Source organism: Pseudoxanthomonas sp. GW835-FHT14C01 (assembly GCF_058793715.1).
On the sequence record NZ_JBXAGB010000003.1, the window covers coordinates 302,599 to 360,269 of the forward strand.

Here is a 57,671-nt window from a genome sequence, read left to right on the forward strand (position 1 = left end):
GTGGCATGTGGTTCCAGGGCGACGGCACGCGGCCCTGGATCGATGTGGCGGCGGATCTGGCGGATGCGCCGGTGCCCGTGGCGAAAGGATTCTGGATCCATCACAAGATGCCGAAGGCGGCGGTCGACTGGCTCAATGCGGCACTGGTCGGCGGCACCGTGCGCAACGGACGCGCGATCGTCAGCGGCGACCTCGACGATTGGCCGTTCACCGATCACAACGGCCGCTTCGAGGCCGTGGCGCACATCGAGCGTGGCCAGTTCAAGTTCCAGCCGGCGTGGCCGCAGCTGGAGCAGGTGGACGCCGACATCGCCTTCATCGGCAACGGTTTCGAGCTGAAGGGGCGTGGTGCGCTCGCCGAGGTGGCGATTCCCGCGTTCCAGGCCGGCATCGCCGACTTCGGCGACGGCGACCTGATGATCGCTGCGCGTACCGATACCGATGCCGGACGGCTGCTCGCGCTGCTGCGGCAAAGCCCGCTGCACCACACCTATGGCGACACGCTGGACCACCTGCAGGCCAAGGGCCCAGTCGCGGCGACTTTCGATCTGCTGCAGCCGCTGCATGCCGACGAGCAGGCGCGCAAGAAGCTGGCCGGCACGGTGGACCTGAAAGGGGCGCAGTTGTCCGAGACCCGCTGGGACCTGGTGTTCGACAACGTACGCGGCAAGGCGAAGTACGACGATGGCGGTTTCGCATCCGGTCCATTGCAGGTGGTGCACGACGGCTTGCCGGGCGTGCTGGGCCTGCGCGCGGGCAGTGGCACGCGCGATCGCAGCCAGGCATTCGAGGCCGATCTGGCCGCGGTCATGGACGCGGATCGCCTGCTCGATCGCGCGCCCGAGATGGCGTGGTTGAAGCCCTACATGGAGGGTCGTTCGTCGTGGACCGTCGGCGTGACGATTCCGCACACGCCGGCCGGCGCGGTGTCCCCGCCCACGCGGCTCAGCCTGACGTCCGATCTGGTCGGCACCGCCATGAGCCTGCCGGCGCCGATGCGCAAGACCGCCGCGGCACCGCTGGCCACCACGGTGCGCGCGCCGCTGCCGATCGGCAGCGGCGAGATCGACGTGGCCTTCGGCGACCTGCTGGCGTTGCGCGCGCGCAACACCAACGGCCAGACCGGCGTGCGCGTCGTCCTGGGCAGCGACCAGGTGAAGGATGCGCCGCCGCCGTCGGGTCTGGTGGCCACCGGCCGTACCGGTGCGCTGGACGCGATGGAGTGGATCGCCGTCGCACGCGGCGGTGGCGGCGAGGGCGATGGCCTACCGTTGCGCCATATCGACGTCACCGCCGGGCGACTGCTGATGATCGGCTCGGTGTTTCCCGATACGCGCCTGCAGCTCGCGCCGGCGCAGCAGGCGCTGGCGGTGTCGCTGGATGGCGACGCGTTGTCGGGCGCGTTGCTGGTGCCCGATGCGAAGGGCGCACCGGTCACGGGCAAGCTGGCGCGCGTGCACTGGCGCAAGGCGCCGGTGGAAGGCGCATCGATGACGGGATCTGCCGCGGGTAGCGCCACGGATGACATCGATCCTGCCGCTGTGCCGCCGCTGTCGCTGGATGTCGAGGACCTGCGCTTCGGCGACGCACGACTGGGTACCGCCAAGCTGCGCACCCGTCAGCAGGCCGACGGCCTGTACGTGGACCAGTTGCAGTTGCGTTCGCCTGGCCAGCAGATCGATGTGCGCGGCCAATGGACAGGCACCGGCCCGGCGGCGCGCACCCGTTTCTCGGCCGAGGTGAAGAGCGAGAACTTCGGCGGGCTGTTCGATGATCTGGGCCTGGGCGACCGCGTCGGCGGCGGCCATGGGCAGGTCACGGCGGATGCCGGATGGCCCGGCAGTCCGGCCGCGTTCCGGCTGGCGGCGCTGGAAGGCAACGTCAGGCTCGCGGTGCGCGATGGCCACCTGCTCGAAGTCGAGCCGGGCGCCGGCCGCGTGCTCGGCCTGCTGAGCGTGGCCGAGGTGCGGCGCCGGCTGATGCTCGATTTCAGCGACTTCTTCTCCAAGGGTTTCGCGTTCAACCGCATCGACGGCGACATCCGCGTCGGCAACGGGCTGGCGCGCAGCGACAACCTGCTGATCGATGGTCCCGCGGCCGAGATCGCGATCCGCGGCGACACCGACCTGCGCAGCGAGCAATTCGACCAGACCGTCGACGTGAAGCCCAAGTCGGCCAACGTGCTGACGGCGGTCGGCGCGGTCGCGGGCGGCCCGATCGGCGCGGCGGTCGGCGCGGTGGCCAATGCCGTGCTGAAGAAGCCGCTGGCGGAAATGGGTGCGAAGACTTACCGCGTCACCGGCCCCTGGAAGTCGCCCAAGGTCGAAGTGGTCGGGCGCGAACAGTCGCGTGTCCGCGACGACGAACGCACCGATCGCACCGGCGCTCCCTGACGCCCCGCAGGCCGACCGCCGTGCTTGCCGCGGCCGCCTTCCGCCCCCATGGTAATGACATGACCCAGCCCATCCCGTTCGCCGAAACCCGTCTCCTCCTGCCCGCCGGCCTGGACCCGTCCGGCCTCGACCGCGCGTTCGGCACGCTGCTGGGTCCCGGCATCGATTTCGGCGACCTGTATTTCCAGCACGCGCGCCGCGAGAGCTGGACCGTCGAGGACGGCATCGTCAAGGACGGGGCGCACTCCATCGAGCAGGGCGTCGGCGTGCGCGCGATCTCCGGCGAGAAGACCGGTTTCGCGTATTCCGACGACATCAACGCGCAGGCGCTGCTCGGTGCGGCGAAATCCGCGCGCGCCATCGCCCGCGACGGCGCCGCGCATGCGCCGCGCGCGCTGGTGCGCAGCGGCGGTCGCGCCCTGTACGCCGGCGACGATCCCATCGATGCGATGGGCAACGACGCCAAGGTCGATGCGCTGCGTGCGGTCGACCGCTTCCTGCGCGCCGCCGATCCGCGCGTGCAGCAGGTGACCGTCAGCCTGTCCGGCGGCATAGACACCGTGCTGGTGGCGCGCAGCGATGGCGTGCTGGCGTCCGACGTGCGCCCGCTGGTGCGCCTGAACGTGCAGGTGATCGTCGAACAGAACGGCCGTCGCGAATCCGGCTACGCCGGCATGGGCGGGCGCTATGGCTACGCCGAACTGTTCGCCGACGGCAAGCCGGAAGACCTCGCGCGCGAGGCGCTGCGCCAGGCGCTGGTGAACCTGGATGCCATCGATGCGCCGGCGGGCGTGTTGCCGGTGGTGCTGGGCAGCGGCTGGCCGGGCGTGCTGCTGCACGAGGCCGTCGGGCACGGCCTGGAAGGCGACTTCAACCGCAAGGGCACCAGCGTGTACGCCGGCCGCATCGGCCAGCAGGTCGCGTCGAAGGGCGTCACCATCGTCGACGACGGCACACTGCCGGGTCGCCGCGGCTCGCTCAACATCGACGACGAGGGCACGCCGACGAACTGCACCCCGCTGATCGAGGACGGCGTGCTGGTCGGCTACATGCAGGACACGCACAACGCGCGCCTGATGGGTGTGGCGCCCACCGGCAATGGCCGTCGCGAATCGTTCGCGCACCTGCCTATGCCGCGCATGACCAACACCTACATGCTCGCCGGCCAGCACGACCCGGAAGACATGATCCGTTCGGTGAAGAAGGGCCTGTACGCAGTCAATTTCGGCGGTGGCCAGGTCGACATCACCAGCGGCAAGTACGTGTTCTCCGCCACCGAGGCCTACCTGATCGAAGATGGCCGCATCACCGCCCCGGTGAAGGGCGCCACGCTGATCGGCAACGGCCCGGAGACGATGCAGAAGGTGAAGATGGTCGGCCACGACCTGGCGTTGGACCAGGGCGTCGGCGTCTGCGGCAAGGATGGACAGAGCGTGCCGGTCGGCGTCGGCCAGCCGTCGTTGCTGATCGAAGGCCTGACAGTGGGTGGGACGAAGGCGTGATGCCCGCGTGCCTGTCCCTTCTCCCGACCGGAGAAGGTGCCGCGGTAGAGGCGGATGAGGGTAGCGCGGAGTCCGCGACGCCTGCATCGCATGGACTTCGCCGTACCCTCACCTCAACCCCTCTCCCGAGGGGAGAGGGGCTACTCCGTTTCGTCGCCGTCGGAGGCCTGCGCGTCGTGCGACGACAGCACCTCGCGCACCTCGCGGAACAGGTCGCGGAAGGCGCGCGGCGGCTTGTTCTTCGCCTTCTCGTCGAGTGCGTTGCGCACGAGCTGGCGCAGCTTCTGACGGTCGGCGGTCGGAAACGCATCCAGCAGGTCCGCCAGCGCCTGGTCGCCGCCGGCCAACAGGCGGTCGCGCCACTGTTCGGCCTGGTGGAGCAGGGCGGTTTCGCGCCGCGCCGCTTCGCCGCCTTCGTCCATCGCGTCGCGGATGGCTTCCAGCACCTCGTCCTCTTCGCGCCGCATCTGCTTGGCGAGGAACTGCAGCTGGCGCTTGTGCGCGATGTGCGAAGTGATGCGCTGCGTTTCCACGATGTGCGGCATCAGGTCCTCGGGAATCGGCAGTCGCGCCAGTTGCGCGGCCGGCAACGCCACCAGCTTCTCGGCAAGGCTGCGGATCTCCAGCGCCTCGCCCCGCTGCTGGGTACGGCTGGGACTGAAGAATTCGCCGGTTTCGGGGTCGCGTCCGCGCATGGTGAAGCCTCTCTTTCGCTGCCGCAGCCAAGTGCGGCAGCCTGAATCGAATACGGATCCGGCGCTTGGGCGCGGATCACAGGACACAAGGATAAAGCATTGAACGCCACCGCCCTGACTTCCCCCGACGACAGCCTCGCCCGGCTCGAACGCCTGGAGGCGCTGTCCCGGCGCCTGCTGGAGCGTGCGCGGGCGCATGGCGCCACCCAGGCCGAGGTGAGCTGCAGCGAGGAGACCGGGCTCAACGTCAACGTGCGCCTGGGTGACGTGGAGACCGTGGAGTCCACCCGCGACCGCGGCATCGGCGTGACCGTGTACTTCGGCCAGCGCAAGGGCAGCGCCAGCACCGCCGACCTGCGCGAGGAGAGCCTGGAGGCCACGGTGGCGCAGGCCTGCGCCATCGCGCGCTACACCGAGGACGACGACGCGTCCGGCCTCGCCGATGCCGCACTGATGGCGCGCGCGTTTCCCGATCTGGATGTCTGGCATCCGTGGGCGCTCGAAATGGACCGCGCGGTCGACCTCGCACTCGCCTGCGAAGCGGCGGGACGCGACGCCGACGCGCGCATCGCGAATTCCGATGGCGCGTCCGTCGGCAGCGGCGAAAGCCTGTCGGTGTACGCCAATTCGCATGGCTTCATCGGCCGCGAGCGCGACACCCAGCACACGATCGGCTGCGCACTGATCGCGGGGCAGGGCGACGGCATGCAGCGCGATGGCTGGTACAGCACGGCGCTGTCGCACCTCGAACTGGAGGATCCTGCGGCGGTCGGCCGCAAGGCCGCGGAGCGCACCGTATCGCGCCTGCAGCCGCAGTCGCTGGCGACCGGCGAATACCCGGTGATGTTCTCGGCGGACGTCGCACGTTCGCTGATCGGCCACTTGCTGGGCGCGGTCTCGGGCGGCGCGCTGTACCGCAAGGCCAGCTTCCTGCTCGATCACGTCGGCCGGCGCATCTTCCCGGACTGGTTCGCCATCGAGGAGCTGCCGCTGCTGCCCCACGGCCTGCGTTCGTCGGCGTTCGATGCCGAAGGCGTGGCGACGAGGCGCTCCCATCTCATCCGCGACGGTGTACTGGAGCGCTACGTGCTCGGCAGCTATTCGGCGCGCAAGCTCGGCCTGCAGACCACCGGCAATGCCGGCGGCGTCCACAACCTGCAGGTGAAGGCCAACGCCGGTGGCTTCGACGAACTGCTGGCGGGCATGCGCAACGGCCTGCTGGTCACCGAACTGATGGGGCAGGGCGTGAACGGCGTGACCGGCGACTACTCGCGCGGTGCGGCCGGCTTCTGGGTCGAGGACGGGGTACTGGCTTATCCGGTGGACGGCGTCACCGTCGCCGGCAATCTGAAGTCCATCTTCGCCGGCATCGAGGCGGTGGGCAGCGACGTGGACCGCCGTTCGCATGTCGGCGTCGGGTCCATCCTCGTGGGGCGGATGACGGTCGCGGGCGAATGACGGTGGGCCCCTGCGGCGAGGCGTGACCGACGCTGTCGCCGTTTGACGTTATGCTTGCTGCGGGGAGGTATGGGGGCTGAGGCTTCCCGTACCGACCACCACCATCCATCTTCGGGGAATTGCATGAGCGAGTTCGACAACGTCACAGCACCGCCGCCGCCGCCCTCGGGCAGCGCGCCTCAGGAAGAGCGCACCCTGGCCCTGGTTGCCCATCTGTTGGGCATCCTGACCTGCTTCATCGGTCCGCTCATCATCTGGCTGATCAACAAGGACCATCCCGAGAAGTCCTTCGCGATCGACCAGTCCAAGGAAGCGCTCAATTTCCAGATCACCTTGGCCATCGTCTACGTGATCGGCATGATCCTGTCGGTGATCATCATCGGCATTTTCATCAACCTGATCGCCAGCCTCGTGGGCCTGATCTTCGCGATCATCGCCGCGATCAAGGCGAACGGCGGCGAAGCCTACCGTTATCCGTTCGCGCTGCGCCTGATCAAGTAAGCGATCATCGCGTGGAAGGAAAAAGCCCGGCATCGCCGGGCTTTTTCGTGCGCTCAGTGCGAGCGGCGGATGGCCAGGTCGCCGAGCGCGCGCAGCGCATCCGCACGCGGGTCGTAGGGCGCCAGCGCATCACGCATCGTGTCGGCCAGTTCCGCGAGTTTCGCCTTGGCGCCGTCCATGCCGAGCAGCGCCGGGTAGGTCGACTTGGCCTGCGCGACGTCCTTGCCGGCGGTCTTGCCCAACTGGACGGAACTGCCCTCGATGTCGAGGATGTCGTCGCGCACCTGGAAGGCCAGGCCCAGCGCGGTGGCGAAATCGTCCAGCCGTGCCAGCGTGGCGGCGTCGGCACCGCCGGCAAGCGCTCCCATCCGCACGGCGGCGCGGATCAGCGCGCCGGTCTTGAGTGCGTGCATCCGTTGCAGGTCGTCCAGCGATTGCTGCGTGCCGGTGGCGTCGATGTCGAGCGCCTGGCCGCCGCACATGCCGGCCGCGCCGGACGCCCGGGCCAGCGCCGCCAGCCAGTCCACGCGCAACGTGGCGGCGGCATCGGCCGCGGCCAGGTGTTCGAAGGCACGCGTCTGCAGCGCGTCGCCAGCGAGGATGGCGGTGGCTTCGTCGAAGGCGATGTGCACGGTGGGCTTGCCGCGGCGCAGGTCGTCGTCGTCCATCGCCGGCAGATCGTCGTGCACCAGCGAATACGCGTGGATCAGTTCGACCGCGACGGCGGGCGCATGCAGGACACTTTCGTCTGCCTGAAGCAAGGTGCCGCCGGCGTACACGAGCAGGGCGCGCATGCGCTTGCCGCCGCCGAGCACGGCGTGGCGCATGGCGGCATGCAGGCGTTGCGGGGCGGTATCGGCCGGGGGCAATGCTGCATCCAGGCGGCCTTCCAGCGCCGCTGCCCAGGCGGCGAAACGCGGATCAGCGGCCATCAGGCGCGGGCGCGAAGGCTTCGCCGTTCTCCGGCTGTTCCGGATCGCTGAGCAGGCGGACGCGCAATTCGGCCTGTTCGAGTGCCGCCTGGCATTGCCGGTACAGGCCCACGCCGCGTTCGTAGGCCGCGAGCGAGGCTTCCAGGCTCAGGTCGCCGTGTTCCATCTTCTCGACCAGTTGCTCCAGCTCGTCCAGCGACTGTTCGAAATGGGCGACGGGCGATGCGTCTGCAGGGGTCTTCTTTGCCATGCGGCAAGTGTGGGGATCGCCTGCGGCCAGGTCAAACGCCGTCTCAGCCGCGCCGCCATACCAGGCGACGGTCGTGGGTACGCAGCCACGCGTCGCAATCGGCCGAGAGCACGAGGTCGCCGGCGGCCCACAGTGCATCGCCCTGCCACAGCAGCGGCAGCTGGCGCCGCTCCCACGGCGGGATGCCCAGCGACTGCAGCACATCCTTCAGCGCATGCCGGTGCGGCCGGCCGGGCAGGGCGATGCGTTCGCCGCCGCGACGGGCCGTCAGGCGCAGGGGCGCGGCCAGCGGACCGCGGCCACCTTCAAGCCACACGAGGCCGCCATCCGGTAGCGGGAGCGGCGTGACGCCATCCCAGTCGGCCTGCCAATCCTGCGGCAGGGCAGGGCGCAGGTGCTCGGCGTGCAACAGGCCGCGCCAGCGCCGCACGATCGCGCCGTGCCAGGCGAACTCGGCCTGCGCATCCGCGCGCGTGTCGAGCAGGTGCGCGTCTATCCGGGCGACGCCCCCCGCAGGCAGCGGCGGCAATGACAGCCCGTCGATCCAGCGCCGCAGTGCACGCGCTCGCGACGCCGCACAGGCATCGCGCAAGGGCGCGACCCGGAGAGCGGCCGGATCCGCAGTGGCGGCCCTCGCAAGCACGTCGCGGTCCTGGCGCGCCAGCAGATCGGCGGCTTCCGCGGAGAGCGCGGCGCTGCGCGCGAAGGCGAGGTCCACGTGCGGCCAGCGCTGCCGCAACAGGGGCAGCACCTCGTGCCGCAGGAAATTGCGGTCAAGTGCGATGCTCCGGTTGGTCGGATCCTCGATCCAGCGCAGGGCGTTCGCGTCGGCGTAGGCCTGCAGCGCTTCGCGTGGCGACGCCAGCAGGGGGCGCCACAGCCATCCGGCGCCAAATGCCCGCCATGGCCGCATCGCCGCCAAGCCGTCCGGTCCCGATGCACGCAACGCCCGCAGCAGGAAGGTTTCGGCCTGGTCGTCGCGATGGTGGGCGAGGGCGATGATGTCGCCCGCCTGCATGGCATCGGCGAACACGGCGTGGCGCGCGCGTCGCGCGGCGGCCTCGATGCCTTCGCCGCGCGCGGTATCCACCTGTACGCGATATACCCGCACAGGCACGCCGAGTGTCGCGCCGAGCGCTTCGCAATGCGCGGCCCAGGCATCGGCGTCCGGCTGAAGCCCATGATGCACGTGGATCGCCCCGAGGCCATGCACACGCAGGGCGGAGTCCTGCGCGAGCCGGTGCAGCAGCACCGTCGAATCCATCCCGCCGCTGAAGGCGACCCATACGCGCCCCGCCACTGGTGGCGGCGACAGGAGGAGTACCGGCGAAGCGGAAGACGACATGCGCCCATGCTAGCGACGATGCATGCGAAGTGCAGCCGCCATGGCGTGCGCGCAACGGCGCGTTGACGGCGCGTGAACCGTGCCGTGGTGACCATACCGGCGCCATGGACACGAAGGAGAACGCATGACGGCTTCGTCCGCCTCCCCCGATGCGCCGGAAACCCGGCGCCAACATGTGCTCGACCGGTATCACGTGGTCGACAGTCTGCCGAACACGGTCTACGACGATCTGGTGAACATCGCCGCGGCATTGTGTGGCACGCCGATCGCGGTGGTTTCGCTGATCGACCGGGACCGCCAGTGGTTCAAGGCACGCGTCGGCCTGGACGGGCACGAGACCACCCGCGACACCGCCGTCTGCGACCACGCGATCCGCCGGCCGGACGAACTGCTGGAAATCCAGGACCTCAGCGAGGACGCCCGCTTCACCGATTTCCCGATCGTGACCGGCGACGTCAAGGCGCGTTTCTACGCCGGCATGCCGCTGGTCACCTACAATGGCGAAGCGCTCGGCACGGTCTGCGTGGTCGACACCCAGCCGCGTCGCCTGAGCCATCAGCAGAAAGCGTCGCTGCGTGCGCTGGCGCGCGTGACGATGGCATTGCTGGACGCGCACCGCGCGCAGCACGAAGCGGACGTACGGGTGGCGCTGCAGCCGGACCTGTCCTCCGCGACCGTCGCCGAGACCGCACGGGCCGCATCGGCCGCTGGTCCGGCCTATGCGGTGGCGATCGTCGAGCTGCAGGGGATGGCCGACGCGGCGCGCCGGATGGGGGATCGCACACTGAAGCGACGCTTGCAGGGACTGGCGCCGGATTTCGACGCCTGCGTGGCGCCAGAGCTCGGCGACCATGTCAGCCGCGTCACCGGCAGTGCCGAGTACGTCGCAATGCTGCATGGCGAAGATCTGGAGATGCGCGTGCAGGCGCTGCGCGAGGTTGCGCATCGGGCCGGCCAGCGCGAAGGATTGTCCTTGCAGGTGGGTGCCGCGACCGCCGCGCCGGGCGAGGCCATGCATCGGGTCTACCTGCGCGCGGAAGAGTGCCTCAGCCTGCAGAAGGACGCGGTGGCGAGCGGACGCGCTGCGGCCTGACGCGTTTCGCCTCGCGGTGCACGATGGAGGTGCCGGCGGATCGCAATGACGCCTGCCGAGCGCGGCGATCTGCGGCAGACTGGTCGTCGGCTCCGTTCCGCCATGGAGAAAGCATGTCGCCCCTGCGTCGATCCATCGTCCGCCTGCTCATCGCATCGGCTGTCCTCGTTCCCGTGGTCTTGGTGACGATGTATGCGGTCAATCCATTCGGTGTCCGCTCGATGGACCCGCGCCAACGCATCCTGGCGCACGGCCTGTATCGGGTGCCCTCCTCCAGCATGTTGCAGGGCATTGCGCCAGGCCAGGTGCTCGTGACGCGCGCCGGCCATTACACCCGGCATGCGCCGCAGCGCGGCGACGTGGTCACGCTGTTCGTACCCGGACACGAAGGGCAGGTGTGGTTGCAGCGCATTGTCGCGCTGCCGGGCGAAACGGTGGACATCGTCGATGGCAGGGTGCGCATCGACGGTGCGGTGCTGGAAGAACCGTACGTCGCCGCAAGCAACGTGCGCACGGACTATTCGCTGACGTTCGCGCCCGTCCGCGTGCCGGAGGGGCATTACTTCATGATGGGCGACAACCGCGACAACAGTATGGATAGCCGGCTTCAGCCGATGACACGGCGGGACGACATCACCGGCAGGGTCGTCGGTCCGCTGTTCTGACGCCCTGCGCTTTCGCCAGTCGGCGCATCAGGTCGGGATCGCGGGCGCACGGGTCCTTGAGCGCCGGTTCTTTCAGCGCCCAGGCCCGCCCGTAGCAGGCATGGGCTCATGCGGATGGGGCGTGCCGGCGAAGCGCCCGGCATCGTCGGTCCGCATGGCCGGCGCCAGCGGCAGCGCACGTCGCGTCGCCGGCAGGCGCGTGCGCAGCGGCAAGTTGTGCGGTGCCGGTCACAGCGGCAAGGGTAGACGCTCTGCGACGATGCCGCGTCCCGCCATCGGATGGTGCGCCTTCGCTTCGGGGAATGAAGCGGAGTGCCGCTGGCGTTCCCCACACGTCCCCACGGAGTCGGTACCCGATGTATTCCCCTGCCCATGACCGGTGCCGTCGCGCACCGGCGATGCTCTCCCTGCTGGCCGCGATGTCGCTGGCCGCCTGTTCCGCGCCGTCGGACGATGCGCGCGATGCCCCGTTCTGGAGCAGCGCCCGACCGGCGTCCGCCTCCGCCGCGCTGCCCGGCCAGGCCACGGGCAGCCACGTCACGGCCGCCGCCGAAGCCCAGGCCGCACCGCCGCAGAACATCAACGTCGATCCCGTGCCCGCGGGCCGTTACCGCATCGCCAGTGTGCTGAGCGGGTTGTGCATCGAGATCCGCGATGGCAGCACCGCCAACGGCACCCCGCTGGTGCAATCGGCCTGCGATGCCACGCTGCACCGGCAGTTCTTCGATATCGCGGAAACGACGACGGGGCAGTATCGCCTGCGCAACCTCCACACGCAGAAGTCGGCCGACATTCCCGCTGGCTCCGCCGCCGACCACGTCATCGTGCAGCAGTGGGACGACAATGGCAGCGGTGCGCAGCGCTTCCGCCTGCAGCGCATCGATGCCAGCGACCGTTACCGTATCGTCAACGTCAACAGCGGCAAGTGCCTGGGCATCGTCGCGGCAGCGACCGTGGCGGGCGCCTCGGTCGAGCAGCTCACCTGCGCGGCCGTGCCCGCCCAGCAGTTCCAGCTCGGTGCGGGCGAGCCGCAGCCGATCCGACAGAACGGCTCGCAGCCGCTGCTGCCGCCTCCGCGGCCGGTGCCGCCATCGGCGGTCTACCAGCCGCTGTTGTGGCCGGACGACGCCGCGCCGATCCATTCCACCCAGGACGACGGCACGCTGGTGACGCACGTCGGCGGCCGCGTGCGCGATCGCCATGCGCGCGAGCCCATCGTCGACGACAGCTACCAGGTGTTCCCGCCGCATTACTTCGAACGGCGCACGCACGAGATCCTGATCTACGACGACGCCGTGCCCGGCACCTCGGGCGAGCAGCGCATCCTCACCGTGGTGGTGAAGCCGCAGCATTACTGGTACGGCACCAACTTCCGCCATGGCTACATCGGCCGGCGCGGCGAGGATCCGCTGGAGCCGACGTCGGTCGCGCTTTACGCCGACAACGGCGGCATGAAGCTGCTGCCCGGCGGCGTGGCCACGCAGACGCCGATCGCCAACTACGCGCAACTCGGGCAGGACCCCAACGGCAACTACACGCCACCGGCCGGCGCGCCCGGCAACGCTTTCGTGCTGGTCAAGGAGATCCGCACCGCCGCCAACCAGGGACACCGTCCGCTGCGCAAGGGCGACCTGGTGGAGTTCGAGCTGGGCATCTTCCTGGCAGGCAACCCCGATGTCATCGGTCGCTTCAACTACTACGCCGAAGCGCTGGTCTACCGTGCGGGATCGCACGGCATCGTCTCCTGGTTCCGCGGACCCGGCTACGGCGTGCAGCGCCCGCTGGACTCGCTGGCGATGCCGGCCGAGGCGCTGTCCGCCGGACCATGGATGACGTTGCATGAAGACACCTCCAGCGAACCGTTCCGCATGCTGCAGCAGGCCTCGCACAACATCGCCGGCTACAACATGCAGCCGTGGGCGGAAGGGCGCCGGCTGATCCACACCTCGTTCGCCAGCGGCCGCCACTCCGAAGAGAGCAACACGGTCTTCACCGCGCACGCGGGCAAGACCGCGCCGCGCTTCTCACAGACCCGTTGCGTGGATTGCCATACCGGCAACGGCCGCAGTTCGCCCGTGGTCGGCGCACCGCTGAACCGGCTGGGCGTGTTCGTCGGCGTAGCGGGTGCCGGCACGCAGGCGCCGGATGCGCGCTTCGGGCTGCGCCTGCAGCAGGGCACGTATCGCGAAGCCGGCGCGAACATCGATGGGCGTGAAGCCGAGCTCGTGCTCGCCGGCTACACCGAACTGCCGGGCCGCTATGCCGACGGCACCGGCTACGTGCTCCGCCGGCCGAACTATGCGCTGCGCGATCGCGCCGGCCAGCCGCTGGCGCTGCCGACGGCGCTGTCGGTGCGCATTGCCCCCTCGCTGATCGGCCTGGGCTTGCTGGAAGCGGTGCCCGAACAGCAACTGGAGCGCCTCGCGCTGGCGCAGCAGGGCGATCCCGATGGCGTGGCCGGGCGGTTGCAGATCGTCGCCGATCCGCGCGATGCGAACCTCAGCCGGGTGGGCCGCTTCGGCTGGAAGGCGGCGGCCGCGACACTCGAACAGCAGGCTTCGCTGGCGTTCAACACCGACATGGGCGTCAGCTCGCCGCTGATGCCGTCGCTGGAATGCGCACGCGGCAGCCAGGGCACGGCGTGCGCGCAGGTCGACACCGGCAGCGCCAAGCTGACCGCCGCCGACATCCACCAGACCACGCTCTACCTGAGCCTGCTGGGCGTGCCGCCGCGCCGCGACTTCGACAATCCGCTGGAACAGGACACCCAGGCACGCGCACGCCAGGTGCGCGTCAAGCGCGGCGCACAACTGTTCGAGGCCGCACGCTGCAGCACCTGCCACACGCCGGAACTGCGGACCGGGCACCACCGTTTCGCCGAGCTGCGCTACCAGGCTATTCGTCCGTACTCCGACCTGCTGCTGCACGATATGGGACCGGAGCTGGCCGACACCTACGTCGAAGGCCGTGCGACCGCGCGCGAATGGCGCACGCCACCGTTGTGGGGCCTGGGCCTGGCGGCGTCGATCGATCCGAACGTGCGCTACCTGCACGACGGTCGCGCGGCCACGCTGGAAGAAGCCGTGCTGTGGCACGGCGGGCAGGGCACGGCGGCGAAGCAACGGTTCGAGGCGATGAACGCCGAGGACCGGCGCGCGCTGGTCGATTTCCTCAAGTCGCTCTGAGCGGATGCATGGGCCTGCCGGCGCGTCAGCGCGCGACGGGACAGGTCTGCGGCGACAGGCGTACCAGCGCGGTGAAGGGCGGCGTCGGGCTCGAATCCGTCCGCCTGCGCCGCAGCCCAGCGATAGCGCTTGGCGAACCGTTCCGGGTGGCAGGCAGGGTCGTAGTACGAAGGGCTTCTCACCAGTGCGATCAGCAGCAGGCGCTCTTCGGGCGCCAGATCGGCCAACGGGCGGCCGTACCAGACGTTCGCCGCCTGTTCGATGCCCCTGGCGTTGCGGCCGAACCACCCTTCCGCCAGCAGGGTATCGACCATCCGGTCCATCTCCCAATGACGGCTGACGTGGACGGTGGCCGCGAGGTTGGCGAGATGCCGGCGCATGGGACCTGCGGGCGATGATTGCCGGATCACCAGCGATCGCCCGGCGTGGCCGAGCAGCCTCAGTTGCGCGCCCAGCGGTTCGCGCTGCGTGTCCGAGAGATGCCGGAGCCCATAGCCCCAGATGCTGACGGGATCGAGGTGCGGCACGTCATCGATATCGCCGACCTCGACGTCGAGGTACAGCGCGCGCACGCCGGGCGGGGCGCGATAGCCATTCGGTTCGAGATCATCCGGAAACCGGGACGCGCCGATCGCGTACAGGCCGAAGCACAGCCCGATGACCAGCGCGGCGATGAGCAGCAGGGCAGCGAGGAGGGCTTTGATCCAGCCCATCCCCGGCGTCGACTCAGGCGGCTTCGTAAGCGCCGTAGCCGCGCAGCCGCTCATAGCGCTTCTGCAGCAACTGGTCGACGGGCAACGCGTCCAGTGCGTCCAGTTCGTTGAGCAGCACGGCCTTCAGGCGCACGGCCATCTGGCGTGGATTGCGGTGCGCGCCGCCGATGGGCTCGCGCACCACCTTGTCGACCAGGCCGAGGCCGTGCAGGCGCTTGGCGGTCAGGCCGAGCTGCTCGGCGGCGTCCTTGGCCTTGGCGGCATCCTTCCACAGGATCGACGCGCAGCCTTCCGGCGAGATCACCGAATACGTGCCGTACTCGAGCATCAGCGTGCGGTCGCCGACGCCGATCGCCAGCGCGCCGCCACTGCCGCCTTCGCCGATCACCGTGCAGATGATCGGGATCTTCAGTTCGGCCATTTCCATCAGGTTGCGTGCGATGGCTTCGGACTGCCCGCGCTCTTCCGCGCCCACGCCCGGATATGCACCCGGCGTGTCGATGAAGGTCAGCAGCGGCAGCTTGAAGCGTTCGGCCATCTTCATCAGGCGCAGCGCCTTGCGGTAGCCCTCGGGGCGCGGCATGCCGAAGTTGCGCGCGATCTTGCTCTTGGTGTCGCGGCCCTTCTGGTGGCCGATGATCATCACGCTGCGGCCGTCGATGCGGCCCAGGCCGCCGACGATGGCGGCGTCGTCGGCGAATGCGCGGTCGCCCGCCAGTTCCTGGAACTCGTCGCAGAACACCTTGATGTAGTCCAGCGTGTATGGCCGCGCCGGATGCCGCGCAAGCTGCGAAACCTGCCACGGCGACAGGTCGCGGAAGATCTGCGCCGTGCGCACGCGCAGCTTGTCCTGCAGGGCATGCACCTCGGCATCGACATTCACCGCCGGGCCGGTGCTGGCGGCGCGCAGATCCTGGATCTTGGCTTCCAGATCGGCGATGGGCTGTTCGAAATCGAGGTAGTTCGGATTCATCTGCGGGCCATGGGCCGGAAAGGGGGAAAGTGTAGCCGAAGCCGTCCGGCGGTCACGTACGGGGGGGTAGGGCCGTGATGCCGCGCACGGGGCGCGTCAGTTCGCCCAGGGACGATGGAAGGCAGGCTTGGCCGCGCGCACGCCGGGCATGGCACGCAGGGCGTCGAGCAGCTCCGCGTCCACGCGCACCGCCTTCTGGCCGTTGAGGTCCAGCATGCCGGCGATGGCCGAGCCGTCGGCGGCCATCAGCAGGTCCAGGCGCAACGGCGTGCCACCGGGGCGATGGCGCGAGAGCAGGGCATCGACCCGTTCCCACAGGCCCGGTACGCGCAGGTCGAGCCGGAGCTGCAGGCGATGCGCATGCTGCTGGCAGAGCTGGGCGTAGTCCCACACCTGGCGGATGCGCAGGCTGTAGCCGCCGCTGAACTCGTCCTCGCGCAGGCCACCCTTGACGACCAGCACGCGGTCACGGGTCATCAGTGCCCCGAACTCCGCCAGCGCATCGGAGAATGCGCTGCATTCGATGCGGCCACGGCCGTCTTCCAGTTGCACGAACACCTGGCTGTCGCCCTTGCGGCGGATGCCGACGATCTGGCCGGCGACGATCGCATTGACCTCCGGTCGCCAGCCCTTCTTGTCGCCGCCGGACGAACTGGACCAGAGGCGGTCCAGCTCGCTGAGATCGCTGCCGACCAGCGAGCGTAGGTCGTCGCGGTACGGGTCCATCGGATGGCCGCTGAGATAGTGCCCCAGCGTCTCGCGCTCGCCGTGCAGCACCTGCATCAGCGGCCACTCGTCGGTGACCGGCAGTTCGACGTGGATGTCGTCGCCGCCGCTGCTGGAGCCGAACATGTCGACGATGCCGGCATTGCGGTTCTTGCTGATCTGGTCGATGGCCTTCAGCACTTCCGGCAGCTGCAGCGCCAGCGACGCGCGGTTGCGGCCCAGCGCATCGAGCGCACCGGCGTTGATCAGCGCTTCCAGCGCACGCTTGTTGAGCCTGGAGGAATCGACGCGCTTGCAGAAGTCGAACAGGTCGCGGAACTCGCCACCGTCCCGGCGCGCCTCGACGATGCTCTCGCATACGCCCTGGCCCACACCCTTCACTGCACCCAGCCCGTAGCGGATGCTGTTGGCATCGGTCGCCACGAACATGAAGTCGGAGTGGTTCACGTCCGGCGGCATCACGTTCAGGCCGAGGCCGCGCGCTTCGTCGAGGAAGCCGACCACCTTGTCGGTCTTGTCCATGTCCGACGACAGCGTGGCGGCCATGAACTCGGACGGGTAGTGCTTCTTCAGCCACGCCGTCTGGTAGGCGACCAGCGAGTACGCGGCGGCATGCGACTTGTTGAAGCCGTAGCCGGCGAACTTCTCCATCAGGTCGAAGATTTCGTCGGCCTTGCGCTCGGAGACGCCTCCCTTGGCGGCGCCTTCGCGGAAGATCTCGCGATGCTTGGCCATTTCGGCCGGCACCTTCTTGCCCATCGCGCGGCGCAGCAGGTCGGCGCCGCCCAGCGAATAGCCGCCGACGATCTGCGCCATCTGCATGACCTGCTCCTGGTAGACCATGATGCCGTAGGTCTCTTCCAGCATGGTCCGCGTGCGCGGGTCGGGGTACTCGAATTCCTCGCGCCCGTGCTTGCGCTCGACGAACGACGGAATCATGTCCATCGGGCCGGGACGGTACAGCGCATTCAGCGCGATCAGGTCCTCGAAGCGATCGGGCTTGGCTTCCTTCAGCGCACGCCGCATGCCGGTGGATTCGAACTGGAACACCGAACCGGTGTTGCCGTTGGCGAACACGTCGCGGTACACGCTGGCATCGTCGAGCGGGATCGCGGCGATGTCCACCGGCGGCACGCCCGCGCGCGCATGGCGTTCGTTGATCGCCTTCACCGCCCAGTCGATGATGGTCAGCGTACGCAGGCCGAGGAAGTCGAATTTCACCAGGCCGACGGCTTCCACGTCGTCCTTGTCGAACTGGGTGACCGGGTTCTTGCCGCGACCGCCTTCGTCGTGTTCGGCGAACAGCGGGCAGAAGTCCGACAGCGGCGACGGGGCGATCACCACGCCGCCGGCGTGCTTGCCGGCGTTGCGGGTCAGGTCTTCCAGCTGGCGCGCCAGGTCGATCAGGTCGCGGACGTCGTCCTCGTCGCGATAGCGGTCGATCAGCTCCTGCGACGCGGCCTCGCTGCTGCCTTCGCCCATCGCGTCCTTCAGCGACACGCCGAGGATGTTCGGGATCAGCTTGGCGACGCTGTCGACCAGGCCGTAGGGGAAGCCGAGCACGCGGCCGGCGTCGCGCACGACCGCCTTCGCCGCCATCGTGCCGTAGGTAATGATCTGGCTGACGCGGTCTCGCCCGTACTTGCGCGCGACGTAGTCGATGACTTCGTCGCGGCGGTCCATGCAGAAGTCGATGTCGAAGTCGGGCATCGACACGCGTTCCGGGTTGAGGAAGCGCTCGAACAGCAGGCCGTACGGCAGCGGGTCCAGGTCGGTGATCTGCAGCGCCCACGCGACCAGCGAGCCCGCGCCCGAACCACGGCCGGGGCCGATCGGGATGCCGTGGTTCTTGCCCCACTGGATGAAGTCGGCCACGATCAGGAAGTAGCCGGGGAAGCCCATCTTGCAGATGGTGTCCAGCTCGAAGTCGAGCCGCTTCTCGTAATCCTCGCGCGTATGACCGGGCGCCAGCGGATTCTTCGCCAGGCGTGCCTTCAGGCCGTCGTGCGACTGGCTGCGGATCCAACTGTCCAGCGTTTCGTTGTCCGGCACCGGGTACGCGGGCAGGAAGTACGTGCCCAGCCGCATCTCGATGTTGCAGCGCTGCGCCAGCGCCAGCGTGTTGTCGATGGCGTCGGGTAAGTCGGCGAACAGGCCGGCCATCTGGTCGGCCGACTTCATGTACTGCTCGGCGCTGTACTCGCGGGGACGCTTGGGGTCGTCGAGCACGCGCCCCGAGGCGATGCACACGCGCGCTTCGTGCGCGTCGAAATCGTCCGGCGACAGGAAGCGCACGTCGTTGCTGGCGATCACCGGCAGGCTGCGCGATCCGGCCGCGTGCAGGGCGAACGCGTTGAACGCCTCTTCGCCATCGCGCTGGGTGCGCGTCAGCTCGAGATGCAGGTCGTCGCCGAATGCGCGTTGCCAGTCGGCGAGATGCTGTTCGGCAAGGTCATGGCGACCGGTCAGGGCCAGGCGTCCGGCCAGGCTCTGCCGGCCCATGATCGCGAACAGGCCCTGGTGGTCGGCACGCAGCCACTCCGGGTCGATGGCGACGCCATCGGTGCGATGGCCTTCCATCCACGCGCGCGACAGCAGGCGCGACAGTGACAGGTAGCCTTCGCGGTCCCGGCACAGCAGCGTCACCGGCCACGGCGCATCGCTGCCATCGGCCACCAGCAGGTCGGCGCCGGCGATGGGCTTGATGCCCACGCCCTCGGCAGCCTTGTAGAACTTCACCAGCGCGAACAGGTTGTTGCGGTCGGTGACCGCCAATGCGGGCATGCCCAGCTCCACCGCCCGGCTCAGCAGGTTGGCCTGCTTGGCTTTCTTGGGATCGGCGTGGTCCGGCTTTTCCGGCACGCGGATGATCGAATCCGCGAGCGAGAACTCGGTGTGCAGGTGGAGGTGGACGAAGCGGGAAGACATGCCGGCTCGGAGTGCTGTCGGGGCAGCGTACCGGCGGGGGTGGGGTGGGGCAAGGCTTGACATTCCGGCATCACGGAACGGGCCGCAGCGCACGAAAAAAAGGCCGCCCGGGGAAAGGCGGCCTAGGGGAAAACCCGAGGGCTCGGGGTGGGGCGGGCGCGGCTGCGTGGGCCGCGCCGGAACTCAATGGATGCGGAACATCGGCACCGGCTCGGGCGCGTAACTGCTGGAGCGGACGTGCCGCAGGTGGGATGCCAGCGCCGCTTCGGCAGTGCGCGCGGCTTCCCAGTCGGCGCGGGTGTAGCGCAGCGCGTCGGGCGTGCATCCTTGCGCCTGTGCCTCGAGGTTCCGCTGGCGACGGAAGTCGAGGTAGCGAGCGGTTTCGTCGGCGACCAGCAGCCAGGTCGCTTCGTCCAGCGACGCGCCCGGTTCGCGCAGCCGCGCCAGCGCCTGCTGCAGGCGGGAGCGCAGGACGGATTCCTGCGACCAGCCGCGGTCCGCCAGCAGGCTGCGCAGCAGCTGCATGCGTGCGTCGTCGACGGCGTGTGGGGGGGAGGAAGAGGAAGAAGCGACAGCGTTAAGCGGACTCATGGCGCACCTCGTGGGGGAAGAGGGCTCCCGTGCGTGGTGGAGCGCGGGATGCAGGGCCATGGTGCGCTTGCGTATCGAGATGCGCGCCTGCTGGAAGCCATCGTGACCATGGGCACCGTGCCGATGGTCACGCGATACGGCGCGTGCCGTCAGCGCCGGTTGAGCGCCTCGCGCACGGGCGCGAAGCTGCGTCGGTGATGCGCGCACGGGCCGTGCTGCACCAGGGCCGACAGGTGCGCGGGCGTGGGATAGCCCTTGTGGACGTCGAAGCCGTACTGCGGGAACGTCGCGTGCAGTTGCACCATCAGGCGGTCGCGCGACACTTTTGCCAGGATCGACGCCGCCATGATCGCCGGCTCGATGGCGTCGCCACCGACCAGCGTTTCCGCCATGCAGTTCAACCCTTTCGGCGCGCGGTTGCCGTCGATGCGGACCAGCTCCGGAAACGGCTGCAGCGCCATGACGGCCCGGCGCATGCCTTCCATCGTCGCCTGCAGGATGTTGAGCCGGTCGATCTCGTCGGGTTCGACGAAGGTGACGTGCCAGGCAAGCGCGCGCTCCTGGATCTGCGGGAACAGCGCTTCGCGCTTCGCTTCGCTGAGTTGCTTGGAATCGTTCAATCCCGCGATGGGCCGGGACTCGTCCAGGATCACCGCCGCGACGGCGACCGGCCCGGCCAGCGGACCGCGACCGGCTTCGTCCACGCCGGCGACCAAGCGGACGATGGGATCCGGGAACAGCGAGGAGCCCGTCATCGAGAAGGACTCACTGTAGGAGCGACATAAGTCGCGACCGCGAGAACGACATCCTCGAAGACTCTCCTTCCGAGAAGAAGGCGTGAAAGATGGTGTTGCCCGGCGGGCAATGACGACGTGGTGGCGCTCATGGCGTGCGGTCGCGACTCACGTCGCTCCTGCAGGGGGAGCGATCAACGCTGCCACCGCATCAGCGGCACTCGCGGAAGCATCCTGCCGCAGTTGCGCATGCAATCGCGCATAGATCGGTTGCAGGGCGGCGACCGCTTCCGGTTCGCGGAACCAGCGCAGGACGGCCGCTGACAACTGCGCGGGCGTGCAGTCGTCCTGCATCAGCTCTGGTGCGATGTCTTCGCCCGCCAGCACGTTCGGCAGCGCGTAGCGCTCGACCTTCAGCAGGCCCAGGCCCTTGACGATGCGGTAGGTCAGCGGCGCGATGCGGTAACCGACCACCATCGGGCGCTTGCACAGCATCGCTTCCAGCGTCGCCGTGCCCGAGGCGAGCAGGACCACGTCGCTGGCGATCATCGCCTCGCGCGCCTGGCCATCGAGCAGGCGCCACGCGGCATCGGCGCCGTGGGCGGCGAACCGGGCTTCCAGCGCCTCCCGACACGCGGCGTTGGCCGCGGGCACGACGATCCGCAGGCCAGGGACCTGCGTCGCCACATGACGCGCCGCTTCGAAAAAAGCCGGCGCCAGTTGGCCGATTTCACCCAGCCGGCTGCCGGGCAGTACGGCGAGTACTGGCGCGTCGGCCGGCAGGCCGAGCGCACTACGGGCCGCGGCCCGATCCGGCTGTAGCGGGATATCGTCCGCCATCGGATGACCGACGAAGCGCGCATCCACGCCGTGCTTCGCATAGATCGGCGGTTCCATCGGGAACAGGCAGAGCATGCGGTCCGCACTGTGGCCGATCTTCTCGGCGCGTTTCTCGCGCCAGGCCCACACCGACGGACTGACATAGTGCACGGTGCGGACGCCGCGTTCCTTCAGCCAGCGCTCGATGGCCAGGTTGAAGTCGGGCGCATCGATGCCGACGTACACGTCCGGCTTCCAGTCCAGTACGCGCTGTCGGAATGCCTTGCGCAGGCGCAACAGGCGCGGCAGGTGGCGCAGCACCTCGGCCAGGCCCATCACCGCCAGTTGGTTCGCATCGAACCAGGTATCGCAGCCGGCCGCGCGCATGGCGTCGCCGCCGATGCCGGCGAACTCTGCATTCGGGAACCGCTGCTTCAACGCCGCGATCAGGCCTGCACCCAGCCCGTCGCCGGACGCTTCGCCGGCGCACAGTGCGATGCGCAGCGTCGCTGCGGCGGGAGTCGCGTCGCCGGGCTCCCGCACCGGGTCCATCAGCGCTGGAGCGGCCGTTCGCCGCTTTCGATGAACTGCAGCAGCGCCTTCACGTCGTCGCTGGCCTGGGCCTGGTCGGCGAGCTGCTGCTTGGCTTCCGCCAGCGGCAGGCCGGCGACGTACAGTGTGCGGTAGGCGCGCTTGATCGCCGCAATGCGGTCGGCGTCGAAGCCGCGCCGCTTGAGGCCTTCGCTGTTGATGCCGCGCGGCCGGCCGGCGGCATCGCCGGCGACCATGGTGAACGGCGGCACGTCGCCGCTGAGCAGCACGCCCATGCCGATGAAGGCATGCGCGCCGACGCGGCAGAACTGGTGCACGCCGGCGAAGCCGCTCATGATCACCCAGTCCTCGATGGTCACGTGGCCGGCCAGCGTGGAGTTGTTGGAGAACACGCAGTGGTTGCCGACGATGCAGTCGTGCGCCACATGGGTGTAGGCGAGCAGCATGTTGTCGCTGCCGACGCGGGTGATGCCGCCGCCGGTGCCGGTGCCGCGGTTCACGGTGACGAACTCGCGCACCTGGTTGCGGTCGCCGATCACCAGTTCGACGCGCTCGCCCTTGAACTTCTTGTCCTGCGGATCGCCACCGATCGCGGCATGGCCGACGAAGTGGTTGTCGCGGCCGATGCGGGTGGGACCGGTGACGGTGCAGTGCGGACCGACCACCGTGCCGTCGCCGATCTCGACTTCCGGGCCGATGTAGGCGAACGGACCGATGCGCACGCCTTCACCGAGCTTCGCGCCGGGATCGACGACGGCGCTGGGATGGATGGCGGTGGGGGCGCTCATCTCAGCGGGTGTCCTCGGCGCACAGCACGTCGGCGCAGGCGACCTGTTCGCCATTGACCGAGGCGACGCCGGTGTAGAACGCCATGTTGCGGATCAGCCGCTTCAGGGTGACGTCCAGGTCCAGGCGATCGCCGGGCACCACCATGCGGGTGAAACGCGCATTCTCGACCTTCACCATGTAGAACATGCGGCCGGCGGTATCGCCTTGGTGCGACAGCTGGGTCAGCAGACCGCCCGCCTGCGCGAGCGCCTCGATGATCAACACGCCCGGCATGATGGGGCGGTCCGGGAAATGGCCGGTGAAGAACGGCTCGTTCTGGGTGATGTTCTTGTACGCCAGCACGCGCTTGTCCTTCTCGAACTCCACCACGCGGTCCACCAGCAGGAACGGGTAGCGGTGCGGCAGCAGCTTGCGGATGGTGGTGGCGTCGATGGGCAGTTGCAGGTCCAGGGTCATCAGGTTTCCTTGTCGGCCGCCAGCACGCGTCGTGCCAGGGCGTCCAGTTGCTTGAAGCGGGCGGCGTTCTTGCGCCAGGTACGGTTGTCGGTGAGCGGCGTGCCGCTGGAGTATTCGCCCGGCTCGGTGATCGAACTGGTCACCAGCGACATGGCGGTGACCACCACGCGATCGCAGATCTCCAGGTGTCCCAGGACACCGGCCGCGCCGCCGATCAGGCAGTAGCGGCCGATGCGTGCGCTGCCGGCGGCCGCGCTGCAACCGGCCATCGCGGTGTGCGCGCCGATGCGGACGTTGTGGCCGATCTGGATCTGGTTGTCGAGGCGGACGTCTTCTTCCAGGATCGTGTCGTCGAGTGCGCCGCGGTCGATGGTCGTGTTGGCGCCGATCTCGCAGTCGTCGCCGATCACCACGCCGCCGAGCTGCGGCACCTTGATCCAGTGGCCGCTGTCCATCGCCAGGCCGAAGCCGTCGGCACCGATCACCGCGCCGGGATGCACCAGCACGCGCTGGCCCAGGCGTACGCGCGTGACCAGGGTGACGCGGGCCACCAGCTCGCAACCGTCGCCCACCACGCAGTCGTCGCCGATCACGCAGCCGGGGCCGAGCACGGCGCCGTCGCCGACGACGCTGCGCGCGCCCACCATGACGAAGGGGCCCACATGCGCGCCCGGCGCGATGCGCGCCGTCGGATCGATGACGGCGCTGGGATGGATGCCGGGCTCGCGGACCGGCTTGCGTTCGAACAACGCCGCCATCTTCGCGAACGCCGCATACGGATCCTTCGCGACCAGCACGGTACCGGTCGCGTCGCCGGCGTCATCGGCGCGCAGCACGACCAGGCTGGCGCGGCTGTCGGCCAACTGCGCGCGGTAGCGGCTGTTGGCCAGGAAGGCGAGTTGCCCCGCTTCGGCCCGCGCGAGCGTGGCCACGCCATCGATGCGCAGGCCGGCATCGCCGCGCAGCTCCAGGCCGAAACGGTCGGCCAGCTCGCCGGAGGTGAAGGAGGGAGGGGTCATAGGCCGCGTAGTTTAGCCCCTGCCGCCCCGGGACCGCTTCCACGGGGGCGTATGGTGGACAGCAGAAGGGGGGCTTGCGCCCCCCTTCCTGGTCCGCGGATCGCGTGGTGCTGCGGTCAGAACCCGCCGCCGAAGGTGAACTGCAGGCGCTCCAGTTCGTCGCCGTCTTCCTTCTTGATCGGGAAGGCGTAGCTGATCGAGATCGGGCCGACCGGCGCACGCCACAGCAGGGCCACGCCGGTGGACGCGCGCAGTTGGCCGGCGTCGAAGTTGTCCACGCCATCGAACACGTTGCCGAAGTCGAAGAACGCCGACACGCGCGCGGCGTTGGAATCGAACAGCTTCGGGAAGATCAGCTCCACCGAACCGGTGGTCTTCAGCGAGCCGCCCAGGGGCTGGCCGCGATAGCCGGAGATGACCTCCGAACGCGGGCCCAGCGTGTTGTCGCGGAAACCGCGCACCGAGCGCGTACCGCCGGCATAGAAGTTCTCGAAGAACGGCAGGCCGCTGGCGACCAGCGTCCGGTCCAGCGTGCCGCCGTCGGCGCAGGTGCCGTCTGCGGACACCGTGACGGGCGGCTGGCCCGGGATCTGCGGGTTCGAGCCGTTCGCGCGGCAGATGTAGCGGTAGATGTCCGAGCCGTAGCTGTCGCCGTAGCCGACTTCGGCGCGCGTGTTCAGCACGAACGCGGGGCTGAGCGACCAGTACTTGGAGAACTCGTAGTTGAGCTTGTAGTACTGCACGGTGGAACCGGGCAGCGCGACTTCGGTCGAGATACGCTGATAGGTGCCGCCGGTGGGCATGAAGTAGTCGTTGCGCGTGTCGCGCGCCCAGCCGAGTTCGGCGCGCCACGCGTGGAACGTGCGCTGGCCCACCGCGTCGATGTAGTCGATGATCGACTGCGGGGTGGACCCGCCGAAGGTCAGGATCTCGTTGCTGTCCACGCCGAACAGCAGCGAGACGGTGTCGTTCTCGGTGATCGGCAGGCCCAGGACGCCCTGCGCCGCCGCGCTGGTGGTCGAATACTGGGCGGTATTGAAGTCCGAGTAGTCGAACTCGCGCCACCACAGGTTGTAGCCCAGCGACATGCCTTCGTCGGTGAAGAACGGATTGGTGTAGGAGAACGAATAGCGCTGCAGGTAGTCGCTGCGCTGCGCTTCGACGGACACGCGGTTGCCGCCGCCGAGGAAGTTGTTCTGCGACAGCTGGATCGACGTGGTCAGGCCGGACAGCTGCGAATAGCCCAGGCCGAACACGAAGCTGCCCGACGTGGTTTCCTTCACGTTGAACACCACGTCGACCTGGTCGTTGGTGCCCGGCACCGGCGTGGTTTCCACGTCGACCGTTTCGAAGTAACCCAGCCGGCGCAGGCGCACGCGCGAGCGGTCCACGGCGACCTGCGAGAACCAGCTGCCTTCGAACTGGCGCATTTCGCGGCGCAGCACTTCGTCGGACGTGCGCGTGTTGCCCTTGAAGACGATGCGGCGCACGTTGACGCGCGGGCCGGGCACAACCTGCAGGTTGATCGCGACGGTGCGGTTCTCGCGGTCGACGGTCGGAATCGGATTGACCTGCGCGAACGCGTGGCCGATGTTGCCCAGCGTGGCGGTGATGGAATCCGCGGTCATTTCCAGCAGGATGCGCGAGAAGGTTTGCTCCGGCTTCACGATGACCAGCCGCTCGATCTCTTCCTTCGGCAGCACGGTGTCGCCGGTGACCTTGACGTCGGAAATCTTGTACTGCTCGCCTTCGGTGATGCCGGCGGTGATGAACATGTCGCGCTTGTCGGGGCTGATCGACACCTGCGTGGAATCGATGTTGAAATCGACGTAGCCGCGGTCCAGGTACCAGGAGTTCAGGCGCTCCATGTCGCCCGACAGCTTCTCCTTCGAGTACTGGTCGTCGCGGCGGTACCACGACAGCCAGCTGGTTTCCTTGGATTCCCAGTTCTCGAGCAGGTCCTCGGTGGCGAATTTCTCGGCGCCGACGACGTTCACGTGCTTGATCTTGGCCGCCTTGCCTTCCTTGACCGCGATGGTGACGTCCACGCGGTTGCGGTCCAGCGGGCTGACCGTCGGCGTGATCTCGACGTTGTACTTGCCGCGGTTGTTGTACTGGCGCACCAGTTCCTGCGTCACCCGGTCCAGGCTCAGGCGGTCGAAGGTCTCGCCTTCGGACAGGCCGATGTCCTTCAGGCCCTTGAGCAGGTCGTCGGTCTTGATGTCCTTGTTGCCGGTCAGGGTCAGCTTGTTGATCGCCGGACGCTCGGTGACGGTGACGACCAGGATGTCGCCCTGGCGGTCGAGCTTCACGTCCTCGAAGAAACCGGTCTTGTACAGCGCGCGGATGGATTCGCCGACATTGGTCGGCGTGACCACGTCGCCGCGCTCGATCGGCAGGTAGGTGAGGGCCGTGCCGGTGGAAATGCGCTGCAGGCCATCGATGCGGATGTCGGTCGCGGTGAACGACGCGTTGCTCAGCGGCGCAGGAGCCACGGGCGCGGCAGCGGGTTCCGTCGTCTGGGCCAGTGCCGGCATGGCGATGGCCGAAGCCAGGGCGAGGGCAAGCAGGCGGCGGGAAGGCAGTCGCGTCATCATTACATCCGGTTGGGGTGGTTCCTGCGAAGCAGGAGTGGACTGCGGGGCGGCGGTCCGGGGTGCAGCAAGGAGAGGGGCGGCCACCTTGGAGCGGGCCGGCCCGTGGAAGTTCAGGGGCATCAGGTCACCAGACGCGTCATCAGACGCAGGATGTCGTTGTAGAACGCCAGTCCCATCAGGCCCGCCAGTGCCGCCAGGCCCACGTATTGTCCGGCCACCATGTGGCGCTCGCTCAAGGGGCTGCCCTTGACCAATTCAATAAGGTAATACAGCAGGTGCCCGCCGTCCAAGACAGGGATCGGCAGCAGGTTGATGATGGCCAGGCTCAGCGACATGGCCGCCAGGAACCAGAGGAACCAGTCCGGCCCGCGCTGCGCCGAGACATTGGCGACCTGGGCGATCGTGATGGGTCCCGAGACGTTCTTCAGCGAGGCGTCGCCGGTCAGCATGCGACGGATCATGCCCAGGGAGTCCGAGGTCAGCTTGCCGGTCTCGCGCAGGGCCGCCGGGACCGCCGCCAGCGGACCGAAGTGGAGTCGTGCGTCGTAGGCGTGCATCAGGCGTTCTTCCGGCGGGGCCAGGCCCAGCGCCCAGTAATGCCCTTTGGTGGCGTCGGGATGCTTGGTCCAGCGCGGCGCCAGCTCGAACGCCAGCCGCTCGCCGGCCCGGTCCACCTCGATCATGGCCGCGCCCCCGCGCTTGCCCAGCAGGTCGACCTGCCGGGCGATGTCGTCGAAACCATGCACCGGCTGACCGTCCACGGCCGTGACGATGTCGTGGGGCTTCAGGACGCCGTCGGCGACGGAGCCGGGGGCGACCTTGCCGATGACGGCTGGCGTGACCCAGTGCTGCCAGGTCAGCCCGATCAGGCCGATGGCGTTTTCCTGGTCGAAGCCGTCCGGCAGCCGCGACAGCGGCAGGACGCGGGTCACCGTGGAACCCGCGGCCGTCTCGACCTCCACCCGTGGATCGTCGCCATCGATAGCGGCCTTGGTCAGCACGATCGAGGCGTCGGTCCAAGTATCGATCGCCCGGTCGCCGACCCGGACGATGAGGTCGCCGCGCTGGAAGCCGGCGTCGGCGGCGATGCCGGAAACGCTGCCCAGCGTGGCCGAATAATCCTGCTTGCCGATGACGAACATCGCCCACAGCAGGATCACGCACAGCACGATGTTCGCCAGCGGACCCGCGGCGACCACGGCGATGCGCTGCCAGACGGACTTGCGGTTGAAGGCCTGGTCGAGTTGCGCGGCGGGGACGTCGCCCTCGGCTTCGTCCAGCATCTTCACGTAACCACCCAGCGGAATCGCGGCGATCGCGAACTCGGTGCCGTGGCGGTCGCGGCGCGACCACAGCGGCTTGCCGAAGCCCACGGAAAAGCGCAGCACCTTGACCCCGCAGCGGCGCGCCACCCAGTAGTGGCCGAATTCGTGGAAGGTGACCAGCACGCCGAGTGCCACGATCATCCACCAGATTGAGCCCAGCACTTCACTCATCGGATGTCGGCGCTCATGGGGAGAGGTGGCTTGCGAGGTTGCGTTCGGTCAGCCGGCGCGCCTCTGCATCCGCTGCCAGCAGGACCTCCAGCGAATCCGCCGGTGCCGCAGGCAGCGCAGCGAGGGCGTCCTCGACCAGCGCGGGGATGGATAGGAAACCGATCCGGCCCTGAAGAAAGGCTGAAACTGCGACTTCGTTCGCAGCATTCAGTATGGCGGGCGCGGTGCCGCCTGCCGCCATGGCCTCCCAGGCCAGCCGCAGGCACGGGAAGGCGTCCGTATCCGGCGCCTCGAAGTCCAGCCGCGGGTGCTTCAGCAGGTCCAGCCCGCCCACCCCGGAGTCGATGCGCTGGGGCCAGCCCAGGCCGACCGCGAGCGAGGTACGCATGTCGGGCAGGCCGAGCTGCGCCAGCGTCGATCCATCGACGAATTCCACCAGCGAGTGCACGAGGCTCTGCGGATGCACCAGCACGTCCAGCCGCTCGCGCCCGACGCCGAACAGGTGGTGCGCTTCGATCAGCTCGAGCCCCTTGTTCATCAGCGTGGCCGAGTCGACCGAGATCTTCGGCCCCATCGACCACTTCGGGTGCGCCACCGCCTGCTCGCGCGTGACCCGTGCCAGCTCGGCGCGGCTGCATCCGCGGAACGGCCCCCCCGACGCGGTCAGCACGATGCGGCTGACATCGGCCTGAGCCTGTCGTGAACGCAGGCACTGGAAAATGGCGTTGTGCTCGCTGTCGATCGGGATGATCTCCGCGCCCGCGCCCTCCGCGGCGGCGGTCACCAGTTCGCCTGCGAGCACCAGCGACTCCTTGTTGGCCAGCAGCAGGCGCTTGCCGGCGCGCGCGGCGGCCAGTGTCGACGCCAGGCCGGCGGCGCCGACGATCGCGGCGACCACCACGTCGCACCCCGGTTCGGCGACCAGCGCATCGAGTGCGGCCATGCCGGCGTGCGCGCGCGTGACGAGGCCGGCTTCGGCCAGACCCTCGCGCAGCCGAGCGTGCAGGCTCTGGTCGGCGATCACCGCATGGTCGGGCCGGTGCGCGACGCAGAGGGCGAGCAGAGCGTCCACATTGCAGCCTGCCGCCAGCACGCTGGCGCGGTAGCGGTCCGGGTGGCGCGCGATGACGTCCAGCGCCGACGCGCCGATCGAGCCCGTCGCGCCCAGGACCGCCACGTTGCGGGGGGCATGCGTGCTCATGCTCAGAATCCGAAGACTTCCTTGCCCAGCACGAAGATGGGCAGGGCGGCCAGCACGCCGTCGATACGGTCCAGCACGCCGCCATGTCCCGGGATCAGGTCGCCCGAATCCTTGGCGCCGACATGCCGCTTCAGCAGGCTTTCGAACAGGTCGCCGACCACCGAGAACAGGACGGTGAACACCGCCACGACCAGCACGCCGGCCAGTTGGCCGGCGGCGGTGCCGGCGATGAGTGCGCCGACCGCGGCCACCAGCATGCCGGCGGCCAGGCCGCCCAGCAGGCCTTCGAGCGTCTTGTTGGGGCTGATCCGCGGCGCCAGCTTGCGGCCGCCGAACCAGCGGCCACCGAAGTGGCGACCCGCGAAGTAGGCGCCGCTGTCCGCGGCCCACACGATGGCCAGTGCGACGAACAGCCAGATATGGCCGTTCGGCTGCGACGAGTGGATCAGGCCCAGCGCGCACCAGGCCGGGACCACGGCGAGCGTGCCCGCGGCCAGCTTGAACACGCGGGCCCAGGTCTCGTGGTCGGAGGCGAAGGTGAAGAAGCGCAGCCACAGCAGCGCCAGCAGCCACCAGACGACGCCGACCAGCGCCATCAGGCGCAGCGGCACCAGGTCGGTCGCGTCGCCCGAGCCGCGCGACGCCCATACCAGCGCCACCATCACCAGCAGGTTGGCGGTCAGCAGGACGGTGCGCTGCAGGGTGTCGTCGATCTCGGCGAGCTTGAACCACTCCCACAGGCCGACCAGGAACACCAGTGCGGCCAGCATGGCCAGCCAGGAGGTGGGCAGCAGCAGGATCGCGCCGATGGCGAAGGGCGCCATCACCAGGGCGGCGATGACACGGGTACGGGTCGCGCTCATGCGGGAGAATCCTCGGTGGCGCTGCCGGCGACCTGGGCACTGGTCAGTCCGAAGCGGCGCTCGCGCTGCGCGAAGTCGTCCAGCGCGCGCTGCAGCAGCGCGGCGTCCAGGTCGGGCCACAGCACGTCGGTGAACCACAGTTCGGTGTACGCCAGCTGCCACAGCAGGAAGTTGCTGATGCGGTGGTCGCCGCCGGTACGGATGAAGAGATCGGGCGGCGCCAGATCGGCCAGCGCGACGTGCGCGCCGAGGGCGGCTTCGTCGATGTCGTCCGGCCGCAGGCGTCCGGCTGCGACCTCGGCGGCCAGCGCGCGCGCCGCATGCGCGATGTCCTGGCGCCCGCCGTAGCTGGCGGCGATGACCAGGTGCAGGCGCTGGTTGTCGCGGGTCAGGGCTTCGGCGGCGTCCATGCGCGCACGGATGTCGGCCGAGAAGCGGGCGCGGTCGCCGATGAAGCGCACGCGCACCTGGCGCCGGTGCAGTTCGTCGACTTCGCGATCGAGCGCGTTGAGGAACAGTTTCATCAGCGCGCCGACTTCCTCTTCCGGGCGTCCCCAGTTCTCGCTGGAGAACGCGAACAGGGTCAGCGCGCCGATGCCGCGCTCCAGGCAGAAGTCGATGCACACGTTGACCGCCCGCGCGCCGGCGCGGTGACCGATCACGCGCGGACGGCGGCGGCGTTCCGCCCAGCGCCCGTTGCCGTCCATGATGACGGCCAGGTGGCGGGGAACGGACGCGGGGACGGCAGGGGACATGGCAGTCCTCAGACCGCCATCAGTTCCTGTTCCTTGGCCTTGACGACGTCGTCGACGTCCTTGATGGACTTGTCGGTGAGCTTCTGGATCTCGTCTTCGGTCCTGCGCTCTTCGTCTTCGGTGATCTGCTTGTCCTTCAGCAGGTCCTTGATCTGCTGGTTGGCATCGCGGCGGATGTTGCGGATCGCCACCTTGGTGTCCTCGCCTTCGCCATGGACGACCTTGGACAGTTCCTTGCGGCGCTCCTCGGTGAGGGCGGGCAGGTTCAGGCGGATCGTGGTGCCCGCGGTGTTCGGGGTCAGGCCCAGGTCGGAGGCCAGGATGGCCTTCTCGACGGCCCCGACCATCTGCTTTTCCCACGGGGTGATGGTCAGCGAGCGGGAATCGGAGATCGTCACCGTCGCGACCTGGCTCAGCGGCATGTCGGAGCCGTAGTAGTTGACCTTCAGGTGTTCGACCAGGGCGGTCGACGCACGTCCGGTGCGGACCTTCACGAGCGTGTGGCGGAGCGCCTCGATGCTCTTGGTCATGCGCGCCTGCGCGTCTTTCTTGATGTCGTTGAGCATCGCCCTTTCCGTTGCAAAGCCTGTAAACGACGGATTATAGGGCGATTCGCAGCCGTTGCCGACCGCCGGTGGGGCGTTCAGTGCGAATGATGCGGTGCCGCATCGTGCAGGTCGTGGCCGCAACCGGCCCCCCGTTCGATCTGCAGGGTGGCATGGTTGATGCCGAAGCGGTCGTCCAGCGTGTGCACGGTGGCGTCGATGAAGGCGTCGTGGTCGTCGTCCCGCGCCCGCACCAGATGCGCGGTCAGGGCGATCTCGTTGGCGCCGAGCGACCAGATATGCAGGTGGTGCACGGCGGACACGCCGGGCCGTTCCTGCAGGAAGGTGCGGACCTCTTCGGGATCCACGTGCCCCGGCACGGCATCCATCGCGGCGTCGAAGCTGTCGCGCAGCAGCCCCCATGAGCCGACGGCCACCACGACCGCGATCAGCAGGGCGGTGGCCGGATCCAGCCAGGCCCAGCCCAGCGTCGCCATGCCGACACCGGCCAGTACGGCCGCCAGTGACACCGCGGCATCGGCCACCAGATGCAGGAACGCGCCGCGCTTGTTGAGGTCGTGCGCGTGACCGTCCTTCACCAGCCAGGCAGCGCCCAGGTTCACCAGGATGCCCAGCGAGGCGACCACGATGACGGGCGTGGCGGGAATCTCCGGTGGCGCACTGAAGCGGCGGACCGCCTCCCAGCCCAGGGCGCCGGAGAACACCACCAGCAGGACGGCGTTGGCCAGCGGCGACAGCAGGGTCGCGCGGCGCCAGCCGTAGGTATGACGGCCGCGCGGCGGCCGCCCGGCGAGGGCGGCGGCGCCCCACGCCAGCGCCAGCCCCAGCACATCGCCGAGGTTGTGCAGCGCGTCCGACAGCAGCGCCAGCGAGTTGGTATGGAAACCGTAGCCCGCCTCGACGGCGGTATAGGCGAGGTTGATCAGCGTGACCCACGCGAAGGTGCGCGTGGCCGATGCCTGTGGATGGGCGTGCGCCCCGTGGCCGTGGTGGTGTCCGTGTCCCATGCGGCGCTAGGGTGCCGGCGGTGCGTGGCCGGACACTATTACAGCGGGCCCCTCATCGGGCGCCCGAACGCCTCAGTTGCGGCCCTTCACCAGGGTGCCGACGTGTTCGCCGCGCAGGATGCGCATCAGATTGCCAGGCACCGACAGGTCGTAGATGCGCAGCGGTACGTCGCTGTCGCGGCACAGGGCGAAGGCGGCGGTATCCATCACCTGCAGATCGCGCGCGATCACGTCGTCGTAGGTCAGCTGGTCGTAGCGGACGGCATCGGCGTGCTTGCTGGGGTCCTTGTCGTAGACGCCGTCCACCTTGGTCGCCTTCAGCAGCAGGTCCGCACCGATCTCGATCGCACGCAGCGCGGCGCCGGAGTCGGTGGTGAAGAACGGGTTGCCGGTGCCGGCCGCGAAGATCGCGATGCGGCCCTTCTCCAGGTGGCGGATCGCGCGGCGGCGGATGTAGTCCTCGCACACGTCGTTGATCTTGATGGCGCTCATCACCCGGCACTTGGCGCCGAGCTTCTCCAGCGCGTCCTGCATGGCCAGCGCGTTGATGACCGTGGCCAGCATGCCCATCTGGTCGCCGGTCACGCGGTCCATGCCTCCTGCCGCCAGGCCGGCGCCGCGGAAGATGTTGCCGCCGCCGATCACCAGTCCCACTTCCGCCCCGGCGTCGCGCGCCTCGATGATCTCGCGGGCGATCCGGGTGATCACCGCCGGGTCGATGCCGTAGTCCTCGGCCCCCATCAGTGCCTCGCCGGACAGTTTGAGCAGGATGCGGCGATACATGAGCGGTGCGGGCATGGGGAGTCTCGGCGTGGGGGCAAACGGCGCAATTCTAGCCGAGTGCGCCCGCCTCAGTCGCCGGGCTCGTAGATCGCGTAGAGCTTGCGTGCCGTTTCCAGCACTTCCCAGAGGCCGGTGAAGCCCGCCGGCACCACGAAACTCTGGCCGGCTTCCAGCAGCACCTCGCTGCCGTCATCGCCGCGCAGGCGCACGCGGCCGCTGAGCAGGTGGCAGAACTCGTGCTCGGTGTACTGCACGCGCCAGGCGCCCACGTCGCCCTCCCAGATACCGCAATGGAACCGGTCGTCCTGCGTCGAATAGGCATTGCCGACGGCCTGCTGCGGCTCGCCCGCCACCCGGCGATCGGCGGCGATGGGCGCGCGGCTGGCCTCAGCCGGCGTATGCGGCACGGGAACGATGCGGGGCATGGGCGGTACCGGCGGACGGGGCGACTATGATGTCGCTTCCCTTCGCCAGCCATCAAGGAACGGCCATGAGCGTGCGCACCCTGCAGGAATTCATCGCCTCCTCCCGCGAGAAGGACGCCAGCCCCGAAGCGTTCGAGCTGGAGAGCCCGCACCTGCTGGAGGTACGGTTGAACGGTCTGGTCTGGGCCAAGGCCGGCGCGATGGTGGCGCGCAAGGGGGCGGTGAAGTTCACGCGCCAGGGCGTGCTGGAGCAGGGCCTGGGCAATCTGCTGAAGAAGGCGGTCAGCGGCGAAGGCATGCAGCTGATGAAGATCGAGGGGCAGGGCCGCGTCTACCTGGCCGATGCCGGTAAGCGGATCACCCTGTTGCGGCTGGCCGGCGAATCCATCTTCGTCAACGGCAACGACGTGCTGGCGGTCGAATCGGGCATCGAAAGCCGCATCACGATGATGCGCAAGGTCGCCGGCATGCTGTCCGGCGGGCTGTTCAACGTGCGCCTCAGCGGGCACGGCATCGTGGCCATCACCTCGCACTACGAGCCGCTGACATTGCCGGTGAACGCGCAGACCGGGCCGGTGTTCACCGATCCCAACGCCACCGTGGCCTGGTCGGGCGGCCTGACGCCGGAAATCGTCACCGACATCTCGTTCGGCACGCTGCTGGGCCGTGGTTCGGGCGAAAGCATCCAGTTGCGGTTCGCGGGCGAGGGCTGGGTGGTCGTGCAGCCCTACGAGGAAGTCGCGCTGGCGCCCCGCCAGTAGCGCGGGCGCGCCGGGTCAGGCGCTGGCGCCGACCGAAACGCGGTTGCGTCCTTCGCGCTTGGCGCCGTAAAGCGCCTCGTCGGCGGCGCGCAACAGGTCGTCGACGTGGCGGAACTGTTCCAGCGCTCCCTGCGTGGCGAGGCCGGCGGAGAAGGTGATGTAGAGCGGCTGGCCGTTGACATGGGCCATCGCCGCGCCGGATACCTCGGACAGGATGCGCCGCACCACGTGCGCCGCGGCTTCCTCGTTGATGCCGGGCAGCACCACCAGGAATTCCTCGCCGCCGTAGCGGGCGACGATGTCGCTGCTGCGTACGTGCCGCATCAGCGATTTGGCGAAGTTGCGCAGCACCTCGTCGCCGACCAGGTGGCCCCAGCGGTCGTTGACCTGTTTGAAGTCGTCCAGGTCGATGAAGGCGATCGACAGCGGCCAGCCATGGCGGGTGGCGGCATCGAATTCCTTCTCCAGCACCTCTTCCAGTTGGCTGCGGTTGTAGGCGCCGGTCAGCGGATCGCGACGGACTTCCTCGGCCAGCCGGCGGGCACGGTCCTCGTGTTCGTCGGCTTCCTTGCGCGCGCGCGCGGCCTCCTGGATTTCGCGCAGGTTGCGCACCACCAGCAACTCGCGCGCCTGATCGAGCAGGGCCTGGATGCGGGCGGGCGGCGCGGGCGGCACGTCGAACATCGCGCAGACCTCGGGCAATGCCGCGATCATGTCCTCGGTCAGTGCGAGGAAGGCCGCGTAATCCAGTCCGAGCCGCGTCGCGGCCTGCAGGGCCGCCTGTCGATGGGCGTCGTCGGTCTGCGCTTCGTCCGTGCCGGCGATCCAGATATCGGCGACATGGCCCGATACCGCGACGCAGGCATTGAAGGTGGTGTCCGAAACGGGCGTCTCGCTTTCCATGATCGCTTCGCGCAGCAGCCCGGGCAGGTTCCACTGCCGCGCCAGCCAGCCGCCGACGGTGGCGTGGTCGCAGCCCAGCCATTCGCGCTCGGCCGCCAGCAGCGCCGCGTTGTCTTCGGACCGTTCGACGAGCTGCGCGTAATCGTCGCCCAGCACTTCCAGCAAGGCGAGCACGCCGATGTCCTGCAGCAGGCCGGCCAGCATCAGCTCCTCGGCCTTGCGCATGCCGGCATGCTGGCCCAGCAGGCGGCAGGCCAGCGCGGCGATCACGCTGCGGCGCCAGACCCGCTCTTGCGCCACCGGGTAGCTGCCGTTGCCGCAGCGCGCCAGCGAGAAGCCCAGCGCCAGCGTCAGCGTCGCGTTGAGTCCCAGCACGGTCAGCGCCTGCGACAGGTTCTCCACGCGGCGACGGCTGGCATAGAGCGGGGAATTGGCGATGCGCAGCATGCGCGCGCTGAGGGCGGCGTCCAGGCCGATCGCGTCGGCGGCGGTCGCCATCACCACGTCGGGATCCTGCGCCAGTTCGATGATGCGCAGCGCCACGCCCGGCGGGCTGGGCAGGTTGCGGCAGTTCGAGAGCTGGGATTCGAGTTCGGGACGCATCCGGGTGCGCACTACGCAGGAGGAAAGTGGCAGGCAGCATGCCAGCAGGCGTGACGGAATGTCAGCTTTGTAAACAGTTTCGGCGCAGGAACGGCAAACTTTAGTCGCGGGCGACGAGCGGTCGCGATGCGGCGGCGCGGCCCGCGCGCATCGCAGGAAAAGAAAAAGCCGCGGTTTCCCGCGGCTTTTCCGGTGAAGCGGATGAGGCTCGGCTTACGCCAGGCCAGCCTGCTTCATCACTTCGGCGGCGTAGTCTTCCACCACCTTCTCGATGCCTTCGCCGACCACCAGGCGCTGGAAGCCGACCACGTCGGCGCCGGCGGCCTTGACCACCTGCTCGACCGACTTGTCGCTGTCCAGCACGTACGGCTGGCCGTACAGGGTGACTTCGTTGACGATCTTGTTGATCTTGCCGGAGATGATCTTCTCCAGGATGTCGGCCGGCTTGGCCTTGTCCTTGTCCGACATCTTGGCCAGCTCGATTTCCTTCTCCTTCGCCACGAACTCGGCCGGCACGTCGGCGGCCTTGTTGTGCGGGGGATTCATCGCGGCGATGTGCATCGCCAGGCCGCGGGCCAGTTCGGCGTCGCCGCCCTTGACCTCGACCAGCACGCCGATCTTGCCGCCGTGGACGTAGGCGGCCACGTTGTTGGCGCTGTCGATCGAGACCAGGCGACGGATCTGCATGTTCTCGCCCAGCTTGGCGATGGCGGCGGCACGGGCTTCTTCGACGGTCTCGCCCGAGGCCAGCTTGGCGCTCTTCAGCGCTTCCACGTCGGCGGCGCCCGAGGTCAGCGCGGCCTGCGCGATGGCATCGGTGAAGGCGATGAAGTTGGCGTCCTTGGCGACGAAGTCGGTCTCGGAGTTGATCTCGACCAGCACGGCCTTGCCGCCGTCCTGGGCCACGGCCACGCGGCCTTCGGCAGTGACGCGGTCGGCCTTCTTGTCGGCCTTGGCCAGGCCCGACTTGCGCAGCCACTCGGCCGCGGCGTCGATGTCGGCGTTGTTCTCGGTGAGTGCCTTCTTGCACTCCATCATGCCGGCGCCGGTGCGCTCGCGCAGTTCCTTGACCAGGGAAGCGGTGATTTCCACGGGATTACCTCGGTTTAGATTGGCAAAGCCCCTCTCCCGTCGGGAGAGGGGTTGGGGTGAGGGTCCGGCGGAACCGCGACGCCTGCAGCGCCGACATGCTTACCGCACCCTCATCCGCCCTTCGGGCACCTTCTCCCGGCGGGAGAAGGGAAAAACATGGCCGCCGCGCAGCATGGCGCGGCGGCGTTGCAGCCGGATTACTCGGCGGCGGCTTCGTCGGACTTCTTGCCGGCGGCCTTCTTGGCCGGGGCGCGACGGGCGCCCTTGTCGTCGCCGCCTTCGGCGAACTCTTCCTCGCGCACGGTGGCGGCGTTAGGCGAAGCGGCCTTGCCTTCCAGCACGGCGTCGGCGGCCGCGCGGGCGTACAGCTGCACGGCGCGGATGGCGTCGTCGTTGCCGGGGATGGCGTAGTCGACCAGGGCCGGATCGTAGTTCGAGTCGACCACCGCGACCACCGGGATGCCGAGCTTCTTGGCTTCCTTGATGGCGATGTCTTCATGGCCGATGTCGATGACGAACAGGGCGTCCGGCAGGCGGTTCATTTCCTTGATGCCGCCCAGCGAGGCCAGCAGCTTCTCGCGCTCGCGGCGCAGGCCCAGCACTTCGTGCTTGACCAGCTTGTCGAAGGTGCCGTCGGTTTCGGCGGCTTCCAGTTCCTTCAGGCGGGCGACCGACTTCTTCACGGTGGCGAAGTTGGTCAGCGTGCCGCCCAGCCAGCGCTGGGTCATGAACGGCATGCCGCAACGCTCGGCCTCTTCCTTCACGGCCTCGCGCGCGCTGCGCTTGGTGCCCAGGAACAGGATGGTGCCGCGCTTCTGCGCGACGCCCGAGATGAAGTTCATCGCGTCGTTGAACAGCGGAACGGTCTTCTCGAGGTTGATGATGTGGATCTTGCCGCGGGCACCGAAGATGTACGGCGCCATCTTGGGGTTCCAGTAGCGGGTCTGGTGGCCGAAATGGACGCCGGCTTCCAGCATCTGGCGCATGGTGACTTGGGGCATTGCAATGACTCCATCGATGGGGAACCCACCGTCCGGTCAAATGGAGGACGGCGCCGGTGAGGGCGGGGTTCCGGGGTTGGGCCTCCCTGCGGCTTCCGTGTCCGAACCCTCCAGCGAAGGGCACCCCGGCACGGGTTGGGGCAGCAGGTGTGGATTCGTCGGTGTCGCCCGACGTGGGCGGTCCGGCCGGGCGGACCCGGGCGCGAAGCCGCGGGAGTATAGCCGGCCGAGGCAGGCGGCCGCAAACCCGTGGGCAGTCCGGCAAGGGTGAAGCCTCCCCGGGGCGTTCAGCTGCCGCGCCAAATGGGGGATAATCGGCCAATGGCCATCCAGCTCAAGACCCCCGAAGACCTCGCCCAGATGCGCATCGCCGGCCGCCTCGCCGCCGAAGTGCTGCAGGTGGTCGCCCCGCACGTGAGGCCGGGCGTGACCACCGCCGAACTGGACCGCATCTGCCACGATCACATCGTCAACGTGCAGAAGGCGATCCCGGCCAACGTGGGTTACAAGGGCTTCCCGGCCACGGTCTGCACGTCGGTCAACAACGTCATCTGCCACGGCATCCCCAGCGAAGGGAAGGTGCTGAAGGATGGCGACATCCTCAACATCGACGTCACCGTCATCAAGGACGGCTGGCACGGCGACACCAGCCGCATGTATATCGTCGGCACGCCGTCGGTGATGGCGAAGCGGCTGGTCGATACGACGCGTGAAGCCATGTTCCGCGGCATCCGCGCGGTCAAGCCGGGCGCCACCCTGGGCGACGTGGGCCATGCGATCCAGCAGTATGCAGAGGCCGAACGCTTCAGCGTGGTGCGCGAGTACTGCGGCCATGGCATCGGCAAGGTCTACCACGACGAGCCGCAGGTGCTGCACTACGGTCGTCCGGGCGAGGGCGTGGTGCTGAAACCCGGCATGACCTTCACCATCGAGCCGATGATCAACGAGGGTGCGCGCCATACCAAGGTGCTGCCGGACGGCTGGACCGTGGTGACCAAGGACCGGAAGCTGTCCGCGCAGTGGGAGCACACCGTGGCGGTGACCGAGGACGGCGTCGAGATCCTGACCCGCGTGCCGGGCGACGACAACGACCTGTGAGCACCCCTGCAGCCGCGAACGGACAGGCGACGCGGCTTCCGGACATCGGCCCGGACGCCGCCGATGATGCGGCCTGGTCGGCAGCGGCACGCGCGTCGCTGGCCCACACCGACGCACGGCTGGACAAGCGCTTCGATCAGGACGACGGGATGGACCGCATCCTCGCGCTGCGCGCGCGGGCGGTCGACCACCTGCTGAAGGACGCCTGGCAACGCTGCATTCCGGCGGACGCGCCGATGGCGCTGTTCGCGGTCGGCGGGTATGGCCGTGGTGAACTGTTCCCGCACTCGGACGTGGACGTGCTGGTCCTGGCCGCGGCGGACGTGCAGCAGGCGCATCACGGCGCCGTGGCGCGCCTGTTCGCCCTGCTGTGGGATGCGGGCCTGCCGATCAGCCACAGCGTGCGGTCGGCGGGCGAATGCACGGTGGCCGCCGCCGCTGACCAGAGCGTGCTGACCGCATTGATCGAGGAGCGCCTGATCGTCGGCGAGCCGGTCGATGAAGGTCTCCTGATCGATGCCATCGGCCCGGCGCGTGTCTGGCCGCCGCGCGACTTCTTCGTCGCCAAGCGGGAGGAACTGCGGATCCGGCATGCGCGGTTCGGCGATACCTCGGACAACCTGGAGCCCAATATCAAGGAAGGCCCCGGCGGCCTGCGCGACCTGCACACGCTGGGCTGGATGGCGCTGCGGACCTTCGGTGTGCGCGACCTGGAGCCGCTGGTGGGTCTCGGCCACCTGGGGCCGGACGAAGCCGTCGCCCTGGCGCGCGAACGCCGCGCGCTGGGACGCCTGCGTTACGGCCTGCACCGCGTCGCGGGGCGACCGGAAGAGCGTCTGCGCTTCGACTACCAGAAGACGCTGGCGCAGCGGCTGGGGTTCGCCGACGACGCCGAAAGCCTCGGTGTCGAGAAGATGATGCAGGGCTTCTACCGCAGCGCCGCCATCGTGCGGCGTATCAGCGACCGCCTGCTGCAGCGCTTCGAGGAACAGTTCGACGGCGAAGCGCTCCCCGAGCCCTTGGACGAGCGGTTCGCGCTGCGCCGCGGCTATCTCGCTGCCCGCCAGGATGGCTGGCCGGCGAACGACGTCGGCGAGGTGTTCGCGCTGTTCGCGGCGTGGGCAGCGCATCCGCAGGTGCGAGGACTGCATTCGCGCACCGCGCGCGCGCTGGCGGAGTCGCTGCCGAAGCTTTCCGCGTATCCCGCCGCCAGCAAGGAACAGCGCGACGCCTTCATGGCGCTGCTGCGTGGCCCGCGTGCGGTGGAAACCCTCACCCGCATGGCGCGCCTGGGGGTGCTGGGGCAATGGATCCCCGCGTTCGCGCGGGTATCCGGCCGCATGCAGTTCGACCTGTTCCATGTCTACACCGTCGACCAGCACACGCTGATGGTGCTGCGGAACATCGCCGCGTTCGCCGCGGGCCGCGCCGACGAACGCTTCTCGATCGCGCACGAAGTCTGGCCGCGCCTGCGCAAGCCGGAACTGCTGTTGCTGGCGGGACTGTTCCACGACATCGCCAAGGGCCGCGGTGGCGATCATTCGGAACTGGGCGCAGTGGATGCGCGTGAATTCTGTTCCGCCCACGGACTCAGCGAGGCGGACACCGCACTGGTCGCGTGGCTGGTGGAGCAGCACCTGCGCATGTCGGTGACCGCGCAGAAGCAGGACATCTCCGATCCGGACGTCATCCATGCCTTCGCTGCGCTGGTGGAGGATCGCGAACGCCTGGACTACCTGTACCTGCTGACCTGCGCGGATATCGCCGGCACCAGTCCCAAGCTGTGGAATGCGTGGAAGGACCGCTTGCTCGCCGACCTGTACTTCGCCGCGCGCCGCGTGCTGCGCGAGGGTCTCGAAAACCCGGTGGCGGTGGACGAGCGCCTGGACGAGGCGCGCGGCAGCGTGCGCGCCATGCTGGAAGTGCAGGGCCTGTCGGCGGCGCAGGCGGATGCGCTGTTCACCACCATGCCGGAAGAAAGCTTCCTGCGCTTCCGCCCCGAACAGCTGGCCTGGCAGGCGCACGCGATCCGCGGTGCGACCGCAGGCGAGACGCGGGTGCGCGCGCGGCGCATCGCCGACGATGCGGATGCCATGGAGGTGTTCGTGCATTCGCCGGACCGCGACGGCCTGTTCGCCGCCATCCTCGCCACGCTCGACCGCATGGGCTTCGCGATCCACCAGGCACGCGTGCTGGTGGGGCCGCAAGGCGCGGTCTTCGACACGTTCGAAGTGCTGCCGGCCGACACGTACGCGCCGCGCGATCCCGCCGAGATAGAGGGCACGTTGCGCGCCGCGCTGGCGCGTCCGCTGGACAGTGTGCGCACGTCGCGCCGCGCGGTGCCGCGCCAGCTCAGGCATTTCCGTTTCGCGCCGCGCATCGAGTTCGGCACCACGCCCGACGGACGCCGCACCGTCCTCGGCCTGGTCGCTCCCGACCGTCCCGGCCTGCTGTCGGACGTGGCCCAGGTGCTGCGCCGGCAAGGCCTGCGCGTGCACGATGCACGCATCGCGACCTTCGGCGAGCGCGCCGAGGACGTCTTCCAGATCACCGACGAGCACGACCAGCCGCTCGTCGGCGCTTCCCAGCAGGACGCGCTGCGCGACGCGCTGCGCGCCGGCCTCGAAACTCCCCCCTGACCTGTATCGGCAGACCGTTTGATGACCCGCAAAGCCAGCAAGACCGAAGAACTGAAGTCCACCATCGAGAGCGCCTTCGAGCGCCGCGCCGAGCTGACGCCGGCCGAGATCGAAGGCTCCACCCGCGCCGCCGTCGAACTGGCCATCGACGGCCTGGAAAGCGGCAAGCTGCGCGTGGCCGAGCCCGACGGCAAGGGCGGCTGGAAAGTCAACGAGTGGCTGAAGAAGGCAGTACTGCTGTACTTCCGGGTCAACGAGATGGAACTGGTCGAGGCCTATCCCGCGCCTTTCTGGGACAAGGTCGAGGCCCGCTTCGGCGCATTCGACGAGAACGACTTCCGCAAGCTCGGCGTGCGCGTCGTCCCCGGCGCGATCGCGCGCCGCGGCACGTACTTCGGCAAGGACGTGGTGCTGATGCCGAGCTTCGTCAACATCGGCGCCTACGTCGGCGAGGGCACGATGGTCGATACCTGGGCGACGGTCGGTTCGTGCGCGCAGATCGGCAAGCACTGCCACCTGTCCGGCGGCGCCGGCATCGGTGGCGTGCTGGAACCGCTGCAGGCCAGCCCGACGATCATCGAGGACCACTGCTTCATCGGCGCGCGTTCGGAAGTGGTCGAGGGCGTGGTGGTCGGCCACCACAGCGTGATCGGCATGGGCGTGTTCCTCGGCCAGTCCACGCGCATCTACAACCGCATGACGAAGGAAATCACCTACGGCTACGTGCCGCCGGGCAGCGTGGTCGTGTCCGGCTCGCTGCCGGCCGCCGACGGGTCGCATTCGCTGTACTGCGCGGTGATCGTCAAGCAGGTCGATGAGAAGACCCGCAGCAAGACCAGCGTCAACGAACTGCTGCGTGGCCTGGCGGACTGATCGATGACGACGACGCTCTACGGGCTGAAGAACTGCGATACCTGCAAGAAGGCGACGAAGTGGCTGGACCGCTTCGGCGTGGCATATACGTTCGTCGACTACCGCGACAACCGGCAGGCGCCCGAGACGCTGACAGCATGGGCGGAAAAGGCGGGTGGTTGGGATGCGCTGATCAACAAGTCGTCGACCACCTGGCGGCAGCTGCCGGAGAACCGCAAGACGCCGGGTTCCGATGCGGAGTGGAAGCTGTTGTTGAAGGAGTGTCCGCAGCTGATCCGGCGCCCGGTGGTGGTCGGTGGTGTGGCGGGCTTTTCACAGGGTTTCAGCGACAATGGCTTCAAGAAGCAGTTCGGAGCCGGGTCGTGAGCGATGTCGTCGAACTTTCCAGCGAACTGATCCGCCGTCATTCGGTGACGCCCGACGATGCCGGCTGCCAGCAGGTGCTGGCGACGCGGCTGGCGCAATGGGGCTTCCTGTGCGAACACCTGCGCTTCGGCGATACGGACAATCTGTGGGCGACACACGGGTCCGGCGAACCGGTGCTGGTGCTGCTGGGCCATACGGACGTGGTGCCGCCGGGTCCGCTGTCCGCCTGGAGCAGCGATCCGTTCGTGCCGACCGTGCGCGACGGCGTGCTGTACGGACGCGGCACCGCCGACATGAAATGCAGCGTGGCGGCGTGCACGATCGCGCTGGAGCGCTTCGTCGATGCGCATCCGGACCACCCGGGCACGGTCGCACTGCTGGTGACCTCGGACGAGGAAGGCCCGGCGCACGATGGCGTGAAGAAGGTCGCCGAGCTGTTCCGCAAGCGTGGCCAGCGGATCGACTGGTGCATCACCGGCGAACCGTCATCGAAGGAAGTACTGGGTGACCTGCTGCGCGTCGGTCGCCGCGGCACGCTGACCGGCACCTTGAGCGTGCACGGCGTGCAGGGCCACGTGGCCTATCCGCACAAGGCGCTCAATCCCATCCACAAGGCGTTGCCGGCGCTGGACGAACTGGCCGCGCGCCAGTGGGACGATGGTTACGAAACCTTCCCGCCGACCAGCCTGCAGATCTCCAACATCAACGCGGGCACCGGCGCCAGCAACGTCATCCCGGGCGAGCTGCAGGTGGTGTTCAACCTGCGCTTCAATCCCAGTTGGACCGCGGAAAAGCTCGAGCAGGAAATCGAGGACATCTTCCGTCGGCACGGCGTGGACTACAGTATCCAGTGGTTGCGTGGCGGCGAGCCGTTCTACACGCCCGAAGGCCACCTGCGCGCTGCCGCGCGCGCGGTGCTGGGCGAATTCGCCGGCGCGCCACCGGAAGAAAGCACGGCGGGCGGCACTTCCGACGCGCGTTTCATCGCGCCGCTGGGCGCGGAGTGCATCGAGGTCGGCCCGGTCAACGCCAGCATCCACAAGGTCGACGAGAACATCCGCGTGGCCGACCTCGAAGCGCTGCCCGGTCTGTACCAGAAGCTGATCGAGCGGCTGATGCTGCCGGGTGGCGCTGGCCTGTAGGAGCGCCCTTAGGCGCTCCCGCAACGCCACGGGTGGTTGCAGACGCAACTTTTCCGGGGCTTGCCAAGCGCGGGCCTGAGCGGTTACGGTCGCTCCATGCCCTGCCGCACCGCCACCAACAACAACCGCAATAACCTGCGCCCGAACAATCGGACGCGGGCGATGCGGCTCTGCGACTAGGCAAAGAAAGACCTGCCGGATTCCAGAAACCCGCATCGCGAGATGCGGGTTTCTTCGTTTCCGGCCCCTGTTTCCGAACCCATCCAGGAGCTTCCACCCATGTGTTCCATCTTCGGCATCTTCGGGCTGCAGCCCGGCGACGACGTGCAGGCGCTGCGACGGCAGTCGCTGGAACTTTCGCAGAAGCAGCGCCACCGCGGCCCCGACTGGAGCGGCGTCCATCATGACGATGGCGCCATCCTCGTGCACGAGCGCCTGGCCATCGTCGATCCGGCCGGCGGCTCGCAACCGCTGCGCTCGGCCGACGGCGACCTGGTGCTGGCCGTGAACGGCGAGATCTACAACCACCGCGAACTGAAGGCGGAACTGGCGCAGGACTACGCGTTCCAGACAGGATCCGACTGCGAAGTCATCAATGCGTTGTATCGCGAAGACGAGCCGTCGTCGTTCCTCAACCGCCTCAACGGCATCTTCGCGTTCGCGCTGTGGGACAAGGCCAAAGGGCGCGCATTGATCGCGCGCGACCCGATCGGCGTATGCCCGCTGTACTGGGGACACGACCGCGAGGGTCGCTTGTGCGTCGCATCGGAGATGAAGGCGCTGGCGCCGATCTGCGCCGACGTGGCGCAGTTTCCGCCGGGCCACTACTACGACACCGCCACCCGGACGCTGGTGAAGTATTACGGGAAGCCGTGGCGCGACTACGCCGCCGTGGAGCAGGTGGAGGTCGCGAAGCAGGAACTGCGCGAAGCGTTCGAGCGTGCCGTGCATCGCCAGCTGATGACCGACGTGCCGTACGGCGTGCTGCTGTCCGGCGGGCTGGATTCGTCGCTGGTCGCGGCGGTGGCCGCGCGCTACGCGCGCCACCGCATCGAGGACAACGACAAGACCGAAGCGTGGTGGCCGCGTCTGCATTCGTTCGCCATCGGGCTGGAAGGTTCGCCCGACCTGGCCGCCGCCGAGGTCGCGGCGAAGGCGCTGGGTACGGTGCACCACGGCTTCACCTACACCTTCCAGGAGGGCCTCGACGCCATCCCGGAAGTGATCCGCCATATCGAGACCTACGACGTCACCACCATCCGCGCGTCCACGCCGATGTACCTGCTGGCGCGCCGCATCAAGGCGATGGGGGTGAAGATGGTGCTGTCGGGCGAGGGCAGCGACGAGATCTTCGGAGGCTACCTGTACTTCCACAAGGCGCCGAACGCGCGCGAGTTCCACGAGGAGCTGGTACGCAAACTGGATGCGCTGCACAACTACGATTGCCTGCGCGCCAACAAGTCGATGATGGCCTGGGGCGTGGAGCCGCGCGTGCCGTTCCTCGATGTCGAGTTCCTCGATGTGGCGATGAAGATGGATGCCCTGCACAAGATGATCGACAAGGGCAGCGCCGGCGCGCAGCGCATGGAGAAGGGCGTGCTGCGCGAGGCCTTCGATGGCTACCTGCCGGAGTCGATCCTGTGGCGGCAGAAGGAGCAGTTCAGCGACGGCGTCGGTTACGGCTGGATCGACGGACTGAAGGCGCATGCGGAGGCGCAGGTCAGCGATCGCGAACTGGCGGCGGCCGACAAGCGTTTCCCGGTCAACCCGCCGCAGACGAAGGAGGCGTACTTCTACCGCACGCTGTTCGAGCAGCATTATCCGGGCCAGGCGTGCGCGGAGACGGTGCCGGGCGGCAAGTCGATCGCCTGTTCGTCGCCGGCGGCGATCGCCTGGGATGCCAGCTTCGCGAAGATGGCCGATCCGTCCGGCCGTGCCGTCGCCGGCGTGCATGCGGCGGCGCATTCGCCCGTATCGACATGACGCCATCCGATCTGGTGCGTGAATGGGTCCGCCGCTTCAACGCGGTGGATGCCGACGGCCTGACGGCGCTGTATGCAGAGGATGCCGTGAACCACCAGGTGGTGACCGATCCATTGCACGGTCGCGAGGCGATCACGGCGATGTTCCGCACCGAATTCGGTCGCGCGACGATGGTGTGCACGATGGAAAACCTGTTCGAGGATGGCGAGTGGGCCATCCTCGAGTGGCGCGACCCGCGCGGCCTGCGCGGCTGCGGATTCTTCCAGGTGCGCGACGGACGGATCGTGTTCCAGCGTGGCTACTTCGACCAGCTCAGCTTCTTCCGGCAGCAGGGATTGCCGGTGCCTTCGCGTTACCTCGGCTGAGCGTTCGCGGGGCGCAGCGTCAGCGTATGGGTCGCGGCGCCCGGCAGGAACGGGGTCGGCCTTCCCTGCACCCAGTCGTCGTGGCCGGCGCCCCAGAACGGCGACATCGGGTGGCCGCTCTGGCCGCCCGGCATGTGGATGATGCCGTCCGCCTCGTGGCCCGGTGACACCACCATGCGTTCCGAGGCGCCGAACGCCGGCCCCTGTACGCGCGGCATGGCGCCATCGCCGGCCAGCGGTTCGCCCGGCATGCACAGCTTCGGCTTGAGGAAGGCGGGCAGGGCGTTGGCCAGCGGGTGGCAGATCTTCGCGGTGTTGCGCTCGCCCCAGCGACGCTCGGCCAGTGGGCCCCGCTCGGCGAGGTCATCGCGTACTTCCTTCGCCGCGTCTTCCAGCAGTGCATCCCAGCTCGTGTAGCGTCGCGACAACAGGTGCGGCGGGCGCTGTTCCAGCAATGGCCACACCGCGCCTTCCAGTTGCGGCAGGTCGGGCATGACGAAGTCCTCGCCCAGCGCCGCCTGCGCCGGTGCGGTCAGGCCGTCGGCGATGCGCGCGTGCACGGCCAGGCGCCAGGCGCGCACCAGCCGGTAGCTCACCGAATCGACGCTGGCGGTGCCTTCCCAGGTAATGCCGGCATCGGCGAGCGCCTTCATCGACGAATCCGCCGGCATCCGCTTCGCTTCGTCCTGCAGCAACTGCCACCAGCGCTGCAGGAACAGCGCTCGGTCGTCGAGCTGGATGGCCAGCAGGTCCTTCTCGGTGAAACGCTCCTTCGCCAGCAGGCCGTCGCGGATCTGCTTCGCACGCGCCCCCAGGGCATAGCCGCCATCGCCCACGCGGGCGAGCGCGGCGCCGTCCAGCACGCGCGCGTTCGCCGTCCACAGGCGATGGCTGGTCTGCGAGGTGAGCACCGGCGACAGCTGGTTGGAAATGACCCAGGGCCGGCAACTGTCCGGCGGCTGGGGCGTGGCATCGTCCGCCGGCGCCGCCGGTGCGAGTTCCAGCGTATGAGGGCACGACGCCGCGCGAGACGGCAGCGGGCCGAGGATGCGCCAGGCGATGCGCCCGTTGTGGTCGGCGATCACCAGGTTCTGTGCCGGGGTCGCGGTGCGTTGCGCCACCGACAGCGCGGCGGACAGGTCGCCGGCTGTCGCGAAATCCGACAGCCCGAAGTTCAGCGCGCCGGGCTGGTGCGCGACCCAGCGCAGGGCCAGCGCGGGTTGCTTGCCCTTGGCCGCGTGGACGATCGGTCCGTAGCGCGTTTCCTGCACGTCGAGCGCCACCGGATCGGCGCCGGCGACGAGGATCGTTTCCGGGTGATGCTCGACCGCGTCGCAGGTAGCCGCGGCATCGTCCTTGCCGCACGGCTTCACCGGATACCAGTCCGCGGTGTCCGCATAGCTGTTGGTGAAGCCCCACGCGACGTGGCCGTTGCTGCCCACGATGATCGCCGGCAGCCCGGGCAGGCTGAAACCGGATACGTCGACCTGGCCGCCGGGCGCACGCGGATCCGGATAGCGCAGGCGCACGCGGAACCAAAGATTCGGCGCGCGCAGACCCAGGTGCATGTCGTCGGCGACGATCGCGCGACCATCGGCCGTCAGCGCGCCGGCCACGGCCCAGTTGTTGCTGCCCGGCGTGCCCTTGTCGGCGAGGCGCTGGTGCGTGTCGCCCTTGGGCATGGGCAGCGTGCGCAGGTCGACCTCGTCGGCGGTCGGCAGGGAGGCATTCCCGCGTGGCTCGCCCTGCAGCGGCGCATCCCATTCGGTGCCGTCGTGGGTCAGCAGCGCGTAAAGCGCGGGCGGTACCTGGCGACGGATCTTCCACAGGCCGAGTTCGCGTACGTTGTCCGCGTCCTGCAGGTCGAAGTACATGGCATAGCCGGCCAGCGCGGAATCCGCCACGTCCCACGCGCGCGGCGATTGCCGCAGCAGCAGGTAAGGCCAGGGGCGCGACGTCAAGGCCCCCAAGCCATCGTTGACGCCGTTGGCATAGGCCTGCAGCTGCGGCAGGCGGTCGCCGCCGAAGCTGTCGAGGGATGCGGTCACGCGTGCGCGCATCCGATGCATCCGGCGCGCCCTGTCCATGTCCACCGCGACGGGGCCGAACAGCTCGGACAGCTCGCCGGCGGAGCTGCGCCGCATCAGATCCATCTCGAAGTAGCGCTCCTGCGCATGCACGAAACCGAGCGCACGCACCGCATCCGTCTCGCTGGCCGCTTCGATGGTCACCACGCCCAGTGCGTCGCGCTGGACGGATACCGGCGCGGACAGTCCGGCCAGCGGCTGTTCGCCGTCGAGCCGGGCCAGGCTGCCGCGCATGGACCACCAGGCCAGCAGTACCGCCGCGACGATCAGGGCCAACAGCAGCAGCGCGATGCGCCGGGTCCACTTCAGCATTGCGGAGTCCTTGCGGTGAGGGTGTGGCGGGGTGGCCGGATTATTCCACGGAAGCCACGACCGCCACCGTCGCGCTGCGGTGCCGAACGAGACTGATTCCGATTCGGTCATCGCCCGCAGGGATGGGGCATCATGCGCGCCTCGCCCCCGGAGCCGACCCCATGAAAGGCCATCCCGACGTCGTCGACTACCTCAAGTTCCTGTTGCGCGGCGAGCTGGCCGCGCGCGACCAGTACTTCATCCACTCGCGCCGTTACGAGGACCAGGGGCTGAAGGCCCTGTTCCACCGCATCGACCACGAGATGCAGGAAGAGACCGAGCACGCCGACGCGCTGCTGCGCCGCATCCTGTTCCTGGAGGGCGACCCGGACATGCGCCCGGAAACCTTCGTGGCCGGCAAGACGGTCGAGGAGATGCTGCAGCGCGATCTCGAGGTGGAGTACGCGGTGCGCGCCAACCTGGCCAAGGGCGTCGGCATCTGCGAACAGCATGGCGACTACGTCAGCCGCGAGATCCTGCTGACCCAGCTGAAAGACACCGAGGAAGACCATGCGCACTGGCTGGAACAGCAGCTGGGCCTGATCAAGCGCCTCGGCATCGAGCTGTACCTGACCTCGAAGCTGGACGGCGAACCCGCCGGCGAGTGACCGTTCCCCGCAGAGCCGAGCTTGCTCGGCTCTGTTTCTTGTCCACGCTTGAGCGTTGATCGGACCGCAGCGGAGCAAGCTCCGCGCTACGAACGGCGGAGGCGGTACACGGCGGTTTCCAGCGAGCTCAACCCTTCCTCGCGGAAGCGTGGCTCCTGGTCGAGGATGTCGCGCCGTTCCAGCAGGCTGTGGCGCCATAGCGCCGCGAACAGGGCTTCGACTTCCGCCTGCGCTACCGAGAAGGGTGGCCCCGCCTTTTCCTCCTGCGGATACTCCAGCGTGATCAGCAGCCCCTGACAGCCGGCCGGCAGGGCGGCATAGACCGCGTCGCGGTAACGCAGGCGCAGGTCGGACGGCAGGGCGATCAGTGCGGCGCGGTCGTACACGCCGGCGACGTCCGCCAGCAGCGCCGGATCGAGGCCGAAGGCATCGCCGAGGATGATCTCGATGGGGCCGGCGCTGAAGTGCTCGCCGTAGCCGCTTGTCGTGCGCACCGGATCGAGCTTCGCCTCTTCGAAGAACTGCGTCACCGCCAGCGGCGACAGTTCCACCCCGAGCACCTGGTAGCCCTGTGCGGCCAGCCAATGCATGTCCAGCGACTTGCCGCACAGCGGCACCAGCACCCGCGACCCTTCCGGTAGCTGCAGCGCCGGCCAATGCTTCTGCAGCAGCGGCATCACGTCATGGCGATGGAAGCCGATCTGGCCTTCCTGCCAACGTTGCAACCAGAAGTCGGCGTCCATTCGTGCGCTCACTCCGCTAAAGAGGGGAAACCCGGGCGTAGAGTCGAGCTTGCTCGACTTCGGTCACTGCTGACGCCTTGCCACGCAGCGGAGCAAGCTCCGCTCTACGACTTCCGTAGTTGTTGACTAATAACGCGCCGCAGCGCGCCTGTTCTGCAAACTACTGGACGTCCAGTCCGTCGACCTTCTGCCACCCGCGCGGCAACAATCCACCGCGCGTCGCTCTGGCACCGACGTACTCGTCCAGGTCCTTGAACGACAGGCTCATCGTGCGCTGGCCGCTCTTGACCAGCAGCGTGGCGCCCGGAGATACCGCGGCGATCGCGACCACGCGTTCGGTGCCGAGCTTGGCCTTCGGGATCTCGATGATCTTGTTGCCTTTGCCCTTGTCCAGTTCCGGCAGTTCGCTGACCGGGAAGGCAAGCAGATGGCCGGCGCTGGTGACGGCGACGATGCGGTCCGTCTCGGTGTTCGGTACCTGCGCGGGCTGCAGCACGCTGGCACCCACGGTCAGGTTGAGCATCGCCTTGCCGGCCTTCTGGCGGCCGGTGAGGTTTTCGAAGCGGGTGACGAAGCCGTAGCCGTGCGAGGACGCCAGCACGAAGCGGTTGTCGTTGTCGCCGCTGGCCAGCGCCTGGAACGAGGCGCCTGCCGCCGGCGAGAAGCGGCCGGTCAGCGGTTCGCCGTTGCCGCGCGCGGAAGGGAGCGTGTGCACGGCGGTGGAGTAGCTGCGGCCTTCCGAATCGAGGAACGCCACCTGCTGCGTGCTGCGCGAACGCACCGCGCCGAGCAGGCCGTCGCCATCGCGGTAGGACAGCGTGGACGCATCCACGTCATGGCCCTTGGCGGCACGGATCCAGCCCTTCTCCGACAGCACGACGGTCATTGGCTCGCTGGCCACCAGTTCGGTCTCGTCCAGCGCCTGCGCGGCATCGCGCTGCACCAGCGGCGACAGACGCGCATCGCCGAACTTCTTCGCGTCGGCGGTCAGTTCGTCCTTGATCAGCTTTTTCAGCTTGGCCTTCGATTCCAGGATGCCGGCGATCTTTTCGCGCTCGGCCCGCAACTCGTCCTGCTCGCCGCGGATCTTCATTTCCTCCAGGCGGGCGAGCTGCTTCAGCTTGGTCTCGAGGATGTAGTCCGCCTGTTCCTCGCTCAGCGCGAAGCGGGCGATCAACGCGGCCTTCGGCTCGTCCTCGGTGCGGATGATGCGGATGACCTCGTCCAGGTTGAGGAACGTGACCAGCAGGCCTTCCAACAGGTGCAGGCGACGCTCGACCTTTTCCAGGCGGTGCTTCAGGCGACGCGTGACCGTGTCGCTGCGGAACGCCAGCCACTCGGTCAGGAACATCTTCAGGTTCTTGACCTGCGGCCGCCCGTCCAGCCCGATGATGTTGAGGTTGACCCGGTAGCTCTTCTCCAGGTCGGTGGTGGCGAACAGGTGGCCCATCAACTGTTCGGCATCCACGCGGTTCGAACGCGGGATCAGCACCACGCGCACCGGATTGGCGTGGTCGGACTCGTCGCGGATGTCCTCCAGCCACGGCAGCTTCTTGGCGCGCATCTGCGCGGCGATCTGTTCGATCACCTTCGACGGCGACACCTGGTAGGGCAGGGCGTCGATGACGATGTTGGCGTTGTCCTTGCGCCACACGGCGCGTGCGCGGACGCTGCCGGTGCCGTTCTCGTACATCGCGCGCAGGTCGGACGCGGCGGTGATGATCTCGGCCTTCGTCGGGTAGTCGGGGCCGCGGACGTGTTCGCACAGGTCGGCGACCGTCGCATCCGGATCGTCGATCAGGCGGATGCAGGCGCTGACGATCTCGTTGAGGTTGTGCGGCGGCACGTCGGTCGCCATGCCCACGGCGATGCCGGTGGTGCCGTTGAGCAGCAGGTGGGGCAGGCGTGCCGGCAGCCAGGTGGGCTCTTCCAGCGTGCCGTCGAAGTTCGGTGTCCAGTCCACCGTGCCCTGGCCGAGTTCGCCCAGCAGCACCTCGGCGATCGGCGTGAGCTTGGATTCGGTGTAGCGCATCGCCGCGAACGACTTCGGATCGTCCGGCGAACCGAAGTTGCCCTGGCCCTCGATCAGCGGATAGCGGTACGAGAACGGCTGCGCCATCAGCACCAGCGCTTCGTAGCAGGCGCTGTCGCCGTGCGGATGGTACTTGCCGATCACATCGCCGACGGTGCGCGCGGACTTCTTCGGCTTGGCGCCTGCGTTCAGGCCCAGCTCGCTCATCGAATAGACGATGCGGCGCTGGACCGGCTTCAGGCCGTCGCCGATGAAGGGCAGGGCACGGTCCAGCACGACGTACATGGAGTAGTCGAGGTAGGCGCGCTCGGCGTACTCGCGCAGCGGAATCTGTTCGAAGCCGTGGAAGGTCGGGCGGATCGTTTCGGTCATTGCGGGCGTATCGTCTGCGGGTCTGAAAACCCGGCCATTCTACCCGTCGCCCCGTCTCAGCCGCCGATACCGGGCCACAGCGGACCGTCCAGCCACAGCCAGCGCGCCAGCCAGGCGGTGGTGATGGCGATGGCCGCCGTCAGCGGGATGCCCACGCGCAGGAAATCGCCGAAGGTGTAGCGGCCCGGGTTGAGGATCAGCAGGTTGCCGTGGTGGCCGATCGGGGTCAGGAACGAGGCGACCGCGCCCATCGCGGTGCAGACCACGAACGGCACCGGATTCAGGTCCAGGCCGTCGGCCAGCGCGAGCGCGATGGGGGCCAGCAGGACGGTCGTCGCGGCGTCGGACAGGATCTGCGTCAGCAGGGCGGCGGCGCCGAACATCACCAGCAGCAGTACCAGCGGCGACCAGTGCGCGGTGTGGTTGAGCAGCAGGTCGGCCACCAGCGCTGCGGTACCGGTCTTCTCCATGGCGATGCCGAGCGGGATCACGCCGCCGATCATCACGAAGATGCGGACGTCGATCTCCTGGTAGGCGCGCTCGATGTCGACGCATCGCGTCAGCACCATCGCCACCGCGCCCGCGAGGAAGGCGATGTGCGGCGCGAGCGTCTCGGTCGCCGCCGCCGCGACGGCGGCGACCATGATCGCCAGCGCGACCGGGGCGCGGCGGCGGGGCTTCTTCTGGCCGCCGAACGGCACCAGCATCAGGAAGCCGTGGTGCGCCGCCAAGGGTTCGAAGTTCTGTTGCTGGCCCCACAGCACCAGCAGGTCGCCTTCCTGCAGCACCATGTCCGAAAGTTCGCCGTGCAGCCAGCCTTCGCGGCGCCACAGACCGACCACGACGACGCCCAGGTTCCGCAGGAAATCGATGTCGGCCACGCTGCGGCCGATGAACTCCGAGTGCGGGGCGACCACCGCCTGCACCAGTTGCTCTTCGCCCAGCGCCTCGCTCTTGCCTTCCTCGCGCTTCTCGCCGTACCGGGCGACCGCGTGCAGGGCGAGGCCGGGTTCGTCGCGGATGGAGGCGATCTCGTCCGGCGACGCGCGCACCAGCAGTACATCGCCGGCGGCCAGCGTACTGTCGAGCCGCTGGTTGCGCCGGCGCATGCCGTGCCGCAGCCAGTCCACCACCTGCAGCCGGTCGTCGAAGGCCTTGGCGAACTCGCCACGCGCCCGGCCGATCCATGGCGAGTCGTCCTCCACCAGCAGTTCGGTGTAGTAGCGGTCCAGCTTCAGGTAGTCGCCCTGCGGGGTCTCGCCCTCGCGCTTGGGCACCAGCCAGCGCCCCAGCAGCATGTAGACGGTGCCGAGCACCACCAGTGCGGCGCCGATGGGCGTGATAGCGAAGATGTCGAGCGCCGGCAGGCCGGCGCGCTTGATCAGGTCGTTCGACAACAGGAAGGCGGGCGCGCTGAACAGCGTCAGCGTGGTGCCGAGCGAGGCGGCCAGCGACATCGGCATCAGCAGGCGCGACGCGGCCAGCTTCTGGTCCCGCGCGATGCGCATCAGGATCGGCAGCATCATCGCGGTGACCATCACGTGGTGCGAGAACGCGGCCAACGCCGCGGTCGCAGGCATCACGACGGCGATCGTGCGCCATTCGCTGCCGCCCGCGGCGCGGCCGATGCCGGCGCCGATGCGCTCGGTGATGCCGGTCGCCGACAGGCCGGCGGACAGCACGAACACGGCGGCGACGATGATCGCCGGTTCGCTGGCGAAGCCGGACAGCGCTTCCTTCGGGCCGAGGATGCCGGTCAGTGTCAGGGCGAGCAGGGCGAGCAGCGCGACCAGGTCGACGCGCAGTCTTTCGCTGATGAACAGACCCAGGGTGATCGCCAGGATCGCGAGGAACAGGATCTGCTGGAACTCCATGCGTGTCCCTTGGCGTGTTGCGTCGTCGTGCGTGGCCGGCAGCCTACGGCGAGCCGCCGTGAGGACGTGTGAGGTCGGGCCGGGTGCGCGATGTCGTCGCGCGAGGGCGGAAACGAAAAACCCCCGCTTTCGCGAGGGTCTTCGTTATGCGTGGTGCCCAGGAGAGGACTCGAACCTCCACGGTTTTACCCGCTAGTACCTGAAACTAGTGCGTCTACCAATTCCGCCACCTGGGCAGGTAAGCGAGGCGCGCATTTTGAGGATCGGCCGGGGGAATGTCAACGGTTGTCTTCGCACGGTGTTGTTCAGGCGGGGTGTACGATGCGCCGATGACCAAGAACACCAAGAGTGGCGGCGGCAAGAAGCCCGCTGCAAACGCCAAGGCCGGTGCAAAGCCCGCCTCCCGCAACGCCCCCGGCAAGCCGGGCAAACCCGCCAAGAAGAGCCTGCCGCCGTGGATGCCTGAGATGCCTGCGCGGGCGCCGTCCCGCCCGGCAGCCGGCGCGCCGCGTCGGTCCCCGGGCCCCGCGCCGCGAGCGGCCGGTCGCTTCGTCGACCCGCATGCGCAGCGCGAAGCCCAACGCTACGAACAGCCGATCGCCAGCCGCGAGGCGATCCTCGGTTTTCTCGAGGCGGCCGAAGGCCCGCAGACGGCGGAAGAGATCGCCGGTCCGCTGGGGCTGGACGCGCCGGACCGGTTCGACGCGTTGTCCAAGCGCCTGGGCGCGATGGTCCGCGACGGCCAGCTGGTGCAGAACCGCCGCGGCGGCTTCGCGCCGGTACAGCAGACCGACCTGATCGCCGGCACGGTGATCGCCAATCCGGACGGCTTCGGCTTCCTCCGCCCCGATACCGGCGGTGGCGACGATCTGTTCCTGCCGCCCTATGAAATGCGCAAGGTCATGCACGGCGACCGTGCGCTGGCCAACGTCACCGGCATCGACCGACGCGGTCGCCGCGAGGGCAGCATTGCGCGCGTGCTGGAGCGTGGCGTCACCCGCCTGATCGGCCGCTTCGGTTTCGAGGTCGGCATCGCCTACGTGGCGCCGGACGACAAACGCATCCAGCGCAACGTGCAGATCCCGCAGGACGCGACCGGCGGCGCGCGCGACGGCCAGCTGGTCGTCGTCGAGCTGACCCAGGCACCGGATGCGCGCCGTCCGCCCATCGGCAAGGTCATCGCGGTGCTCGGCGACAGCCTGACGCCGTCGCTGGTAGTCGAGGCCGCGATCCACGGCCACAACCTGCCGCACGAGTTCCCGCAGGAGGTGCTGGACGAAGCCACGGCCGTACCACTGGTGGTCGAGCCGGCGATGATCGGCGACCGCGTCGACCTGCGGTCCACGCCGCTGGTGACCATCGACGGCGAGGACGCCAAGGATTTCGACGACGCGGTCTACTGCGAACCGACCCGCGACGGCTTCCGCCTGGTCGTCGCCATCGCCGACGTCTCGCATTACGTCCGTCCCGGCACGCCGCTGGACGACGAAGCGCAGAAGCGCGCGACCTCGGTCTATTTCCCCGGCTACGTGGTGCCGATGCTGCCGGAGACGCTGTCCAACGGCATCTGCTCGCTGAACCCGAAGGTCGACCGCATGACCTTCGTCTGCGACATGCAGGTCAATCGCGAGGGCGAAGTCACCGGATCGAAGTTCTACGAAGCGGTAATGAACTCGCACGCGCGCCTGACCTACACGCAGGTGTGGAAGGCGGTCGGCGAGAACGACGAGGAGGTCCGTGCGCAGATCGCGCCCGTGCTGCCGCACGTCGAGCGCCTTTACCAGCTCTACCACGTGCTGGCCAAGGCGCGCACGCAGCGCGGCGCCATCGAGTTCGAGAGCTCCGAAGTGCGCTTCGTCCTCGACAACCGCGGCGAGGTCACCCAGGCGGGGATGCTGGTGCGCAACGACGCGCACAAGCTGATCGAGGAGTGCATGATCGCCGCGAACGTCCAGGCGGCGAAGTACCTGCTCGCCGCGCACATCCCGGCGCCGTACCGCATCCACGACAAGCCGCCGGAAACCAAGTACATGGACCTGCTGGAATTCCTGAAGGAGTTCAAGCTGTCGATGCCGTCGTGGGGCAAGGTGCAGCCGAAGGACTTCACCAACCTGCTGAAGAAGGTGCGTGAGCGTCCGGACGCGGCACTGCTGGAATCGGTGCTGTTGCGCAGCCAGAGCCTGGCCGTGTATGCGCCCGAGAACGTCGGCCACTTCGGCCTGGCGCTGGAGGCGTACGCGCACTTCACGTCGCCGATCCGCCGCTATCCCGACCTGCTGGTGCATCGCGCGATCAAGCATGGCCTGTCGCGCAAGCCGGCGGACGCCTTCCCGTATTCGCCGCGCGACATGGCCGCGCTGGCGCTGCAGTGCTCCGAGCGCGAGCGCCGCGCCGACGAGGCCGAGCGCGAGGTCGACGAGCGTTTCCGCGCCGCGTGGATGGAAAAGCACGTCGGCGGCCAGTTCGACGGCGTCATCAGCGGCGTGACCAGCTTCGGCCTGTTCGTCGAGCTGGACCAGTCCAAGGTCAACGGCCTGGTCCACGTGACCCAGCTGCCGCAGGACTATTACCACTTCGACCCGGTGCGGAAGACGCTGTCCGGCGAGCGCCGCGGCCTGTCTTACCGTCTCGGCGACCGCGTACGCATCGTCGTGCTGAAGGCCAGCCTGGAGGAGCGCAAGATCGACTTCCGCCTGGTCGAGGACAAGACCAGGGACAGCGGCCTGCCGCCGCCGGCGCCACGTGGCCAGCCGGCCAAGCGGAAGA

At 68.6% G+C, this 57,671-nt stretch carries 44 protein-coding genes, 1 tRNA gene and 2 pseudogenes (2 of these 47 only partly in view); 17 read left to right on the forward strand and 30 right to left on the reverse strand.

Annotated features, from left to right (window positions below):
- Together AC1Q5B_RS14755 and tldD are read left to right on the forward strand one after the other, a co-directional pair.
- Positions 1-2,393: the 3' portion of a YhdP family protein gene (locus tag AC1Q5B_RS14755; protein ID WP_492632342.1), read on the forward strand. Its footprint begins 1,441 nt before the window's first position; only the last 2,393 of its 3,834 coding nucleotides appear in the window; the start codon falls outside the window, past its left edge; it ends in the stop codon at positions 2,391-2,393.
- A 59-nt stretch (positions 2,394-2,452) separates the two neighbouring features.
- Positions 2,453-3,895, forward strand: a complete 1,443-nt coding sequence (tldD, locus tag AC1Q5B_RS14760) for a metalloprotease TldD (RefSeq protein ID WP_492632343.1) — start codon at positions 2,453-2,455, stop codon at positions 3,893-3,895.
- Positions 3,896-4,035: 140 nt separating this feature from the next.
- Here tldD and yjgA read toward each other — a convergent pair whose 3' ends face one another.
- The gene (gene yjgA, locus AC1Q5B_RS14765) at positions 4,036-4,590 is read right to left on the reverse strand and encodes a ribosome biogenesis factor YjgA (protein ID WP_492632344.1); all 555 of its coding nucleotides are present in this window, start codon (positions 4,588-4,590) and stop codon (positions 4,036-4,038) included.
- Between the two features lie 99 nt (positions 4,591-4,689).
- Between yjgA and pmbA the strand changes: the two genes are divergently transcribed.
- Positions 4,690-6,048, forward strand: coding sequence for a metalloprotease PmbA (gene pmbA / locus AC1Q5B_RS14770; protein WP_492632345.1), 1,359 nt, complete (start codon positions 4,690-4,692; stop codon positions 6,046-6,048).
- Between the two features lie 123 nt (positions 6,049-6,171).
- Positions 6,172-6,549: a DUF4870 domain-containing protein gene (locus AC1Q5B_RS14775; RefSeq protein WP_492632346.1), complete on the forward strand. Its 378-nt coding sequence runs from the start codon at positions 6,172-6,174 to the stop codon at positions 6,547-6,549.
- Between the two features lie 53 nt (positions 6,550-6,602).
- Here AC1Q5B_RS14775 and AC1Q5B_RS14780 read toward each other — a convergent pair whose 3' ends face one another.
- From AC1Q5B_RS14780 to tilS, 3 genes are read right to left on the reverse strand one after another with little or no spacing between them, the layout of a single operon-like run.
- Positions 6,603-7,481 (reverse strand): polyprenyl synthetase family protein, encoded by an 879-nt coding sequence (locus AC1Q5B_RS14780; protein ID WP_492632347.1) that lies wholly within the window; start codon positions 7,479-7,481, stop codon positions 6,603-6,605.
- Positions 7,471-7,731 carry an exodeoxyribonuclease VII small subunit gene (locus tag AC1Q5B_RS14785; protein WP_492632348.1) on the reverse strand — a complete coding sequence of 87 codons (261 nt, stop codon included), beginning with the start codon at positions 7,729-7,731 and terminating at the stop codon, positions 7,471-7,473. Before AC1Q5B_RS14785 ends, AC1Q5B_RS14780 begins: the two co-directional genes overlap by 11 nt.
- 43 nt (positions 7,732-7,774) lie before the next feature.
- Entirely contained in the window at positions 7,775-9,076 is a 1,302-nt protein-coding gene (gene tilS, locus AC1Q5B_RS14790; protein ID WP_492632349.1) for a tRNA lysidine(34) synthetase TilS, read from the reverse strand.
- A gap of 124 nt (positions 9,077-9,200) precedes the next feature.
- On the opposite strand from tilS, the gene AC1Q5B_RS14795 reads away from it, so the two are divergent.
- The 3 genes from AC1Q5B_RS14795 to AC1Q5B_RS14805 all read left to right on the forward strand — a co-directional run bounded on the left by AC1Q5B_RS14795 (position 9,201) and on the right by AC1Q5B_RS14805 (position 14,019).
- Positions 9,201-10,169 carry a GAF domain-containing protein gene (locus AC1Q5B_RS14795; protein WP_492632350.1) on the forward strand — a complete coding sequence of 323 codons (969 nt, stop codon included), beginning with the start codon at positions 9,201-9,203 and terminating at the stop codon, positions 10,167-10,169.
- A 113-nt stretch (positions 10,170-10,282) separates the two neighbouring features.
- Positions 10,283-10,834, forward strand: a complete 552-nt coding sequence (gene lepB / locus AC1Q5B_RS14800; RefSeq protein ID WP_492632351.1) for a signal peptidase I — start codon at positions 10,283-10,285, stop codon at positions 10,832-10,834.
- 356 nt (positions 10,835-11,190) lie between these two features.
- Entirely contained in the window at positions 11,191-14,019 is a 2,829-nt protein-coding gene (locus AC1Q5B_RS14805) for a di-heme oxidoredictase family protein (protein ID WP_492632352.1), read from the forward strand.
- A 116-nt stretch (positions 14,020-14,135) separates the two neighbouring features.
- Here the strand turns inward: AC1Q5B_RS14805 and AC1Q5B_RS14810 are convergent.
- From AC1Q5B_RS14810 to AC1Q5B_RS14895, 18 genes and pseudogenes are all read right to left on the reverse strand, one after another.
- A pseudogene (locus tag AC1Q5B_RS14810) lies at positions 14,136-14,786 on the reverse strand (transglycosylase domain-containing protein); the annotation flags it as partial.
- Positions 14,746-15,705 (reverse strand): acetyl-CoA carboxylase carboxyltransferase subunit alpha, encoded by a 960-nt coding sequence (locus tag AC1Q5B_RS14815; protein WP_492632353.1) that lies wholly within the window; start codon positions 15,703-15,705, stop codon positions 14,746-14,748. The gene AC1Q5B_RS14815 and the pseudogene AC1Q5B_RS14810, both read right to left, overlap by 41 nt.
- A gap of 96 nt (positions 15,706-15,801) precedes the next feature.
- Complete coding sequence (gene dnaE / locus AC1Q5B_RS14820) at positions 15,802-19,422, reverse strand: DNA polymerase III subunit alpha (RefSeq protein WP_492632354.1); 3,621 nt, start codon at positions 19,420-19,422, stop codon at positions 15,802-15,804.
- Positions 19,423-19,542: 120 nt separating this feature from the next.
- Positions 19,543-19,950, reverse strand: a complete 408-nt coding sequence (locus AC1Q5B_RS14825) for a hypothetical protein (RefSeq protein ID WP_492632355.1) — start codon at positions 19,948-19,950, stop codon at positions 19,543-19,545.
- Between the two features lie 149 nt (positions 19,951-20,099).
- A complete protein-coding gene (gene rnhB / locus AC1Q5B_RS14830; protein ID WP_492632356.1) occupies positions 20,100-20,705 on the reverse strand; it encodes a ribonuclease HII in 606 nt (201 codons plus the stop codon).
- A gap of 147 nt (positions 20,706-20,852) precedes the next feature.
- Entirely contained in the window at positions 20,853-22,055 is a 1,203-nt protein-coding gene (lpxB, locus tag AC1Q5B_RS14835; protein ID WP_492632357.1) for a lipid-A-disaccharide synthase, read from the reverse strand.
- Positions 22,055-22,843 carry an acyl-ACP--UDP-N-acetylglucosamine O-acyltransferase gene (lpxA, locus tag AC1Q5B_RS14840; RefSeq protein ID WP_492632358.1) on the reverse strand — a complete coding sequence of 263 codons (789 nt, stop codon included), beginning with the start codon at positions 22,841-22,843 and terminating at the stop codon, positions 22,055-22,057. The genes lpxB and lpxA overlap by 1 nt, the downstream gene beginning before the upstream one ends.
- A gap of 1 nt (position 22,844) precedes the next feature.
- Complete coding sequence (gene fabZ / locus AC1Q5B_RS14845) at positions 22,845-23,300, reverse strand: 3-hydroxyacyl-ACP dehydratase FabZ (RefSeq protein ID WP_192311511.1); 456 nt, start codon at positions 23,298-23,300, stop codon at positions 22,845-22,847.
- Entirely contained in the window at positions 23,300-24,319 is a 1,020-nt protein-coding gene (gene lpxD, locus AC1Q5B_RS14850; RefSeq protein WP_492632359.1) for a UDP-3-O-(3-hydroxymyristoyl)glucosamine N-acyltransferase, read from the reverse strand. The genes fabZ and lpxD overlap by 1 nt, the downstream gene beginning before the upstream one ends.
- Before the next feature lie 116 nt (positions 24,320-24,435).
- The gene (gene bamA, locus AC1Q5B_RS14855) at positions 24,436-26,913 is read right to left on the reverse strand and encodes an outer membrane protein assembly factor BamA (protein WP_492632360.1); all 2,478 of its coding nucleotides are present in this window, start codon (positions 26,911-26,913) and stop codon (positions 24,436-24,438) included.
- A gap of 122 nt (positions 26,914-27,035) precedes the next feature.
- The gene (rseP, locus tag AC1Q5B_RS14860) at positions 27,036-28,412 is read right to left on the reverse strand and encodes an RIP metalloprotease RseP (RefSeq protein WP_492632361.1); all 1,377 of its coding nucleotides are present in this window, start codon (positions 28,410-28,412) and stop codon (positions 27,036-27,038) included.
- A gap of 13 nt (positions 28,413-28,425) precedes the next feature.
- A complete protein-coding gene (dxr, locus tag AC1Q5B_RS14865; protein WP_492632362.1) occupies positions 28,426-29,613 on the reverse strand; it encodes a 1-deoxy-D-xylulose-5-phosphate reductoisomerase in 1,188 nt (395 codons plus the stop codon).
- A 2-nt stretch (positions 29,614-29,615) separates the two neighbouring features.
- The gene (locus AC1Q5B_RS14870) at positions 29,616-30,476 is read right to left on the reverse strand and encodes a phosphatidate cytidylyltransferase (protein WP_492632363.1); all 861 of its coding nucleotides are present in this window, start codon (positions 30,474-30,476) and stop codon (positions 29,616-29,618) included.
- Positions 30,473-31,231 (reverse strand): polyprenyl diphosphate synthase, encoded by a 759-nt coding sequence (gene uppS / locus AC1Q5B_RS14875; RefSeq protein WP_492632364.1) that lies wholly within the window; start codon positions 31,229-31,231, stop codon positions 30,473-30,475. Before uppS ends, AC1Q5B_RS14870 begins: the two co-directional genes overlap by 4 nt.
- Positions 31,232-31,239: 8 nt before the next feature.
- A complete protein-coding gene (gene frr / locus AC1Q5B_RS14880) occupies positions 31,240-31,797 on the reverse strand; it encodes a ribosome recycling factor (RefSeq protein WP_492632365.1) in 558 nt (185 codons plus the stop codon).
- A gap of 77 nt (positions 31,798-31,874) precedes the next feature.
- The gene (locus tag AC1Q5B_RS14885; RefSeq protein WP_492632366.1) at positions 31,875-32,804 is read right to left on the reverse strand and encodes a cation diffusion facilitator family transporter; all 930 of its coding nucleotides are present in this window, start codon (positions 32,802-32,804) and stop codon (positions 31,875-31,877) included.
- A 72-nt stretch (positions 32,805-32,876) separates the two neighbouring features.
- Positions 32,877-33,602 (reverse strand): UMP kinase, encoded by a 726-nt coding sequence (gene pyrH / locus AC1Q5B_RS14890; protein ID WP_162337610.1) that lies wholly within the window; start codon positions 33,600-33,602, stop codon positions 32,877-32,879.
- Positions 33,603-33,655: 53 nt separating this feature from the next.
- Positions 33,656-34,012, reverse strand: coding sequence for a cupin domain-containing protein (locus AC1Q5B_RS14895; protein WP_492632367.1), 357 nt, complete (start codon positions 34,010-34,012; stop codon positions 33,656-33,658).
- A 65-nt stretch (positions 34,013-34,077) separates the two neighbouring features.
- Between AC1Q5B_RS14895 and AC1Q5B_RS14900 the strand changes: the two genes are divergently transcribed.
- A complete protein-coding gene (locus tag AC1Q5B_RS14900; RefSeq protein ID WP_492632368.1) occupies positions 34,078-34,773 on the forward strand; it encodes an AIM24 family protein in 696 nt (231 codons plus the stop codon).
- Positions 34,774-34,788: 15 nt separating this feature from the next.
- Here AC1Q5B_RS14900 and AC1Q5B_RS14905 read toward each other — a convergent pair whose 3' ends face one another.
- From AC1Q5B_RS14905 to rpsB, 3 genes are all read right to left on the reverse strand, one after another.
- Positions 34,789-36,279 carry a GGDEF domain-containing protein gene (locus tag AC1Q5B_RS14905; protein WP_492632369.1) on the reverse strand — a complete coding sequence of 497 codons (1,491 nt, stop codon included), beginning with the start codon at positions 36,277-36,279 and terminating at the stop codon, positions 34,789-34,791.
- 213 nt (positions 36,280-36,492) lie between these two features.
- A complete protein-coding gene (gene tsf / locus AC1Q5B_RS14910; RefSeq protein WP_192200588.1) occupies positions 36,493-37,371 on the reverse strand; it encodes a translation elongation factor Ts in 879 nt (292 codons plus the stop codon).
- 197 nt (positions 37,372-37,568) lie between these two features.
- Positions 37,569-38,372 carry a 30S ribosomal protein S2 gene (gene rpsB, locus AC1Q5B_RS14915; protein ID WP_492632370.1) on the reverse strand — a complete coding sequence of 268 codons (804 nt, stop codon included), beginning with the start codon at positions 38,370-38,372 and terminating at the stop codon, positions 37,569-37,571.
- Between the two features lie 321 nt (positions 38,373-38,693).
- On the opposite strand from rpsB, the gene map reads away from it, so the two are divergent.
- The 7 genes and pseudogenes from map to AC1Q5B_RS14950 all read left to right on the forward strand — a co-directional run bounded on the left by map (position 38,694) and on the right by AC1Q5B_RS14950 (position 46,838).
- Positions 38,694-39,470: a type I methionyl aminopeptidase gene (map, locus tag AC1Q5B_RS14920; protein WP_492632371.1), complete on the forward strand. Its 777-nt coding sequence runs from the start codon at positions 38,694-38,696 to the stop codon at positions 39,468-39,470.
- Complete coding sequence (gene glnD / locus AC1Q5B_RS14925) at positions 39,467-42,109, forward strand: [protein-PII] uridylyltransferase (RefSeq protein ID WP_492632372.1); 2,643 nt, start codon at positions 39,467-39,469, stop codon at positions 42,107-42,109. Before map ends, glnD begins: the two co-directional genes overlap by 4 nt.
- Positions 42,084-42,982 (forward strand): annotated as a pseudogene (gene dapD / locus AC1Q5B_RS14930) (2,3,4,5-tetrahydropyridine-2,6-dicarboxylate N-succinyltransferase); the annotation flags it as partial. The gene glnD and the pseudogene dapD, both read left to right, overlap by 26 nt.
- A 3-nt stretch (positions 42,983-42,985) precedes the next feature.
- Complete coding sequence (locus tag AC1Q5B_RS14935; protein ID WP_492632373.1) at positions 42,986-43,348, forward strand: Spx/MgsR family RNA polymerase-binding regulatory protein; 363 nt, start codon at positions 42,986-42,988, stop codon at positions 43,346-43,348.
- Positions 43,345-44,490, forward strand: coding sequence for a succinyl-diaminopimelate desuccinylase (dapE, locus tag AC1Q5B_RS14940; protein WP_492632374.1), 1,146 nt, complete (start codon positions 43,345-43,347; stop codon positions 44,488-44,490). Before AC1Q5B_RS14935 ends, dapE begins: the two co-directional genes overlap by 4 nt.
- A gap of 279 nt (positions 44,491-44,769) precedes the next feature.
- Positions 44,770-46,473, forward strand: coding sequence for an asparagine synthase B (asnB, locus tag AC1Q5B_RS14945; RefSeq protein WP_492632375.1), 1,704 nt, complete (start codon positions 44,770-44,772; stop codon positions 46,471-46,473).
- Complete coding sequence (locus AC1Q5B_RS14950) at positions 46,470-46,838, forward strand: nuclear transport factor 2 family protein (protein ID WP_492632376.1); 369 nt, start codon at positions 46,470-46,472, stop codon at positions 46,836-46,838. Before asnB ends, AC1Q5B_RS14950 begins: the two co-directional genes overlap by 4 nt.
- On the opposite strand, the gene AC1Q5B_RS14955 is transcribed toward AC1Q5B_RS14950, so the two are convergent.
- A complete protein-coding gene (locus AC1Q5B_RS14955; protein ID WP_492632377.1) occupies positions 46,826-49,237 on the reverse strand; it encodes a penicillin acylase family protein in 2,412 nt (803 codons plus the stop codon). The genes AC1Q5B_RS14950 and AC1Q5B_RS14955 overlap by 13 nt on opposite strands.
- A 161-nt stretch (positions 49,238-49,398) precedes the next feature.
- Here AC1Q5B_RS14955 and bfr point away from each other — a divergent pair, with 161 nt between their 5' ends.
- Positions 49,399-49,884: a bacterioferritin gene (gene bfr, locus AC1Q5B_RS14960; RefSeq protein WP_492632378.1), complete on the forward strand. Its 486-nt coding sequence runs from the start codon at positions 49,399-49,401 to the stop codon at positions 49,882-49,884.
- An 86-nt stretch (positions 49,885-49,970) separates the two neighbouring features.
- On the opposite strand, the gene AC1Q5B_RS14965 is transcribed toward bfr, so the two are convergent.
- The 4 genes from AC1Q5B_RS14965 to AC1Q5B_RS14980 all read right to left on the reverse strand — a co-directional run bounded on the left by AC1Q5B_RS14965 (position 49,971) and on the right by AC1Q5B_RS14980 (position 55,141).
- Positions 49,971-50,627, reverse strand: a complete 657-nt coding sequence (locus tag AC1Q5B_RS14965) for a thiopurine S-methyltransferase (protein ID WP_492632379.1) — start codon at positions 50,625-50,627, stop codon at positions 49,971-49,973.
- A gap of 160 nt (positions 50,628-50,787) precedes the next feature.
- Positions 50,788-53,031 (reverse strand): DNA topoisomerase IV subunit A, encoded by a 2,244-nt coding sequence (gene parC / locus AC1Q5B_RS14970; RefSeq protein WP_492632380.1) that lies wholly within the window; start codon positions 53,029-53,031, stop codon positions 50,788-50,790.
- Between the two features lie 56 nt (positions 53,032-53,087).
- Entirely contained in the window at positions 53,088-54,905 is a 1,818-nt protein-coding gene (locus AC1Q5B_RS14975) for an SLC13 family permease (RefSeq protein ID WP_492632381.1), read from the reverse strand.
- A 151-nt stretch (positions 54,906-55,056) separates the two neighbouring features.
- Positions 55,057-55,141: transfer RNA gene (locus AC1Q5B_RS14980), tRNA-Leu, on the reverse strand.
- A 93-nt stretch (positions 55,142-55,234) separates the two neighbouring features.
- Between AC1Q5B_RS14980 and rnr the strand changes: the two genes are divergently transcribed.
- Positions 55,235-57,671 carry the 5' portion of a ribonuclease R gene (rnr, locus tag AC1Q5B_RS14985; RefSeq protein WP_492632382.1) on the forward strand. 14 nt of this gene lie beyond the right edge of the window, so 2,437 of the gene's 2,451 nt are visible here — the first part of the coding sequence; the start codon lies at positions 55,235-55,237; its stop codon lies beyond the right edge, outside the window.

Coding starts and splice junctions, on each gene's coding strand:
- tldD (WP_492632343.1), top strand. CDS start 2,453: ATGACCCAGCCCATCCCGTTCGCCGAAACCCGTCTCCTCCTGCCCGCC.
- yjgA (WP_492632344.1), bottom strand. CDS start 4,590: ATGCGCGGACGCGACCCCGAAACCGGCGAATTCTTCAGTCCCAGCCGT.
- AC1Q5B_RS14775 (WP_492632346.1), top strand. CDS start 6,172: ATGAGCGAGTTCGACAACGTCACAGCACCGCCGCCGCCGCCCTCGGGC.
- AC1Q5B_RS14780 (WP_492632347.1), bottom strand. CDS start 7,481: ATGGCCGCTGATCCGCGTTTCGCCGCCTGGGCAGCGGCGCTGGAAGGC.
- AC1Q5B_RS14785 (WP_492632348.1), bottom strand. CDS start 7,731: ATGGCAAAGAAGACCCCTGCAGACGCATCGCCCGTCGCCCATTTCGAA.
- tilS (WP_492632349.1), bottom strand. CDS start 9,076: ATGTCGTCTTCCGCTTCGCCGGTACTCCTCCTGTCGCCGCCACCAGTG.
- AC1Q5B_RS14795 (WP_492632350.1), top strand. CDS start 9,201: ATGACGGCTTCGTCCGCCTCCCCCGATGCGCCGGAAACCCGGCGCCAA.
- lepB (WP_492632351.1), top strand. CDS start 10,283: ATGTCGCCCCTGCGTCGATCCATCGTCCGCCTGCTCATCGCATCGGCT.
- AC1Q5B_RS14805 (WP_492632352.1), top strand. CDS start 11,191: ATGTATTCCCCTGCCCATGACCGGTGCCGTCGCGCACCGGCGATGCTC.
- AC1Q5B_RS14815 (WP_492632353.1), bottom strand. CDS start 15,705: ATGAATCCGAACTACCTCGATTTCGAACAGCCCATCGCCGATCTGGAA.
- dnaE (WP_492632354.1), bottom strand. CDS start 19,422: ATGTCAAGCCTTGCCCCACCCCACCCCCGCCGGTACGCTGCCCCGACA.
- AC1Q5B_RS14825 (WP_492632355.1), bottom strand. CDS start 19,950: ATGAGTCCGCTTAACGCTGTCGCTTCTTCCTCTTCCTCCCCCCCACAC.
- rnhB (WP_492632356.1), bottom strand. CDS start 20,705: ATGACGGGCTCCTCGCTGTTCCCGGATCCCATCGTCCGCTTGGTCGCC.
- lpxB (WP_492632357.1), bottom strand. CDS start 22,055: ATGGACCCGGTGCGGGAGCCCGGCGACGCGACTCCCGCCGCAGCGACG.
- lpxA (WP_492632358.1), bottom strand. CDS start 22,843: ATGAGCGCCCCCACCGCCATCCATCCCAGCGCCGTCGTCGATCCCGGC.
- fabZ (WP_192311511.1), bottom strand. CDS start 23,300: ATGACCCTGGACCTGCAACTGCCCATCGACGCCACCACCATCCGCAAG.
- lpxD (WP_492632359.1), bottom strand. CDS start 24,319: ATGACCCCTCCCTCCTTCACCTCCGGCGAGCTGGCCGACCGTTTCGGC.
- bamA (WP_492632360.1), bottom strand. CDS start 26,913: ATGACGCGACTGCCTTCCCGCCGCCTGCTTGCCCTCGCCCTGGCTTCG.
- rseP (WP_492632361.1), bottom strand. CDS start 28,412: ATGAGTGAAGTGCTGGGCTCAATCTGGTGGATGATCGTGGCACTCGGC.
- dxr (WP_492632362.1), bottom strand. CDS start 29,613: ATGAGCACGCATGCCCCCCGCAACGTGGCGGTCCTGGGCGCGACGGGC.
- AC1Q5B_RS14870 (WP_492632363.1), bottom strand. CDS start 30,476: ATGAGCGCGACCCGTACCCGTGTCATCGCCGCCCTGGTGATGGCGCCC.
- uppS (WP_492632364.1), bottom strand. CDS start 31,231: ATGTCCCCTGCCGTCCCCGCGTCCGTTCCCCGCCACCTGGCCGTCATC.
- frr (WP_492632365.1), bottom strand. CDS start 31,797: ATGCTCAACGACATCAAGAAAGACGCGCAGGCGCGCATGACCAAGAGC.
- AC1Q5B_RS14885 (WP_492632366.1), bottom strand. CDS start 32,804: ATGGGACACGGACACCACCACGGCCACGGGGCGCACGCCCATCCACAG.
- pyrH (WP_162337610.1), bottom strand. CDS start 33,602: ATGCCCGCACCGCTCATGTATCGCCGCATCCTGCTCAAACTGTCCGGC.
- AC1Q5B_RS14895 (WP_492632367.1), bottom strand. CDS start 34,012: ATGCCCCGCATCGTTCCCGTGCCGCATACGCCGGCTGAGGCCAGCCGC.
- AC1Q5B_RS14900 (WP_492632368.1), top strand. CDS start 34,078: ATGAGCGTGCGCACCCTGCAGGAATTCATCGCCTCCTCCCGCGAGAAG.
- AC1Q5B_RS14905 (WP_492632369.1), bottom strand. CDS start 36,279: ATGCGTCCCGAACTCGAATCCCAGCTCTCGAACTGCCGCAACCTGCCC.
- rpsB (WP_492632370.1), bottom strand. CDS start 38,372: ATGCCCCAAGTCACCATGCGCCAGATGCTGGAAGCCGGCGTCCATTTC.
- map (WP_492632371.1), top strand. CDS start 38,694: ATGGCCATCCAGCTCAAGACCCCCGAAGACCTCGCCCAGATGCGCATC.
- AC1Q5B_RS14935 (WP_492632373.1), top strand. CDS start 42,986: ATGACGACGACGCTCTACGGGCTGAAGAACTGCGATACCTGCAAGAAG.
- asnB (WP_492632375.1), top strand. CDS start 44,770: ATGTGTTCCATCTTCGGCATCTTCGGGCTGCAGCCCGGCGACGACGTG.
- AC1Q5B_RS14950 (WP_492632376.1), top strand. CDS start 46,470: ATGACGCCATCCGATCTGGTGCGTGAATGGGTCCGCCGCTTCAACGCG.
- AC1Q5B_RS14955 (WP_492632377.1), bottom strand. CDS start 49,237: ATGCTGAAGTGGACCCGGCGCATCGCGCTGCTGCTGTTGGCCCTGATC.
- bfr (WP_492632378.1), top strand. CDS start 49,399: ATGAAAGGCCATCCCGACGTCGTCGACTACCTCAAGTTCCTGTTGCGC.
- AC1Q5B_RS14965 (WP_492632379.1), bottom strand. CDS start 50,627: ATGGACGCCGACTTCTGGTTGCAACGTTGGCAGGAAGGCCAGATCGGC.
- parC (WP_492632380.1), bottom strand. CDS start 53,031: ATGACCGAAACGATCCGCCCGACCTTCCACGGCTTCGAACAGATTCCG.
- AC1Q5B_RS14975 (WP_492632381.1), bottom strand. CDS start 54,905: ATGGAGTTCCAGCAGATCCTGTTCCTCGCGATCCTGGCGATCACCCTG.